The sequence below is a fragment of the Ligilactobacillus salitolerans genome, assembly GCF_003864415.1.
In the GTDB taxonomy this organism is placed as follows: domain Bacteria; phylum Bacillota; class Bacilli; order Lactobacillales; family Lactobacillaceae; genus Ligilactobacillus; species Ligilactobacillus salitolerans.
On record NZ_BFFP01000017.1, the window covers coordinates 1 to 45,220 of the forward strand.

Consider the following 45,220-nt stretch of genomic DNA (forward strand, 5'->3'; position numbering starts at 1 on the left):
TCAGTCAATTCAAGCAAAAGCTTAAGTTGTTGAACCGCCGTATACGGTTCCGTACGTACGGTGGTGTGGGAGGTCGATAGTGTGAACTATCTCCTACCCGATTTATTTTAGAGTTTTTATGTATCAGTAAAAGTCAAACGGTAAAAACCCGCATGACTCAAAGCAGACTAATCTTGCACTGTAAAGACGGACATTAATTTGAAGTAGATCGTTTCGTACCACTTGATCCCACGTTCTTCGCAGGATTTTTTCTTTGTGTGGAACTTTTCTGTCACCCCATTAAAGAGCTTACGGTAAAGCTTGGTATGAGTGACCCACCGATGGAAACGCGGTGAAGCCTTTGAGAGGCTGAAGAAACCTGCGATAAAAAACGGCAATTGTGGTAAAACTGGAATTGCTAGACCGACTAAGGCCAGCAAAAAGGCGATAGTTGTGACTAAGATCCAGAAAAGCTTCATTAAACTGTTGGCCATAGTACGCCTCCTTCAATGGTAAATTTATACTGATTCAAGCAGAACGTAAAATCAATGAAAGCTAGCTGTGACATGCTAGAAAGCGCTTCTCATTTCTACTTGATTGACCATAATTATAGCACGAGCAAGGGGGGAGATGAAATAAAGAAAGTACTAAGAATTGTTAAATTATCGTTAAGCTGTCTTTGCTAGAAAAAAAGTTGGTGTTGTGAGTACGGTGGACTTTTTGACGGCAAAATGATTATCAAATTTTTTGCTGAGACTTAAAAAATATGAAAACAAATCGTTTGTATAAGTATTAAGGTAGGTCAATAAAAAAAGCAAAACTATTTTAAGTTTTGAAAAAGGTAATTATTTAACTCATTTTAAATGTGAATAAAGACGTGAAAAAAGCTTGATATGGGTGAATGACTGGATACTAATGGTTGTTTTTGGTATTAGAAAAAAATATATTTTTTTGAAATATTTTTTCGGATCGCCGCAATAAACTGGGCTGTGGTAAAAATTTAATTTGAAAAAATAAAGATAATTTTCTTGCACTCATTTGTAAATGTCGTACAATATATATTGTAGTTAAGCTAAAGTTGTTGAGGAAAGTACCTTCTGCTTGGCAGCTTTTAGTGCATACCGCAGGGGAAAATATATATTGGGGGAAGAATCATGAGTTCATTACAGAAAAAAATGACTGATTTGACGCAGGTTTTGCAATTGACGAGTCAGCAGTATAAGGACGAAGAATCTGCTAAACTTGGAGCAATTGACGTCTATTATCTTGAAGCTATCTATCAGCTTAAGCAGCCGACGATCGGCAAGATCTCACATTTGCTGGGCCAGTCGACACCAAACACCAACTATCATATTAAAAAACTGATCTCTTTAGGCCTGATCGAAAAGAAGATCGACGCCTCTGATCACCGGGTCACCCACTTGTCGACCACGGAGAAGTACCTTAACAGTATTAAAACTAATGATGAATTTTGGGAAACCTTGCAGCAGCGTTTGGAAAATGACATCGAACCGCGTGACTATGCAATTTTTAAACGTGTGTTAGGCCAGACCGTTGATATTATTCATGAACAACTTTAATTAAACTAACAAGTAAAAACGACTGCTGCGGTGGTCGTTTTTGTTTTACGGTCTCAAACTTGAAGGTTCCAAGCTGCTGCAAACTGGATTAATGTCAGGGCGACTTTGCTCCAGACTGCGCCAATCTGGATTAATGTCAGGGCGACTTTGCTCCAGACTGCATCAGTTTGGATTAATGTCAGGGCGACTTTGCTCCAAACTGTTTCAAACTGGATTAATGTCAGCCCGACTTTGCTCCAGACTGCATCAGTTTGGATTAATGTCAGTCCGACTTTGCTCCAGACTGCAACAATCTGGATTAATGTCAGCCCAACTTTGAGCCAAACGCTTGATCAATTAGAAAATACGTTAACCCAGTCACTACCTAGGTTAGTTTTCAACTTTTACTTACCGTTTTGGCAGAGCAGACCCAAATTAGCTCAAGTTCATTTCAGAAATATGCTATAATTATCTACAATTATGGTGTTCCATCCACGGGGCAGCTACATAATTATTTTTGGAGGAAAGTCAAGTGGCAAGGAAAAATCAGACTTATCGCAGAGTACTCTATGCGTTGTTTACCGCAATTATAATCATTCAAAATTTTGTTCCGTTTTTGGGCTATATTCCAGTGGGACCGTTGAACCTGACGATCATTCATGTGACGGTGATCATTGCTGCTTTGACCTTGGGACCAGGCGGCGGTGCGGTCGTCGGTGGGATCTGGGGTGTGATCACCTTTGTTCGTGCCTTCGTCTGGCCAACAAGTCCTTTGGCGGCAATCGTCTTCGTTAATCCGCTGGTTTCGGTCTTGCCGCGGATCTTGATCGGTGTGGTAGCGGGATACGTCTTTAAATGGCTGGCGGATAAATTTCGGCAACGCTATTTAGCCATGGGGATCGCCGCCGTGCTGGGTTCATTGACGAATACGATCTTGGTGTTAGGGCAGATCTATTTCTTTTACAACGGACATTCTCAGGCTCTCTACCAAGTTGACGTCCATGCACTGTTGCCGTACTTGTTGGGCGTTGTCGGTGCTAACGGAGTCCCAGAGGCGATTTTTGCCGGCTTGGCAGCTCCATTGATCGCTAAACCACTACTGAATCGCGGATATAAAGGATGAGCTGATTGGCGCAAAAAAAATCATACAGTCAAAAAAAGAAGCCGAGAAAAAAGACTAGCGTACGGCGTTATCCGCGTCACAGAAGAGGTCAGGGACCTAAACTAGCCGATATCGTGCTGCTGGTGTTGGTGGTGACACTGATCGCTTTTCAGTCGATTCGGTGGTTTGAAAAGAAAAATACCCAACCGGCAACTGAACAGACGACCCAAACGCAATCAAAGCAGGCATTTATTCGCCAGCTTGTTCCTAGTGCACAAAAACAACAGCGGGAACGGCATTTATTTACCAGTATTACCCTGGCGCAGGCCTGCCTCGAATCAAACTTTGGTCAAAGCGAGCTCTCTCAAAAGTACCATAATCTTTTTGGAATCAAGAGTTCCGATCCCAATAGCCCGCTGCTAACGACCAAGGAATATGTGAATGGTCAATGGATCACTGTTAAAGCACGGTTCATGTCTTACGCTAATTATGATGAGTCGATCCGCGCGCACACGATGCTGTTTGTGAACGGGACTGGTTGGGATGCCGGTCATTATCAAGCCGTGCTCAATGCCGCAAATTATCGCGAGGCAGCTCAAGCACTGCAAGACAAAGGGTATGCGACTGACCCGGATTATGCGCAGAAACTGATCGACTTGATCGAGGAGTACAAGTTAAACCAGTATGATTTAGACTAACTAGGTTCAAAGGTAACATCAAAATTTAAGGAGGAAGTACGAGTGAAATTATTGGAAGCACGGATCAGAGAAGATGGACTAGTATTGCCAGGGAATGTTTTGAAGGTCAATTCGTTTTTGAACCACCAAATCGACCCTGAATTGATGAATACGATCGGTCAGGAGTTCGCTCATTTATTCCGAGATGACAACATTACGCGCATCTTGACCGTTGAGTCTTCTGGGATCGCACCCGCCATTATGACTGGCCTGGCTTTGCACGTTCCCGTGTTGTTCGCACGAAAAACGAAGAGTTCAACAATGAACAACTCGCTGTATACGGCTGATGTTTATTCCTATACTAAGAAAGTGACCAACAAGATCTCTGTTGATCAAAAATTCTTGCTCGCAGACGATAATGTCTTGATCATCGACGATTTCTTGGCAAATGGTCAGGCGGTTTCCGGCCTGTTAGAGATCTGTCGCCAAGCACAGGCCAACGTGGCCGGTGTTGGGATCGTGGTCGAAAAAGCCTTCCAGACTGGCGGCCAGCTCTTACGCGACCAAGGAGTGCGGTTGGAATCACTCGCTCAGATCGCTTCCTTTGCTGATGATCAGGTCCATTTTGTCGGTGAAGTAGTCGAATAGAGTTCTAACTTAAGCCGCTTCTTAGCAAGCGGTTTTTTTGAACTCTAAAAAATCATATTTTTTGCTAAAGATGAACAGAAATCAGCCTCAAATAAAATAATTATGTTATGCTTTTAACATAAGAAATGATAACAATAGTTAGGAAAGTAGTGAATCGAAGTGGCAGAAGAAGTCATGTTTCCCGGCAGTACAATAGGCATTATTGGCAGCAGTCCAAATGGGATCGAACTTGCACGTAAGGCTAAACAAATGGGATTTAAAACTGCGGCATACGGTCCAAACGCAGAAAGCCCAGTATTAAGAGAAGTTGACCTTCCGATCGTAGGGAGGGGCAACGACCAGCTGCAACTGCAAGAATTCGCTGAACGCTGTGATCTGGTCATTTATGAGTCTGAACAAGTCAGTTCTGATTCGATCAAATATATCGAACGTTTTACTAAGGTCCCACAGGGCAGCGAAACTTTAGAGCTCATGCAGGATCGCTTGTTGGAACGGGCTTTTTTCGAACAACTGAACGTCAATATTGCACCTTATGCAACGATTGTCAGCCTGGATGACATCTACCAAGCGATTTCATCTATCGGTTTTCCATGTATTTTAAAGCCGATCCAAAAAGGCTTTATCCGTGACGGACAAATGATTTTGCGCAAACAATCTGATGTGGCTAGATGTGCAGAATTAGTCGATCAAGGAACTTTTGTCTTAGAATCCTGGGTCCCGTTTGACCGTGAAGTTTCAGTTTTTATGGTGCGTCAAGCGGATGGGACATTGACTTTCATGGCGCCGATCGAAGTTTTCTATCAGGGCCAAAAATTAGTTCAAGTTGTTGGCCCGGCCGACCTGCCAACTTCGATCACTGCTGAACTCAAGAAGATCTCCACTGAGATCGGCAATAATTTGAATTATGTCGGTGTTTTAGAAGTTGCCTTTTTCATTACCGCGACACAAACGATCTATGTTAAACGGATCGTGCCGGCGATGCATGAAGCCGGACATATTTTCGCTGATATTTGCAACGTGTCGTTAGAAGAAGAAATGCTGCGATCGGCGGCAGGAATGCCATTGACGACACCTCGAGTCGTCCAAGAGGCTGCTTTAGGCTTCCTGAAACCAGAAGACAGTGCGGACATTAAGACGCAGTGGGTCTTAAAGGATAACTGGGCTTATCATCTTTTCCGTTTTCCAGCTTCAATGATGCCTCAATCCAAAGCAGGATACGTTGTTGCGGCTGCTGAAAATGCTTATCGGGCTAAGGAACAGTTAGATTCGACCGGGATCTGGGATGAGGCGGAAACTGAAGAAAAATAATGCAGTTAAAGACTGGAGCTTTCCAGCCTTTTTTTGTGGAATTAATTGACCGCAAAATTTCCGATAAATTCCCGGAATGATAGCCTTGCCACAAGCACACTCAGCCGGTCTCTGTGATATAATTGAACAGACTGAAGATTTAGAGAGGATTGAATAATTTGGGCCAAAAAAACCTACTAGACAAGATGAATGATAAACAGGCTGAAGCGGTTCGGTGTACCGAAGGACCGCTTTTGATCATGGCTGGAGCCGGCAGCGGAAAGACACGTGTTTTAACGCACCGCGTGGCTTATTTGATCCAAGAAAAAGGGATCTTGCCTTGGCATGTACTGGCAATTACTTTCACCAATAAGGCCGCCAAAGAAATGCGTGAACGAGTCGACCAACTGTTAGGTGAAGATGCCTCTGACATTTGGGTCTCGACTTTCCATGCCCTGTGTGTGCGGATCTTGCGGCGCGACGGAGAGAAATTAGGGTTCAACCGTGCCTTTACGATCGCAAGTCCAAGTGAACAACGGACCTTGATGAAACATATTCTGGCCGACATGAACGTTGACTCCAAAAAATTTGATCCGCGGATGATACTCAGCAATATTTCCAATGCTAAAAATGAACTTCTGACCGCGACTGAACTGAAAGCCCGTGCTCAAAGCCCGGTCGAGCAGATCACAGCCGATGCCTACGAACGGTATCAGTCTGAACTCGCCAAGGATTCAGCGATGGATTTTGATGATTTGATCATGCAAACGATCGTCTTGTTCAAGCAGAACAAAGAAACGCTTGAATACTACCAGCGTAAATTCCAGTATATCCACGTGGATGAATACCAGGACACCAACGAAGCACAGTACCAGCTAGTTAACCTGTTAGCTGCCGGGACGCGTAATCTCTGTGTTGTCGGGGATGCTGACCAGAGTATCTATGGCTGGCGCGGCGCGAACATGGAAAATATTATGAACTTCGAGAAGGACTATCCAGATGCGACCGTTGTCAAATTAGAGCAGAATTACCGCTCGACGAAAACGATCCTTGATGCCGCCAACTCGGTCATTAAAAATAACGTTAATCGTAAAGTTAAAAATTTATGGACGGAAAACAAGTCCGGCGGACTGATCCATTATTATCGCGGGGTCAACGCTAATGACGAAGCATTTTACGTCGTTAAAAATATCCAGCAGCAGCTCCGAGAACAGGGACGCAACTACCGCGATATTGCGATCTTGTACCGGACTAACGCCCAGTCCCGTGTTATGGAAGAAACATTCGTCAAAACCAACATTCCCTATAAGATCGTGGGTGCACACCGTTTCTACGACCGCAAGGAAATTCTGGATATTCTGGCTTACTTGAGATTGGTGACTAACCCGCAAGATTCAATGAGTTTTAATCGGATCGTGAACGAGCCTAAGCGCGGGATCGGCAACACTAGCCTGGAGAAGTTGTCTAGTTTCGCTGCGATGCACGACTTAAGCCTGCTAGAGGCAGCAGAAAATGTTGTGATGACTAATATTACGGGCAAGGCCAGCAAGCAGTTAGAACAATTTGCGCATTTGATCCGTAACTTGCATGAGATGCAAAAAACGGCGACGGTGACTGAATTAACGGATGCGATCTTAGAACAGACCGGCTACCGCAAGCTGCTCAAGCAGACTAATTCGCTGGAAAATGAGAGCCGGCTGGAAAACTTGGATGAATTTCTGACGGTGACCCAGCAATTTGATTCAACTTGGCAAGAAGATGAAGACCACGAAGATCCTTTCGTTGATTTCTTGGCAGATTTGGCTTTAGTTTCGGACCAAGACAGTGTCGATGAAGAACAAAACGAGGTCACTATGATGACCTTGCACGCAGCCAAAGGTTTGGAATTTCCAGTCATCTTCTTGATCGGGATGGAAGAGGGGATCTTCCCGCTTTCCCGTGCCATGATGGACGAAGATGAATTAGAGGAAGAGCGGCGTTTGGCCTATGTTGGGATCACGCGCGCTCAACAAGAACTTTTTATCACTAATGCCTTTTCCCGCATGCTTTATGGCAGAAAGCAAAATAACCCGGCTTCCCGCTTTATCGGGGAGATCGATGATCAATTACTAGTGCATGAAAATGACGAAAACCAGCAGACAGTTTCACCATTTGCGCGCCAACGGGTCGCACAGGCTAAACAGGTCAACCCTTACAAGAGATCTCAGATGAAACCAAGTACGGTCAGCCAGCCGGTCACGACTGGAGCGGAGAAGAAAGCCTGGAATGTTGGCGATAAGGTCTTTCATAAGGCTTGGGGAGAAGGGACAGTCGTCAAAGTGACTGGCGCTGGCGATGATGTTGAATTAGATATCGCCTTTGCAGCGCAAGGCATTAAACGATTACTGGCTGCCTTTGCTCCAATTAGCAAACGCTAGGTCCAGTCAATAAATTTTGGTAAAAATTTCCGGCGGATCATGGCGGACAGCCAAATGAGTACTAAAATAACAAAGTTAACACTATTTGAGGAGGAAAAACGATGGCACAAGATCAGGCCAGTGTCGACCAAGAAGCTGAAAAATTACGGCAGCAATTGAATCAGTGGGGGCGTGAATACTATGTTCTCGATCAGCCGACAGTTGAAGATGCCGTCTATGATCAGACCTACCGCAAACTCCAAAAGCTGGAACAAAAGCACCCGGAACTGATCACGGCTGATTCTCCGACCCAACGCGTCGGCGGTCAGATCCTGACTGGTTTTACAAAGGTCAACCATGACAACCCGATGCTGTCACTAGGAGATGTCTTCTCTAAAGACGAGCTGCGAGCATTTATCGAACGTTTAGACCGGAATGTTGAACAGACCGTGGCATTTAACTGTGAACTTAAGATCGATGGTCTGGCAATTTCTTTAACCTATGAAAATGGGGTCTTTGTCAAAGGATCGACCCGTGGAAACGGGACGGTCGGCGAAGATATCACGCAAAACTTGAAAACGATCAAGGCGATCCCTTTGCGCCTCACAGAACCTGTTTCTGTGGAGGTTCGCGGTGAGTGTTACATGCCCAAGGAATCCTTCGTCAATTTGAATAAATACCGTGAAGAGCAGGGACTGCCGGTTTTTGCCAATCCGCGCAACGCTGCCGCCGGTTCCTTGCGTCAGTTGGATTCAAAGGTCACAGCAGCCCGAAACTTAAGCACCTTCATTTATTATCTGATGGAGCCTGAGAAATTCGACGTCACAACTCAGAGCGCTGCTTTAGAAAAGATGCGGCAGTGGGGCTTTAAGACTAATACCGATTCCCGTCTGGCAACCAACATGGAACAAGTTGACCAGTACATTGACGATTATCAAGCTAAACGGACCGAATTAGCCTATGAGATCGATGGGATCGTACTTAAAGCTGACCCATTTTCTGTTCAAGCTGACCTAGGCAATACGGTCAAGGTCCCCCGGTGGGCGATCGCCTATAAGTTTCCGCCGGATGAACAGGAGACTGTCGTGCGCGACATCGAATGGACCGTGGGCCGGACTGGGGTCGTGACCCCGACTGCTGTGATGGATCCTGTTGTTTTGGCAGGTTCAACGGTCAGCCGGGCCTCGCTGCACAATCCGGATTACCTGCAGGAAAAAGGGATTCGAATTTTGGATACGGTCAAATTGCATAAAGCAGGCGACATTATTCCGGAGATCTCGGAAGTTGTCTTAAGTAAGCGGCCAGCTGATTCGAAAGAATACGTGATCCCGACCAAATGTCCAGAGTGCCAGGCGGAATTAGTTCATTTAGATGATGAAGTAGCCTTACGCTGCATCAATCCGAAGTGCCCATCGCTCTTAAAAGAAAGTGTGATCCACTTTGCTTCACGGAATGCGATGGACATCCGCGGTTTAGGTAAGCGTCTGATCCAGCAAATGTTTGAACATGACTTGATCACTGATGTCGCCGATCTTTATTCTTTGACTACTAAAGACTTATATCAGCTCGATAAGGTCAAAGAAAAATCAGCCGCTAATCTGTTAGAAGCAATTGAAAACAGCCGCCATAATTCTGTGGAACACTTACTGTTTGGCTTAGGTATCCGGCATGTTGGTGCCAAAGCAGCCCGGATCTTGGCGCAGCATTTTGGCAGTCTGGAAAAGCTGCGGCAAGCGGACGCTGAACAAATCGAGGAGATCGACTCGATGGGCGCGGTGATCGCAGAAAGCATCGTTAAATATTTTGCTACACCAGAGGTTGGCGAATTATTAGCGGAATTAAAGCGCAAGCAGGTCAATATGGATTACCTGGGCAAAACGCAAAGTCAAGTTCAGGCACAGGCAAAAGACAGTGAATTTAACGGACAAACGGTCGTGTTGACTGGAACTCTGGATACCCTGAAGCGAGCAGATGCTAAAAAATGGCTGCAAGAGCATGGTGCCAAGGTGACCGGCAGTGTCTCCAAGAAGACAGCGGTGCTGATCGCTGGCCATGATGCCGGCAGCAAATTAACGAAAGCCCAAGAGCTCGGGACGACGATCCTGAATGAAGAAGAGTTTATTAAGAAGATGGAGGCAGAGCAATGAAAAAAAAGACAGCACTTCTGTTCAGCTTATTGATGTCTGTTCTGCTGATCAGTGCTTGTTCCAAAAATACGAATTCCAACTCAAACAACACGGCGAAAACTAGTGGGACGACCACCAATAAAGGCTACCAAACTACTGGGAAGACTACTGATTCTGATTATCAGGGTGTGATCCAGGATGGAAAATATAAAACTAATGCCGCTCGTGGAGTTGGGATCAGTCAGAACGCAGATAACTTATTAAACCTGAAGAGTTTTGAATCAGGGATGACGGCTTTGTCTAAAGACCAGTTTTCTCCGAATAAGTATGTCTTCCAAGAAGGACAGATCTTGTCTAAATCTACGATCGAAAATTGGCTGGGCCGGGTTTCCAGTTCTAATCCGACGGGTTTGAACCCGAAAGATAACGGCCAAAAAGATGCAGCGAAGAGAAACCCGATCTATGTTCAACAGATCGAAGAACAAGATTATATGAATGAAAATAACGGGAAGCTAAGTTTAGGCGGGATCACGATCGGGATCGGCATGAACCGTAAGGACTACTACCAAAAAGAAGAGTATGGTTCAACTTATACCAGTGATATTTCTCAAGCCGAAATGATCAAACAAGGACGGATCGCTGCCGCCAAGGTCTTAGACCGAGTTCGTAAGCAAAACGGAGTCTCAGCGAATACGCCGATCATGATCGCAATGTTCCAGCAGGCCGAAAATGACAGCCTGGTTGGCGGTTCATTTTACGCTTATACCGTTTCGAAGAACGGCAATGAGATCTCTAACTGGAATAATACGAATTTGTCGAGTTATACTTTCCCAGCTACAGCGACAAAATCCGTCCCAAATGATAACGATGAAACTTCATTTGAAGGCTTCCAAAACAAGATCAAGAATTTCTTCCCTAACTTGGCGGGTGTGACTGCACAGGGCCAGTACAAGAACAAGACTTTACAGGGATTGAAGGTCAACATTACGACCCAATTTTATAGTGAGACCGAGATCACTAGTTTCACGCAGTATGTAGCTCAAGCAGCGAAGAACTACCTGCCGTCTGGGATCCCGATCGACATCACTGTGAAAGGGGCTGACGGAACGGTCCAGTCCTTCCTTTCACGGCAAAGCGGGAACGGCAATTTCTATACCCACGTCTTTAGCAGCTACTAATTTGTTGGACGTTTGGCTGGATCAAGCACGCTGCCAGATGGATTTGGTCTGACCAATGATTTAGGTGCGTGAGGAAAGCAGAACGATCCGTCTGTCAAGACATGAAGTTTTGAGCTGGCTGCTAACGATATTAGCAAAAATTGTGCAAAAATATGCTAGAATAACAAGTGTTATTTAAATTGGTGTAAGAAATGAAAATTAAATGTGGCAAGCATAAAAGATAGAAAGAGGGATGTAGCATGGCAATCACAGCCGAAGAAGTGAAACACGTGGCTAAATTAGCTAAGTTGGAATTCACTGATGATGAGTTGCAGATGTTTGCTGGTCAGATGGACGACATTATCAAGATGGTCCAGCAGCTGGGGGAAGTTGATACGACTGACGTGCCGGTCACAAGTACTGTAGCTGAAGCCCGCAATGTCTTACGTGATGACGTCGCTGAAAAAGGCACAGACCGGGAGACACTGATGAAAAATGTACCGCAAAGCGACCGCGGTTTCGTCAAAGTTCCTGCAATTATCGATGAAAGCGAGGCACAATAAGCGATGGATTACTTCAAAAATGACCTGTCATCGATCCATGCAGGTTTACTTAATAAAGATTTTAGTTCTAAAGAGCTGACCGAGGAAACTTTCAAGCTGATCAAAGCCCGGGATAAAAAAGTAGCCGCTTTTTTGACTTTGGACGAAGAAAATGCTTTAGCGGCGGCGCAAAAAGCTGACCAAAAAGGGATCAGTGCTGAGAATACTTTGGCGGGGATCCCAGTTGGGATCAAAGACAATATTGTGACTAAGGGCTTGAAGACAACGGCTGCCAGCAAGATCTTAGGCAACTTTGAACCGATTTACAACGCGACTGTCGTTGACAAGTTAGCAGCTGCCGGCATGATCAATGTCGGTAAGTTGAACCTGGACGAATTTGCAATGGGCGGCTCAACGGAAAACTCCGCCTTCCAAAAGACGAAAAATGCCTGGGATCAGACTAAAGTGCCAGGCGGTTCATCCGGCGGTTCAGCAGCTGCGGTTGCTTCCGGACAGTTATTGGCTGCATTAGGAACAGATACTGGCGGTTCGATCCGTCAGCCAGCAGCTTTTAACGGCATCGTTGGTGTTAAACCAACTTACGGCCGCGTTTCTCGCTATGGTGTGATTGCTTTTGGTTCGAGTTTGGATCAAGTTGGTCCTTTGACGAGAACTGTTAAAGATAATGCCTTGGTCTTAAATGCGATCTCAGGCCATGATAAACACGACTTCACCTCGTCTGAGCGTGAAGTTCCTGATTTCACGGCGAAACTTGACGGCGATATTAAGGGGATGCGGATCGGGGTCCCGAAGGAATTCATGGACGAAGGTGTTGCCTCAGATGTTCGTGAAGCTATCCAGCAAGCCATCGCAACCTTTGAAAAATTAGGTGCCACTGTAGACGAAGTTTCCTTGCCTTACAGTAAATATGGCGTGCCAGTCTACTATATTATTGCTTCTTCTGAAGCTTCTTCCAACTTGCAGCGTTACGACGGGATCCGTTACGGTTTTAGGGCTGATGATGTGAAGAACTTGGAAGACGTTTATGTCCGTTCTCGTTCTGAAGGTTTTGGCGACGAAGTTAAACGCCGGATCATGCTGGGAACTTTCTCCTTGTCAGCCGGAACCTATGATGCCTACTTCAAAAAAGCTGCCCAAGTTCGGACGCTCATTTGCCGCGACTTTGACAATGTCTTTTCCGACTATGATTTGATCTTAGCGCCGACAACGACTTCGACTGCCTTTGGGATCGGTGAAGAGATCAACGACCCGATCCAAATGTACATGAACGATATTTTGACTATCCCTGTCAACTTGGCTGGTTTACCAGGAATGTCATTACCGGCCGGCTTTTCAAAAGGCCTACCGATCGGGATGCAGCTGATTGCACCGCAATTTGCAGAAGAAACGATGTATCGTGCCGGCTATGCCTTTGAACAAGCAACCGACTTCCACAAAGAAGTTCCAACGATCGGAGGGGAAAATTAATGAATTTTGAGACAACAATTGGACTTGAAGTCCACGTTGAAATGAAAACTAAGTCCAAAGCCTTTTCTCCGGCTCCGGTCCAATACGGTCAGGAACCAAATACGAATACCAACGTGATCGACTGGGGCTACCCGGGTGTTTTGCCGGAAGTCAACAAGGGCGCATTGGAATACGGGATGCGGGCTGCATTGGCTTTGAATTGTCAGATCAGACAAGACATTCACTTTGACCGGAAAAACTATTTTTACCCGGATAATCCCAAGGCCTATCAGATCACGCAGGCACAGACACCGATCGGTCATGACGGCTGGTTAGAGATCGAACTAGAAGATGGGACCGTCAAGAAGATCGGGATCGAAGAAATGCATGTTGAAGAAGATGCCGGGAAAAATACCCATGATCCGGACGGCTATTCTTACGTCGATTTGAACCGCCAGGGAACTCCTTTGATCGAAATTGTTTCTAAGCCAGACATTGCTTCTGCTGATGAAGCCTATGCTTACTTAAAGAAACTCCGTCAGGTCATTCAGTTTACCGGAGTCTCTGATGTGAAGATGGAAGAAGGCTCGATGCGTGCCGACGTCAACATTTCAGTCCGCCCGATCGGTTCTGACCAATATGGGACCAAAACTGAAATGAAGAACTTGAACTCATTTGAACACGTGCGTTCTGGTTTGAAATATGAAGAGCAGCGTCAGGAAAATGTCATCAGGGCTGGGGGCAATATCCAGCAGGAGACGCGTCGTTTCGACGTGAATACTGGTGAAACTGTCTTAATGCGTGTCAAGGAAGGCAAGAGTGATTATCGTTACTTCCCAGAGCCTGATTTGCCGCCGATCCATATCTCAGACGACTGGATCAAGAAAGTCAAAGAGTCGATCCCTGAAATGCCGGAAGAACGGCGCAAACGTTATGTTAATGACTGGGGCGTGACTGAATATGATGCCGATGTTTTGACACAAACGATGGAAATGTCAGACTTCTTTGAAGCGACAGTTGCCCAGGGTGCAGATCCTAAGTTGGCCGCTAACTGGCTGATGGGCGATGTGAGTGCCTATATGAATGATAAGAAGTTGGAACTGGCTGAGATCGCACTGACGCCGGAGCATTTGGCTGGGATGATCGCATTGATCAAGGACGAAACGATCTCAAGCAAGATCGCCAAAAAGGTCTTCAAGCAGATCGTAGCCAATGATACGGATCCTAAAGCTTGGGTCGAAGAAAAAGGCATGGTCCAATTATCAGACCCAGCCGTTTTGCAGCCGATCATTGATGAAGTCTTGGACAACAATGCTAAATCGATCGAAGACTTCAAGAACGGCAAGGATCGTGCTGTGGGCTTCTTAGTCGGCAACATTATGAAACAAACGCGCGGTAAGGCTAACCCGAAAGTTGTTAACCAGCTTTTGATGGCTAGTTTGAAAGAAAGATAAGTGGAAGTCTAGCAGGCTTCTTTGAGGAAAGATGAAACTATGAGAAAACGTTGTCGGATAATTTATAATCCAACCTCTGGCAGGGAAGCAATGAAGCATGATTTGATCAGCATTTTAGATATTATGGAAAATGCAGGCTATGAAACCAGTGCTTTTGCGACTACTGCAGAAGAAAAGTCTGCCCAAAATGAGGCAGAACGCGCTGCCAAGGCTGGTTTTGAATTGATCATCGCTGCAGGCGGCGATGGTACGATCAATGAAGTTGTGAATGGCATTGCGCCACTAAAGAAGCGTCCTAAGCTGGGAATTATTCCGGCCGGGACTACTAATGACTATGCCCGTGCCTTAAAGATCCCGCGTGAAGATCCAGTTGCGGCTGCCAAGGTGATCGCTAAAGGCGAGACAGTCAAAATGGATATCGGCCAGGCCAATCAAAAGTACTTTGTCAATATTGCGGCTGGCGGGCTCTTGTCTGAATTGACTTACTCCGTGCCGTCAGTTATCAAATCCCAGTTCGGTTATCTAGCTTACCTGGCCAAAGGAGCTGAACTTTTACCGCGGATCAAGCCGGTTCACATGCATATTGAATATGATGGCGGGATCTTCGAAGGCCAAGCATCGATGTTCTTCGTGGCTTTGACCAATTCGGTGGGCGGTTTTGAACAGATCGTGCCTGATGCCTCGCTGGATGATGGCAAATTCACTTTGATCATTGTCAAAACTTCAAACCTGGTGGAGATCTTGCACCTGATCCAGAAAGTCTTTAATGGCGGCAAGCACGTCGATGACCCGCGGATCTTGTATGTCAAGACATCAAAAATCACTGCCAAGACACTGGAAGACAAGATGATGATCAACATTGACGGTGAGTATGGCGGCGACGCCCCAATGACTTTTGTCGATCATAAGCAGCACATTGAAATTTGTGCCAATCTTGATCAGATCCCGGATTCAGCGATCACGGCTGAAAATGCTTTGGTCAATGATGTTCGTGACCGTTTCGTGCATGAAATGGAACAGTTGCCGGAAGAGCCTGAGGATGATTCCGCAAAAGAGCAGGAACAAAAAACTAAAGAGCAGTCGAAGTAATAAGGGGTGGTCGTAACACAAGTCTGTTACGACCATTTTTTGGCAGTTTTAGTTTGATGTGGAGGTACATCAGCCAAAGTAACCTCTAGATGAGCAGGATGTGGAGGTACATCAGTCAAAGTAACCTCCAGATGAAGAGGATGTGGAGATACATCGATCAAAGTAACCTCCAGATGAGCAAGATGTGGAGGTACATCGGCCAAAGTAACCTCCAGATGAGCAAGATGTGGAGGTACATCGACCAGAGTAACCTCCAGACGAGCAAGATGTGGAGGTACATCGGTCAAAGTAACCTCCAGACGAGCAAGATGTGGAGGTACATCGGTCAAAGTAACCTCCAGAAGAAGTTAGATGTTGAAGCATATCAATAAAATGAACTTCACCAAGAAAGAATAAGGAGCAAGCAATGAAAAATAAGGCACCAGTCAGTAAAAATGAAGAATTAACAGCCACGATCGAGGATCTGACTTACCAAGGGATGGGTGTTGCCAAGGTGGACGGCTATCCCTTGTTTGTCGCTGGGGCTCTGCCCGGTGAGCAGGTCAAGCTGCACGTCTTAAAGGCCGACAAAAAGTACGGTTTTGCGAAAGCAATTGATTATCTGACCACGAGTCCCGATCGGGTCGCACCCGGCAAAAAAGAGCTTGTGCAGACTGGGATCGCACCCTTGCAGCATTGGACCTATGCCGCACAGCTCAAATATAAGCGTAAATTAGTCACGGATCTATTGCAGAAATCTCATTTGTCAAACTTGGAGGTTGCCCCAACCGTTGGTATGGAAAACCCCAGTGGATACCGTAACAAGGCTCAAGTTCCTGCCAGAGACTTTAAAGGCCAACTGACCACCGGCTTTTTCAGGCGCGGCAGCCATAACTTCGTGCCCTTAGAAGATTACTTTATCCAAGATCCGCGGATCGATGAAGTGATCCTGGTTGTCCGGGACATCTTGCGGGAGTTCAAGGTCCCAGCCTATAATGAGGAAAAACACACGGGCGTGATCCGGAATGTCATGGTCCGTCGCGGGCATTACAGCGGTGAAGTGATGGTCGTTTTAGTTACTAAGACCAAGAAGTTGATGGGAGCAGCTGAGATCTCTGCACAGATCCAGGAAAAATGCTCCGATGTTGTCAGCGTGATCCAAAACATCAATTCCGAGAAGACGAATGTGATTCTGGGCAAAACTTCTAAGGTGTTACGTGGGCGCAATTATATCCAAGATCAGCTGAACGGCTTGACCTTTAACATTTCCGCTCAGTCATTTTATCAGGTCAATCCAGTGCAAACTGAGAAGCTCTATGCTCGCGCAGTTGAACTGGCTGATTTGACCGGGACAGAAACCGTGGTTGATGCCTATTGCGGGATCGGAACGATCTCATTGAGTCTAGCTCAAGCTGCCAAACAGGTTTATGGGGTCGAAATCGTGCCGGAAGCAATCGCTGATGCTAAAGAAAATGCACGGCTGAACAACTTGAAGAATCTGACCTTTGAAACCGGCAACGCTGAAGATGCTTTGGCCAAATGGGTCTCCGATGGCATCCAGCCAGACGTGATCATGGTCGATCCGCCGCGCAAAGGCTTGACGGAAAACTTTATTGAAGCAGCTGTAAAAGCGGCACCGCAAAAAGTTGTCTACGTCAGCTGCAATCCAGCGACCTTGGTGCGCGACATTGAACGCTTTGGCGAACAGGGCTATTCTGTCATAGGAGCATTGGAGCCATTCGACCAATTTCCACAAACGACCCACGTTGAAACGATCGCGGTCTTGGAAAAAGCAGCAGACTAAGCAAAAAAATTAAAAAGTTCCCGCAGGCTTCCTCTGATAGTGGAGATCCTGCGGGAACTTTATTTATCCAAAATTTGCTTTCTTATTTCAATTGTTGCACTGGCGTTTTTGATGCCAGCAATTCGTGCAGCTTATACCGTTGGAGCTTGCCGCTGGCATTATAGGGCAAATGATCCAGCACGTAAAAGGTGCGGGGTACTTTATAGTGAGCGAGGCGCGCGCGCCCGTAATCTAGCAGAGCTTGGGCTGATAGCTCGTTTGACTTCGAGACGATGAAGGCAATCGGTTTTTGCTCCCACAGTTCATCATCGATCCCGATCACTGCCATCTCCTCGAGCTGGTCGCAGTCGGCATAGACACTTTCAATTTCGTCGGGGAAAATATTTTCTCCCCCGGAAATGATCATGTCGTCGCTCCTCCCGTCAACGTATAAAAAGCCATCCTCATCCAAATGACCAACGTCACCAGTTTTAAACCAGCCGTCTGGAGTGATTTTTGCGGTATATTTTGCCGGCTGACCAAGGTAACCAGGTGTCAAAGCCGGTGTTTTGACCTGGATCTCAGAAGTTTTGGACGCGATCCGCAACTGGGTCAAAAAGAGCGGCTTCCCGCTGGAACCGATGTGATTAGCAGCATCGGCGAAAGAGAGCGCAATAATTTGCGAACAGGTTTCTGTCATGCCATACGACTGTACCACTGGGATCTTTAATTGTTCACAGAGTTCCAAGGTTGAGCGGTCAATCGGTCCTCCACCTAGGAGCATTCCCTGGAATCTCTGGTTGTAGGCGGCTTTCGTGTCATCTTTCAAACGGAGCAGTTTTTTTAACATGTAAGGAACGACTGAGATCATCGTGATGGGCTCCTCGACCAGTATTTTGTGGATCTCTCGTGCGTCAAAATGTTCGACTAACCTGACAGTCATGCCGTAAATCAAGCCGCGCATCATGATCGAAAAACCGCTGATGTGAAAGATCGGGACAGTACAGAGCCATTCGTCAGCAGGCGAAACTCCCATATTTAAAGCTGAAGCAAGCGCTGAGTTCAGGTGGTTCCCAAAGGTCTGGACCACGCCTTTGGGTCGGCCTGTTGTGCCGGAAGTATACATAATACTGGCCGGTTCGGTTTCTTTAAATTCAGCTTGAAGCGTGTTTTGTGTGACAGGCGCGGCAAATAAATCAGTCAAGGAAACTGTCTTGACCAGCAAGCCTGTAGTTTCAAGCCCTGGTTCAAACAGGCAAAAATCAACCTGACTGTCCGTCAACTGGTAGTTTAGTTCTGCGGTTGACAAGCGCCGGTTTAACCAGACGATGGTGTGTCCGGCTGTCAAAATTGCCATGGCAGTTAAATAGCCTGCCAGGGTATTATTAGTCAACAAAGCGATCCGCTCATTTTGCAAAAGTCCCAGAGAATTGAGCTGACCCGCGATCTGAGTGGCCCGCTGGTTTAATTCTGCAAAGGTCAAGTTGTTAGTTCCGTCAGTGACTGCGAGCTTGTCGCCAGAAAGCAGTGCTTGTTTTTTGAGCCAATTATCCATCTGTGATCGTCCTTATGGAAATTTAGGATACTTGTCGAAGTCGGGCTGACGTTTTTCATTAAAGGCGTCGCGGCCTTCCTTACCCTCATCGGTTTGGTAAAAGAGCATAGTGGCATCTCCACCCAACTGTTGGATCCCGGCTAAACCATCGGTGTCAGCATTCATCGCTGCTTTAATAAAGCGCAGTGCAGTCGGTGATTTTTGCAAGATCTCGTTGCACCAGTCAAGAGTGACTGATTCAACTTCGGCTAGGGGAACGACCTTGTTGATCCAGTTCATTTGGTAAGCTTCTTTTGCGGAGTAGAAGTGGTTTAGGAACCAAACCTCTTTTGCCCGTTTGTGACCGATAACACGTGCCAAGTAGCCGGAACCGTAACCAGCATCGAAACTGCCGACTTTTGGTCCGGTTTGCCCAAATTTGGCATTATCGGCTGCAATAGTCAGGTCGCAGATCAGCTGCAAAATGTTGCCGCCGCCGACAGACCAGCCTTTGACCATCGCAATGACTGGCTTAGGGATGATCCGGATCAGATGCTGCAAGTCCAAAACATTCAACCGGGCAATTTTATCCTTGCCCACATAGCCGCCATTGCCCCGGACACCCTGGTCACCGCCCGAAGAAAAGGCTAAGTCGCCAGCTCCGGTTAGGATAATGACGCCGATTGTGCTATCATCACGACAGATAGTGAAGGCGTCGATCATTTCTTCAACAGTCGTGGGTGTAAAAGCATTATGCTTTTCGGGGCGGTTCATTGTGATCTTGGCGATTTTGTCTGCCCGCTCAAAGATCACTTCTTCATAGTCCTTGACTTTTGTCCAATTAACAGATGTCATGTAATTCAATCCTTTCGAAAGTAGGTCAATAAAATTATGTCAGATTTAATGCAAACGCTGGGAATCAAAATTATTTCGGTCAAATCCGACCAATCAATTATATCACTTGAAATTTCTGAGGGAACTAAACAGCCTTATGGTCTAGTCCATGGCGGGATCAATGCGGTGCTGGCTGAAACTGCTGCTAGTTTGGCTGGTGAGCAAAATGTCCCGGCCGGCTCGCACGTCGCAGGAGTCACTCTAACGACTCATCATTTAAGACCGGCGCAGGCTGGCACTTTGCGGGCAACCGCCACACCGCTGCACATTGGACGCAACATTCAGACTTGGCAAGTTGAAGTCAAAAATGGTGAGGTTCTTACTAGTGTCAGTGAAGTGACACTGAGTCGTGTCGGAAAATAATGCAGCTGGCAAAATCCGCGAAAGAAAGAAGAATCAGCCGTGGTAAATAAAAAAGACCCTAATCCAAAAGAAAAAAGCGAGCTTGAATTACGGTACGAAGAATTTGCACAACGGAAAGATTTAGTGGTCGAGATCGCTGGTGTCAAATATCAGCGGGTTTTTGACAAATCAGTGCTAGAGTTCGATAATAAGAAATTATTTGTTGTTAGAGCGGTAAAGGGGCTGAATGCTGGTAGAGGCAGTATACTGCACGATGAAAACAAGCATCACTTTATAGTGGACGGAGCTGAAATGCTTAGGTTTAGGGGAGAAATACCGGATTGGTATTGGGGTACAGTTGGTTTTAGTATCAAACCAGTTGAAACAGAAGATATTGGAGATTATCTGACTGTGGAATAGTCTGATAAAGAACCACTAGACTTGCTCCAAAGACTATAGACATTGATCTCACTTGCTTGGTGTGTACTGGAAAAGCAAAAAATAATTAGACAAGGTTCAAGTGTGTTCTCGCTAAGAAATGGCCTTAAAAAGATATATTAAATTAACAAGTCTTTTTAGCTTATTACTCAAACCTTTACCAAACGAAAAACGCACCTTTGGGCCGGTCCTGTCTTAAAATAACTAAAAAAATTCGCTTTGTTTACGTAGCTGGTTAAATTTCTTTTTTCCTTGGTATGTTAACGCTTATGCGCTTTTAGTAAACACTTTTTCGATTTTTGTTGGTTGAAGCCTTGGTATGACAACGATATACTTGCGATATGAAATGGAATTTAATCAAAGCTAAAAGGAGTGTTTTCAAATGGCAAAGGCACGTTTGATGGATCAACCAGCGGATTACGCAAAGTTAGGGATCGACCCGACGAAAGTTCAAAAATGGGAAGATGGCCGTCGTGATACGGATACCCCAGGGACTTCGGAAGTCTGGTATTTTGATGCAATTTTAGATGATGGCAGCAAGGTCGTTTTGTATTTCCATCCGAAATCACCATACAAGCTGCAAGAAAAAGGTGATTTCCCAGATATCGGGATCCACATCACAGATCCAGATGGCAAGACTTATGGGCAGCAGATCATCGAATATCCGGCAGATGAAGCAAGCTTTAGCAAGGAGCAATGTGACGTTAAAGTTGGCCCTCACAGTGTAGTCGGCGATTTTAAAGACTATGAGATCCATATCGACCCGGTCGCAGAGGTTGCGGCTGACTTGCACTTCCACGCCTTAGTTAAACCTTTCCGGCAAGGAAACAGTGCCGTAATCGCTTTGGGTGATAACGATGAGTATCATTATACCGATTTGAGTGTGGTTAAAAACCAAGTCACGGGGACTCTGACTTATAACGGTGAAAAGCATGAAGTTACCGGTTTGGGCTATCATGATCATCAGTGGCTCAACATTTCACCGATCGTAGCTTGGCATCACTGGCTGTGGGGTCATTTGTACACGGAAAACTATACTGTTTTGATCTATGACTTTGTAGCTGCTGCACAATTTGACTTCACGCCGGTACCGTTCTTTGGTGTGATGGATAACAAGACTGGCGAAGTGATCTTCCAGACAGATGGCCATTATACTTTGGAAACTGAACTGGAAGTACAGCCAGCCATCAAGAAAGGTTTCCCGAAGAAGTCGGCTTATACCTTTACCAATGCTGACGGAACTTCTGTTAAATTCAATACAGAATGGGAGCAGGAATTAGAAGTTCGCGATATGTATTGGAAAGCACCTGATCAGGTTAAAGCACAATATGATCAGATGGGGATCCAGCCTGGCTATATGCGTTACTTCGCTAACGGAACATTGTCATTTGAAAAAGATGGCGAGACGGTCACAGAATCTGGCGAAATGATTTACGAATATAATTACGGCGGCAAAGAAGATCCACGTGCCCACGTTTAATAATCTGAAAATAGTGTTACTGGCAAAAAGCTGGAGCACTATTTTTTTAAAAAATTATTATTTGTTATTTGCGATTGGAGCAAGTTAAGCTAGAGTTAACTGAGCAAATAAAAACAAGGCGGGTGGACACAGTGTCAGAATTACAGATCCAAACTATTATTAACGGCCGTGAGTATCAGACAGAGGAATTGGACGAGCTTTATTTAGTTTTCGGCGAAAGACCCTCGACTTTAGTCGGGGGGTGGATAGCCGTAGTGTGCTTGCACGCTAATTTCACAAAAAATAGTTAGAACTTGCTTTGAACTGACAGTGTGCTATCTTAAATTAAAAGGTTGTGAAATCAATGACTTTGAAAGCTTTTAAAGTGCGCCTATATCCAAATCAAAAGCAAATTAAGCAAATTAAACAGACCTTTGGTTCAACTCGTTTTGTGTGGAATCAAATGTTAGCTATGCAAAGTGCTCGCCACAAAAACAACTCTCATGCTAGGTATCAAAATGAGTTTGCTATGAATAACCTGCTGAAAGCACTCAAGACAGATTATCCGTGGTTAAAAGACGTGGACGCTACCGCCCTGCAAGCAACCAACGGAAATTTGCACGACGCTTTTCAGCGTTTCTTCAACAAGGAACTAAGTAATGGCTATCCACGCTTTAAAAGCAAGAAAGACTACGCACAAAGCTACACTTCTAAAGCGGTTAATCAGAATATCAAAGTCATTGATGACCACCACTTGAAGCTGCCTAAATTAGGTCAAGTCTATTTCCGTGCCGGGCGTATTTTGACCGGCAAAGTTAGACGGGCAACCGTCCGGATCAACTCGCAAGGTCAATATTACGCCACAATTTTGATTGAGGGCGAAAAACAAGCTCTCAAACCAAAAACAAAGCAGTCTGTCGGTATTGACCTTGGTTTAGATAGCCTCATGATTTTGTCCAACGGTCAGAAAGTCAACATGGTACATTTTGACACTGATGCAAGAAAACAGATTAGAGTGTGGGAACGCAAGATGGCACGTCGCCGACGAAATGCACTCAAGGAAATTGCCTTTGATAAGCACGACAAAGTGCTGTTCCCACGCACTAGCTTACGTCAGTTTCCACGTTACCAGCAGGCACGACGAACGGTGGCAAAACTCAAACGGCAGGTCAGTGATCGTCGAAACGATAAACTGCAAAAGCTGACCACGCAATTAGTCCAAGATTTCGACGTGATTGTCGTGGAAAAACTCAATACGCAGGGTATGTTGAAAAACCACCACCTTGCCCGTGCAATTTCCAACGCTGGTTGGGGAAACTTAGTTACCATGTTGCAATATAAGTGCGACTGGTACGGCAAGCAACTGATTTTTGTTGACCCGAAATACACCAGCAGGATATGCAGTGTTTGTGGGCAGAAAAACCACCAATTTGACGGTCTAAGTCAGCATGAATGGTTAGCCGTCCGTGAGTGGCAATGCCCGACTTGCGGCACTCACTTAGACCGTGACATTAATGCTAGTCAGAATATCCTCCAACGTGGACTAGCGCAAATCACACCAATTAAAGCACTAGTCTAAACTAGTTATTGTAAAAAATAAGGCATGGAACGTGCCGTGGTAAATAGCAGTGACCGCTATCTTTTTAGAGAAATCTAACTGACAAGTTTACTGTGTTCCCAGAATCCACCCTTTTTAAAGGGTGGTAGTTCAATGTATAGTCATTAACAAGAAAAGTCAAATAGCGAAAGGATGATTTTAATGGCACAAAGAGCACGTCTCGGCGATACGGATGCTGATTTTGAGAAGTATCATACAAAGAAAAATGAAGTTGAGCAATGGGAAGACGGCATGCGGATCGATCCTGCCGGTGAAAATTACGAGTGGTGGTATTTCGACGCAAACTTAGCAGACGGGTCGCAGCTGGTGATTACTTTCTACGCCAAATCAGCAGTTGATCCTTCCAGCGGACTCAAGCCGATGATCGATGTTGATTTGACGCGGCCAGACGGAACGGTGATCAGTGATAAACTAAGCTTTGCTCCGGAAGAATTCAGTGCGTCAAAAGAAAAATGTGATGTCAAGGTGGGGGACAACTACTTTAGAGGAGATCTCAACCATTATGAAATTGGTGTTAATTCTCCCAAAATCAAAGTCCAGCTTTCCTCAGACAACGTGACTCCTGCTTGGCGTCGGACTGTTGCAATTTTCTTTGGCAATGACGATGAAGGCAACTTTGGCTGGCTGCCATCTACTCCACGCGGGGAAGTCGCAGTAAAAATCGAGGTCAATGGACAAAAAGAAGAGCTCAAGGGCGATTGCTATCACGACCATAACTGGGGCAACGTGGCTTTGCTCAAGGTTATGCACCATTGGTATTGGGGTCGCGCTAACTTAGGCGACTACACGGTCATTGATAGTTATATGACCGCCGAAAAGAAATACGGCTATCAGAAACTGCCAGTGTTCTTATTGGCTAAAAAAGGCGAGATCTTGGCTGATGACCCGCAATACTTGACGTATTCTGAAAAAGATAAAGATTATGATGGGCATACGCAAAAACCGTTCCACAACGAAGTCGTTTATGACTATAATGACGGTCAAAACCATTATCGGATCTCTTATTTACGTGAAAAGACGATCACTAAAGATCGCATGATCGAGCAGATCGAAGGTCCGAAGAAGTTTGCTGCGAAGTTTATGGGTTTTGACGGTGCTTACCTGCGCTTCTCAGGGAAAGTCAGATTAGAGATCTTTGCTGGCGACGAAGTAGTTGAAAAGCATGAAAGCCAAGGCTTGTGGGAAGAAATGTACTTTGGCAAAACGCTGGATGTCTAACTCTAAAGCACTCTGATACGGGGTTGCTAGGGCGAGTGGGGGACAAAAAATTCTCGGGGAGATGGATTTTTTGTCAGCAATGCAATTAGCCAGAACGGTTGAAGTCGTCTTTTATGTTGTATATTTAGCGGCGGCCTTGGTTCTGGTGAAAAACAAACGAGTCGAGCAGTTATTTCAGCTAATTACCTGCTCTTTACTGGGTGTCTCGTTAGAACTATTTAGTGTCAACATTTTTAAGACATACCACTATTATCCGCATTTCTTCGTAAATTTGGGTGATGCCGCGGCACTTAAGAGTTGTCCTTTATGGGTCGGTTTAGGCTGGGGGCTCTTGATGCCTCTAGCAATTGTCGCCGGCAAGAAATTGAGTAAAAAGCCCATTGTAGTGGGACTTGTTGCTTATGTAATCGTAATTGGCTGGGACCTGATCTGGGATGTGATCGCGATCCGCACGAGTGGCGGGTTGTGGGTCTGGCGGGGAACATCTGTCAGTCTCACGATCAACCTGGCTAGTCTCTACGGCATTCCGTGGATGAACTATCTTGGTTACTCAGCGGCGATCGTGCCGTTAACAATGATTATGGCTTTCAATGATCGCAAGTTCGCAGCGCAAGCCAATAACGTCCGCCGTTTCTGGTTTGCCATACTCAATTACCTCGAAGGGCTGGTGAGTTTCATTGTTGTGGTCGGGATTTTCGCTGTGATCTACAATTTTGTACCGGCATTTGCGGTGACAGCCTTCCTGTTACTATTTGGGGGAACCTTGATCTATATGCTGGTTGAACTTTTTGCTAAACACCGATTTAATTTCTTGGGTCAGTTCGACTGGGCGATTATCTTAGAGTTTGGCCTGAGCTATCTTGTTTCATTGTTTATGGGATTTTATCTTGGTTTGTTCCAAGATAAACCATGGCTAGTGGTCGTGCATATCTTTTTGATGCTGGTGACCCTTGCTTTTGGGGTGCTTACTCCTAAAAAAGTACGCTGATTATTTTGGAAAACGGGGTCTAGAAAAACGTTCATAGGCCTGACAAAAACACCACCCAATTTCTGTTATGAAAAGTGGGTGGTGTTTTTTTCCTAATACAGCGTTTGACTTTGCTCCAGACCGAAGCAGTTTGGCTTAAAGAAGGGCAGACTTTGCTCCAGATCGAAGCAGTTTGGCTTAAAGATGGACAAAGTTTGCTCCACATCAAAACAATCTGGAGCAAACTTTGCCCGTGACCTCTGCTAGATCGTCAATCAACTGCTTTTGTTTTGCTCCAACATCGTTTTTTGGAAAATTATTCACTGAAGTCGACCTTAAGTGCTACTTTACCTTGGGCGTGTTGCTTGACCAGGTAGTTCAAGGCGTCTGGGATCTCGTTGATGCTGTATGCATGATCAATGTGGGGAACTACTTTGCCATTTGCCGCGAGTTTCAAAACTTTTTGCATTGTTTCTTTTTTATCCACAAAAGGATAGGCTGCGCCAGTGATCTTTGGATGTGTGACATCCCCAAACACCAGACCGGCTGCGCCTTCAATGTCTTGCCGGGCTTTACCGCCGACCAAAACATAGGTGCCGTTTTCTTGCAGCAGGCTGCGATACTTGCTTAAAGGCTGATAGCCGTTGATAGCGATGATCGCGTCGTATTTTTGCGGATGATCAGCGATGTCTTCTTGCGTGTAATCGATCATGTGGTCTGCACCAAGTTTGCGCGCTAAACTTGCATTGCGGGTGCTGCAGACTGCAGTGACCTCAGCTTGAAAAGCCTTGGCGATCTGCAAAGCAAAGTGCCCCACGCCACCGGAAGCTCCATTGATGAGAACCTTAGCACCGACCCAGCGGACAGCTTTTTTGACCGCAGAGTAGGCAGTTACGGCATCAATTGGCAAGGCTGCACTTTGTTCAAAGGAAAAATCAGCTGGGGCGGGGAAAAGCGCATTCTCGTTAATTACCAAATATTCTGTCCAAGCCCCTTTGAAATTGATCCCGCAAACATGTTGTCCGACAGAAAATTTAGTCACGTCGGCACCGACTTCAGTTACGATCCCGGCAAATTCCGAGCCGCCAACGCGGGCGGGAAGAAATGAGAGCCCTTTGTTGAGATACTGAACTGCTAGTGGCAAAGATGGTTCTTTGAGTGGTTTGGTAAACAAAATATAATCGGCAATATTGAAAGTTGAAGCTTTGACCTGAACTAAAACTTGGTCGGATTTGATGGTCGGCTGCTTTAAGTCGTCCACTTTTTCCAAAACGTCAGTCTTACCATAGCCGTTGATCACGATTCCTTGCATAAAAAAGCTCCTTTCATTGGTTCACGACTTTAGTTTTATCTTATCATTGATGATTGCGCCTTCAAACTAAAGAAATTTGTTTTTCAATATGGTAAAGTACAATCAATCAAGAAACTTGAGGAGCGACTTGGAATGGCAGAACATAATGTTTACCGCTTTTATGCTGAATTGGCGGACTATGAGCCTAAGAATTGGTGGCGCTTTGAGATCAATGGTGAGAAAACAATGGCGGAACTCGCCTACAGTATTCTGTTAATGTTTGAGATGCAGGCCAGCCACCTATTTTCACTGACTGACTACAGAAGAGAAACATTCAAAGAATGGGCAAAAGCAGAATTGGGTGAAGAAAATAGTGCTGCCAGTGATTATTTGGCAAATTTGAAAAACACGCATTATGAAATTGCTTTTGATGATGTTTATCTCCAAGAAAACGAAGAATTGGTTAAACCAGATGAGGTGACGCTTAATCAGGAGCTGGGAGGTTTTACTTCAAGACTAGAACTGGCATATGACTACGGAGATGATTGGAAAGTTGAGCTTTATCTCGAAGACAGCACAAAAAAGCAAATCTCACTGAAGGATGTCCCGCGTGTCATAGAAGGCGAAGGTTTTGGCATCATTGAAGACGTGGGCGGTGTGACCGGTTTACGGCAATTAGCTCAAATCCTCAAGCAAGGGCACGGCGCGGAATATGATGACATGGCTCGCTGGTTAGACAGTACGACCTTGGATCTGCAGAGTTTTGACCAAGAAGACATGAATTTCCGCCTAAAAAAGTTGGTGCGCGTCTACCGTGAAGCATACGAAGACGGTTTGGAACCGACCGCACGGTCCTACAAGCTTCTAACTCGCGACTACCTCGGCAAAGGTTCACGCGGATATTGAGATGACCTGCCCATCAGTTAATTTAGGAATTGTTCCATCTTTTGCAACGCCGCTTGCAACTCTTTTTTAGCGGGTGCACGTCCGTTTTTGAGGATGAAATCCAGGTTGCTCAGCGCCAAATTATCTAGTAGGAAAACTGTAAAGTCGGAAGCTGGGACCTGCAAGATTTTTGCATAGGTTTGAGTGAAAATTCCGCGTAACTGACGGTCAAAACTGTTGCTGCCAAGCGGCAATTCACGCAGTAATGTGATTTGCTGCCGATCAGTCAACAAATGACTAAGCAGTTCTTGCGAGAAAAAGGAATAGTTGTCGAAATTTTGCTTTTGTTTCAAGTCTTGTCTAGTCGATAAAGCTTGATGGAATGGAGCAAGTTCTTGTCTGATCAGCTCTTCTGCTAGTTCTGCCAGGTTGTCGTAGTGGGCATAAAAGGTAGTGCGGTCAATCAAGCTTTCCTGGGCAAGCTTGGCGATCGAGATCTCATGATAAGGAGTCTCTTCTAGTAATTTAAGAAAGGCAAGTTGAAGCATTTTTTCGGTGCGGGCAAATCTGAGGTCGGCCATAGAATTATCTCCTTTTTCAACATTGTTCCACATAGTGTTGAATAATGCAACGGTCATTTCAAAATCGCGGTTCACATCTTTTCTGGTGAAGATTACACTGACAGTGTAAATCAGAACCAAGCATAAAATGGAGGCGTGTTAAATGAGCGATTATGAAATTAAATTCACCGTCGATGGGCGCGAAGTTACTCAGCAAGAGATCAGGGACATTGAATTGGAACGTTATCACCATGTCTTTCAAATTTTTACAGAAAAGCAGCTGCCGATCGCGTTGAACGGCAAAGCCTTGACTGAACCGGAATTGATGGCTTTGCCTTTGGCTGATGCCAAGGTTGCTTTGGCACAGACCAGAGAAGCGATGGGCAAGGAAAAGACTTTGGAAGTTTTCAAGCCGGAAACTGACCGTGCTGATCAGATGTGGGGCCAGATCGCTGATTCTTCTAGAGCTGGTGTTAACATGCAGCCTGCCTATGTCGAAGTTGACACGAAAAATATCACCTTGGTTCAGTTCATGTTGTTCAATCAGTTATTAGCCAAGAAAAACAACTTGTATTTACCATCCACGATCCACCCAGAACACTACTATTTTGAAGCAGGTGCAGGGGGAAAACAGACCATCATCGAAACGTTTGGAATGTATCAGGATCCAACTTATATGGATCTTAGACCAGGTGGTAAGGAAGACTTCCCGGTTGAGCCAGACCCTGATGTTGATCTCGTGATGGCTGGCAAAACCTATACTATGTCTAACGGCAAAGATACCAAGATGATCGGAATGCACCAGTTAACTGAAAAGCCGGACGGCATGCATGTCAAATTAGGTGTTTTCTTGCCAGAAGGCGCACCCAAAGAAATAGCTGAGGGTCATAAGAAACACTTATTGGTTGAGTTTAATAATGGTTTGCACATTGCAGCAGAACAGAAACCGTCATTTGTGCAAAAGAAAGTCCTGGGCGCAGCGATCAAGAAGATGAAGTCCAAGATCCGCTAGATTTCTGGTCAAGAGTATAACTAGCAAACATCACAGTGCTGCTTCTAATTTTAGCAAGGTGGCACTTTTTTTGCGCAAAAAATTCACTGACTTAACAACTTTTTTTCGTCCAAAATCCCTGAAGAACGGTACTTTTCACTGACCTGCTTTTTACTGACCAATTGGTTATTGACTACCCGGTCAGTGGTGCTATACTGACTCATGAATTCAAAGTGGTTAACCATTTTTTATCAAAAGCACAATTGTGCGATAGAAAAGAGGGGCTGAGTTATGAGTCAGCAAGTTGTTTTAGAAGTTAAAGGATTAGAGAAAAAATTCGGTAAGTTTACTGCCTTAAAAAATGTCGCTTTTACACTGCACCCGGGAGAGGTTCTCGGATTCATCGGACCCAACGGGGCAGGAAAGTCAACGACGATCCGGAGTATTTTGGGTTTGATCAAGCCTAATTCCGGCCAGGTGAAGGTTTTTGGGTGTGATGCTTGGACAGAGGCGGCTAAGATCCATCAGCGATTGGCTTATGTCCCAGGTGATGTTACTTTTTGGCCGAATTTAACCGGCGGGCAGACGATCGATCTGCTGCTGCGTCTCTCGGGGCAAGAACATTCCCAGCAAACGGACCAGTTGATCGCGGCTTTCAAACTTGATCCCAATAAGAAAAATCGCAGCTACTCTAAGGGCAATCGGCAAAAAGTCGCTTTGATCGCGGCCTTTTCAACAGAGGCAGACCTCTACATTTTTGATGAGCCGACTTCGGGCTTGGATCCCTTGAATGAACTGGTCTTTCAGAAACGGATTGCTGAGCTCAAGCAACGGGGGAAGAGTGTCCTTTTGTCCAGTCATATTTTGTCCGAAGTTGAGCGGATGTGCGATAATGTCGTCATTATCCGGGAAGGTGTCGTGATCGAAAGCGGCTCATTAGCTGAGATGCGTCATTTGACCAGGACCAACGTGGCAGTCAAGACACACGCGCCTTTAACTGAGCTGACAAAACAGCCAGGGGTGCACCAAGCCGAACTGGCTAATGATCAGCGCAGCGCCAAGTTTAGTGTAGATGCCGAGCAGTTAGGGGCGGTCATTACTTGGCTGAGTGCTAAGGAGATCGTGTCACTGACAACTGCACCGCCGACCCTGGAAGATCTGTTCATGCGCTACTACCAAGCTGACAAGGGCGGTGAATAAGATGGGACAATTTGCACAGGCTGGCCGTCTGTATACCAAACTTTTACGGCAAGATCGGGGCAAAATTGCTGGTTGGCTCCTTTTGTTAGCCGGAATCTTTATCGTAGTGGCTGCTAAATTCGTCAGTATTTACGGGACAGCGGCCGAGATCGCCACGATTGCTGGTACCTTGCGTTCCAAGGCAATGGTCTCGCTGATGGGGCCAGTGCCGGGCGGAAAACTGTCGACGGCGATCATCTTTTCCAGTGAAATGCTGGTATTTTGGGCCCTTTTTTTGGTCATCTTTAATTATTTACTGGCAGTCGCTGCTAGTCGGGGGCAAGAAGAGAATGGACTGACAGAAATACTGGTCGGCGGCTACCCGGTCGGCCGCAGGGCACCATTACTGGCTGCTTTTTGGGAACTGGCGACAGCCGATTTGCTTTTTGTAGTGCTGACAATTTTAGGCCTGGAATTTGCCAAAATGCCTGGCAGTTCGACTGAGGGTAATATCTTATTTGCAGTAGTCATGGGCGCCGCAGGGTTGAGCTTTGGCACGGTGACTTTGGCCTTTGCGCAGATCTTTCAGGATAGCCGGACGGTTTTTCTGTGGTCCTACTCATTTCTGGGGCTGGCCTATCTAATGCGGATGCTGACGGATGTTACAAAACCCGCCTGGACCTGGCTTTCCCCGTTGGGGTGGGTCGAGAAAACTAAGATTTATACCGCTAACGACTGGTTGCCGTTTTTCTTGCTGCTGGCTTTCACAGTGTTTGTCTTAGGACTGAGTTTATACTTGCAGGGAATTCGTGACGTTGGGGCAGGCCTGCTCCGCCCAGAAGTTAGGGCTAAAAGCTCACGGCAGCTGCGCGGACCGGCGACCTTGCTTTTGCGGCAGGAAAAGAGTGCGACAGTGATCTGGCTTTTTTGGATGTTCGCATTGGGCGGGATGTACGGTTCGGTCTTTGATAGTATCGGTAAGGTCGCCAACCAAACGCCAATGGTTCAGAAGCTGCTGGGACCGGGCGGAATCGCGCACCTGCAAAAAGAGCAGCTGCTCAGTTTTATCGGAGTCTTAGGCATCATAATGAGTGTTTTAGGCGCGGTGGCTGGTGCCTTGCTGGTAGCCCGGCTCTACCGGGAAGAAAAAGGACAGCTGATTTCGCTTGAATTGGCCAAACCAGTTAGTCGGACGCGTTTATTTGTGATCTACAGCCTGGCAGGAGTGTTACTGACAACGGTGCTGATTTTTGCGGCAATGATGGGGATCATGTTCGCTGGCAATGCTGTGCTGGCACATCCTTTAGCCAGCCGTTACTTTTTGCAGACTTTCGTGGCAGTGTTACCAGCAGCCTGGGTCTTTGTCGGCTTGATGGCACTGCTGGTTGGGCTGGCACCCAAGCTGAACTCCGTGGTGTGGGTTTATTTGCTGGCCTCCTTTATGTTGGCCTACTTGGGACCATTGGCTGATTTGCCTAAGTGGGCGCAAAAAATCGCGCCTTTTTACTGGGCAAAGGACGTTCCCAAGGAAAGCATTCCTCAGACACCGCTCTTGCTCCTTTTGGCAGTCACGGTCTGCTTGTTCATTGTTGGCGCGTTCAGCTATAATAAAAGAGATCTTAACTAAAAGGAGTGCCAGCGATGGTCAAACGATTAAAACGTGATCCTGCCAAAGAAGATGCAATACTGCAGGCTGCCTTGGCCGCTTTTGCACAAGACGGCTACCCGGCCAGTACAGAACAGATCGCCCAAGCTGCTGGAGTTTCAAAGGGCTCAGTTTTTCGTTATTTTGAGAACAAAGCCGTTTTATTTGAAGCTGCCGTCAAACAAGCGATGGAGACTCTGAACATTGTGACCGACTTAAGTGTTTGGAAAAATTCAGAGGATCTGGTCATGATGGTGATGCGGGCAAGCCAATATAAAAAGGAACTCTCACATCAGTATCCGAATGAATTTGCGTTACTGCTGCGTGTTTATTTAAAAGAGCCGGGCATCCCGGAAGAGCTGCGCGAAGAGGTCAGTCAGATTTACACTGATTGGTCGGATCGGCTGATCGATGACTTAATTACTGGTTTGCTCGACAAATTGGAACTGCGCCCCGGTCTGGACCATCAGCTGGTTCAAGATTATCTGCTGTTGGCGATCCGGATGATGATGGTCGACATTCAGCGATATTTGGAGGAACGCCCAGAAGTAAAAACCATAGATCAGATGGAAGAGCTGATCAAGCGGGTTCAAGCTACAATGGACCTGTTTGAACATGGAATTGTCAAATAGTGAAAACAAACGAAATTTTCCCACTTAGGGAGGATTTCGTTTGTTTTTTTGAGTTGAGCTGTTTTTGGCAAAATCAGCGTTTGCTAAAAGTAGGCGGAGAAAAGCAGTTAAACTCCTCCAAGTCTGTCGGAGTAACGCGAGAATAGGAGTTAAACTCGCGTAAGTCAGGCAAAGTAACGCGAGAATAAGCACTAAACTCGCGTAAGTTTGACAAAAATAAGGCGAGTTTATCAAAGTAAATTTCTAAAAAAAGATGGTGAGATTAGCTGCTAAACTACACCTGTTTTGGCAAAAGATGGTGAGAATAGGAGTTAAACTACACCTGTTTCGACAAAAGATGGTGAGAATAAGAGCTAAACTCCACCTGTTTTGGCAAAAGATGGTGAGAATAGGAGTTAAACTACACCTGTTTTGCCAAAAGATGGTGAGAATAGGAGCTAAACTCCACCTGTTTGGTCAAAAGGTGGCGAGAATAGCCGCCAGTATTTTGCCGATTCTTTGATCAAGGTTTTCAGTGAAAAAATTTCACGGCCACTTCAGTTGGCAGCTGGTTCTTATCAAGCGAATTTGATAATTATCTGAGTTTTCAACTAGGGGAAAGTTAGTTGAGACGGGGGATCCGAATGATTTACAGTCAAATTGTCTAAACAACAAAAAACGAACTACGTTTTACAAAACATTAATAAAAACAGCATAAATTAGATAAAACACGAACTATGTAACTTGACGATATCAAAAAAATTAAGTATTATGTGACTAAAATTAATGTCAAAGGTGAGTGATAATGGTGGCAAATAAAGTTGCGGTCGTAATGGGTTCGATCTCAGATTGGCCGACGATGAAGTTAACCTGTCAACAGCTGGAACAACTGGGAATAGCTTATGAAAAGCGAGTTATTTCGGCGCACCGGATGCCTGACGAGCTGCAGGATTTTGGCCAGAAGGCACGCGAAAGTGAAATCAAAGTGATCATCGCTGGGGCAGGAGGAGCCGCACATTTGCCCGGAATGCTGGCAGCTAACACGACTTTGCCGGTCATTGGTGTTCCAATTAAAACCCGAACATTAAACGGAATCGATTCACTGCTGTCGATCGTCCAGATGCCAGCCGGTGCCCCGGTAGCTACTGTCAGCATTGGCGATGCCGGAGCTAAAAATGCTGCAATACTAGCGGCGCAGATCCTGGGTGTGACCGACGAAACACTGCAACAGAAGTTAGCTGATTTGAAAGAAGAACAACGAGTGGAGGCCATCAAAAGTGAGGCGCGCTTTGATTAAAACAATTTTACCGCCAGCAACTATTGGGATCGTCGGCGGCGGTCAGCTGGGGCAGATGATGGCTTTATCTGCCAAAGCGATGGGTTATCGAGTGGGGATCTTGGATCCAACTCCGAATGCGCCGGCCGCACAAGTTGCTGATTTCCAGATCACCGCAGAATATGACGACCAAGCAGCTTTACTGCAACTGGCGCAGCGCAGTGCAGTCTTGACTTACGAATTCGAAAATGCTGCCGAAGAAACACTGCAAAAAGCCAGTCAGTACGCCGAACTGCCCCAAGGCGTCGAGTTGCTGCACATCACCGGCCAGCGTTTGCGCGAAAAGACTTTCCTCAAAAACGCGCAGATCCCGGTCACTAATTTTGCCTCAGTCACAGATGAGGCTTCCCTTAAACAAGCAATCGCGCAGGTCGGCTACCCGGCTTTGCTCAAAACGGTCAGCGGCGGCTATGACGGCCATGGTCAGTTAGATATTAACGCACCGGCCGACTTGGACAAAGCCGCGAAACTTTATACCAAGGTCCCTTGCATCCTAGAAGCACGCCAAAAATTTCAGGCGGAGGCTTCAGTGATGGTGACCCGCGATTTGCATCAGCAGATCCAGACCTTTCCGCTAGTAACCAACCAACATAAAAATCACATTTTGCACACGACGATCGCTGCCGACCAATTTTCTGAACTGCTCCAGCAAAAAGCCCAGGTCTATGCTGAGCGGATCGCCGAGCAGCTCGACTTGTACGGCGTTTTAGGCATCGAATTTTTTGTCATCAATGATCAGGACCTGGTCGTCAACGAACTAGCACCGCGCCCGCATAATTCGGGGCACTACACGATCGAGGCCTGCAACATTTCACAATTTGAAGCACATATCAGAAGTATCTGCGGCTTGCCAATTCCGCAGATCGTGCAGTACAAACCTGCCGTGATGCGTAATTTGCTCGGGGAAGACTTGAACTTAGCACGCAAATTACTCATTGATCACCCGGAATGGCATTTTCATGATTACGGCAAAGCCGAGATCAGACCGCAACGTAAGTTAGGACATATTACCGTTTTAGGCAGCGATGTTGACCAGCTGCTGGAAACCACCGCCATGCTCAAAGGAGAAAATTAAACCATGACTGAATTGACAGAGATCAAGAAACAAGATTTGTTGTATCAGGGCAAGGCTAAGGAAATGTACACCACCAATGACCCCGACATTTTATGGGTCCATTACATGGATCAGGTCACAGCCTTAAACGGTAAAAAAAAGGTCCAAATGAAGGACAAGGGCAAAACTAACTGCGCGATCTCAGCCCGACTTTTCACAGAATTGCGTGAGCAGGGGATCGTCAATCATTTCATCGAGCAGCTTTCCCCGACTGACCAGTTAGTCCAAAAGGTCACGATCATCCCCTTGGAAACGGTCGTCCGCAACTATGCCTCCGGGAGTTTCGTCAAACGTTACCAGACAGAATACTTGCAGAAATTTGACCAGCCGGTGATCGAGTTTTTCTATAAAAGCGATGAGCTCGACGATCCCTTTTTAAACGACGACGATGCCTTAGCGCTTGGTGTTGCCACGCGCGAGCAAATGGCGCAGATCCGCCAGCTGGCGCTAAAGGTCAACCGCCTCTTAAGTCAAATTTTTGCCAAAATGAACGTTTTGTTAGTCGATTTCAAATTGGAGTTTGGCCTGAGCACCGCTGGTGATGTGATCTTAGCCGATGAGCTGTCGCCGGATAACTGCCGCTTGGTCGATCTGGATACCAAACAGTCGCTAGATAAGGACGTTTTTCGCAAGGGTCTGGGCCAGATGGTACCCGTTTATGAAGAGATCTTGCAGCGCTTGCAAAAGGAAGAGGAGAGATAAAATGACGGTCGTGAAAATTTTTGTGAACTATAAGGAATCGATCTTAAATCCGGAAGCAGAAACAATTAAAAAAGCTCTTGGCCGTCTTGGTTATCAGAATATTGCCGAGTTGAAAGTGGGCAAATCATTCGAGCTGACTCTGGCAGACGGCTTGACCCAAGAACAGATCAAATGCGAGGTCAATGAGATCTGCGATCGGATGCTGGTCAACTACAACATGGAAAATTATCGCTATGAGATCAGCGAAACGGAGGTAATTTAATGAAGTTTGCGGTCCTAGCCTTTCCGGGTTCTAACTGTGAAAAAGACAGTTTTTATGCACTCAAAGACGTCTTGGAAGAAGATGTCGCCTTAGTTTCATACCAAGCCGAGTCACTAGACGGCTTTGATGCCGTGGTCGTTCCGGGCGGCTTTTCCTACGGCGATTACCTGCGCAGCGGGGCGCTGGCACGTTTCGCACCGATCATTCCGGCTCTAAAAGCCTTTGCTGCCGCCGGCAAACCGGTCCTCGGGATCTGCAACGGCTTTCAGATCTTGACCGAGGCGGGCTTGCTGCCCGGCTCTCTTCAGAAAAATACTGCCGGCAAATTTATCTGCCGCCAGCAAAAACTGGTCGTTGCCAATGCCCAAACGCCATTTTCTTCCCGCTACCAAGCAGGTCAAGTCATTACCTTGCCGATCGCCCACGGAGACGGCAATTACTATGCCGATGAACAAACTCTCCAAGAATTAGAGGAAAATGGGCAGATCGTTTTCACATATCAGGATAATCCCAACGGCAGCCTCAAAGATATTGCGGGGATCACCAATCAAGCCGGCAATGTTTTAGGCATGATGCCCCACCCAGAACGGGGTGTCGAAGAAATTCTCGGGTCTGCTGACGGCATTCAACTTTTCCAGTCACTGATCGATCATGTCGAGGTAGCTGCTCATGAATAAAACAAACGTCAAAACACCAGAAGTTTCACCTGCAGAGATCGAAGAACAACGATTATACCGGACCTTGGGCTTGTCTGATCACGAATATCATCTGATCAAAGATGAAGTCTTGGGCAGATTGCCAAATTACACCGAGATCGGCTTGTTTTCGGGCATGTGGAGCGAGCATTGCTCCTATAAGAATTCCAAACCGGTTCTGAAAAAATTTTACTCCCAGGGTCCTAAAGTCGTGCAAGGTCCCGGTGAAGGTGCCGGGATCATCGATATTGGCGACGGGCAGGGAGTAGTCTTTAAGGCCGAAAGTCACAACCATCCTTCAGCTGTCGAGCCGTTTCAGGGGGCAACCACTGGGGTCGGCGGGATCTTGCGCGATATTTTTTCGATGGGTGCGCGTCCGATCGCCAGCCTAGACAGTCTGCGGTTCGGCACTCCCCAGACTCCAGCGGATCGGTATTTGATCTCGCAGGTCGTAGCTGGGATCGCGTCTTACGGCAACTGTATCGGGGTGCCGACGGTTGGCGGCGATCTTGCCTTTGACGATGCTTATCAGCAAAACCCGCTGGTCAACGTGATGGCAGTCGGCTTGATGGATCTTGACCAGATCCAAGTCGGAGCGGCAGCTGGAGTTGGCAACAGTATTATCTATGTCGGTGCCAAAACTGGGCGCGATGGCATCAACGGCGCGTCATTTGCGTCGGCTCAATTCGATTCCGACCACGAAAGTCAGCGTTCGGCGGTCCAAGTCGGCGATCCCTTCACTGAAAAATTGGTGATGGAAGCTTGTCTAGATGTCAGCCAAAATCATGCCGCTGCCTTAGTCGGGATCCAGGATATGGGAGCTGCCGGCTTGGTTTCTTCTTCGGCTGAGATGGGTTCAAAAGCAGGCGGTAACGGGATGGTTTTGGATCTAGACCTCGTGCCGCAACGTGAAGCTGAAATGACGCCCTTTGAAATGATGCTGTCTGAATCCCAGGAACGGATGCTTTTGTGCGTCAAAAAAGGGTGCGAAGCAGAGATCTTGGATGTTTTCGCGCACTACGGCGTCGAAGCTGTCGTGATCGGTCATGTCACTGACGATGACCGTTATCGCTTGGTGCATCACGGCGAGGTCGTCGCGGACGTACCAGTCGACGCGCTAGCTTCACAAGCTCCAGTCTACCAGCGGGAAAGTGCAGTTCCAGCGCACATTAATAATGCCGCTCCCCAACAATTTGTACCAGAAATTAGTGACGCGACTGCTGTCTTAAAAGAAATGCTCAGCCAGTTGACGATCGCTTCTAAAGAAAGTATTTATGAAACCTATGATTCTCAAGTGCAGACTAACACGCTTGTCCGTCCCGGCTCGGATGCTGCCGTGGTGCGGATCCGGCACTATAACAAGGCGTTGGCACTCACAACTGACGTCAACGGCCGCTACCTCCACTTAAACCCTAGGATCGGCGGACAGATCGCAGTTGCAGAGGCTGCCAGAAACATTGTCGCTGCGGGTGCAAAACCGCTCGGGATCACCGATTGCTTGAACTTTGGCAACCCGGAAAAACCGGAACAATTCTATGAATTGGACCAGGCGGTCATGGGCATGAGCGAAGCCTGCCAAAAAATCGGGGCACCAGTGATCTCTGGCAACGTCTCACTCAATAACGAATACGATGGCGTGCCGATCTATCCGACGCCGATGGTCGGGATGGTTGGTTTGATCCAAGGACTCGAACATATTACGACCCAAGATTTCAAACAAGCCGGCGATTTGGTCTATGTGCTTGGCCGGACCAAAGATGATTTCAACGGTTCAGAGATCCAAAAAATGCAGACGGGCGCGGTATCCGGTCAGTTGTTTGACTTTGACCTGGACTACGAATTACAAATGCAAAACCTGGTGGCCCAAGCAATTCAAGCAGGGCTGGTGCAAAGTGCCCATGATGTTTCCGAAGGCGGGCTGATCACAGCTTTAGCTGAAGCAACTTTTGGCAATCAACTCGGGATCCAGCTCACGAGCGACTTGACGGTCCGGCAATTTTTCGCTGAAACTCAGTCGCGCTTTGTGCTGTCGATCACCCCAGCGGCTCAAGCTGCTTTTGAAAAATTATGCGGAGAAAACGCGGTTAAATTAGGTCAAGTAACGGCAGAAGATCGGTTAGAGGTAACAGCAAAAGACGGCCGGTTCGACCTGGCTGTCTCTAAAGCGCGCGCTCTCTGGAAAGGAGCCCTGGCATGCAGTCTCAAGTAAGCAGTTTAAATGAAGAATGCGGGGTTTTTGGTGTCTGGGGAACTCCTGACGCTGCCTTTTTGACCTACTGCGGCTTATTTTCTTTGCAGCACCGCGGGCAGGAAGGGGCCGGGATCACGATCAATGACAACGGTCAACTGCGCACCAAGCGCGGGTTGGGAGTGTTAAATGATGTTTTCAATGCGGCTGACTTGCAGGAGCTAAAAGGACAAGCAGCAATCGGACATGTCCGCTATTCGACGGCTGGCAGCAATTTATTGGAAAACATCCAGCCGCTGCCTTTCAACTTTAGTGATACCCAATTTGCCTTAGCACATAACGGCAACTTGACTAATGCCCTGACGATCCGCAAGAACCTGGAAGACCAGGGAGCAATCTATCATTCAAGTTCCGATTCGGAAAACTTGATGCACCTGATCCGGCTAAGTAAGGAAGAAACTTTGGATGACCAAGTCAAGGATGCGCTGCGGCAGATCAAGGGCGGTTTCGCCTACCTCTTGCTGACAAAAGACCGCTTGTACGCGGCGCTTGACCCCAACGGTTTTCGACCGTTAGTCGTCGGCCAGCTGCCAAATGGCGGCTATGTTGTCTGCAGCGAGACTTGCGCCTTGGATGCAGTCGGGGCGAAGTTTCACTGTGACGTCCAACCCGGTCAGCTCTTGAAAATTGATGAGAACGGCTTGAGCGTTTCGGAGTACACGACCGACACGCAGCTGGCGATCTGTTCGATGGAGTTTATCTATTTTGCCCGGCCGGACTCCGACATTTACGGGGTCAATGTTCATTCCGCGCGCAAGAACATGGGGGCTTTATTAGCCCAAGAACAACCGGTGGAAGCTGATCTGGTGACTGGCGTGCCGAATTCCTCGCTCTCAGCCGCGATGGGCTATGCCCAAGCTTCCGGTCTGCCCTATGAAATGGGTTTGGTCAAAAATCAGTATTCAGCCCGGACTTTTATTCAGCCGACCCAAGAGCTGCGTGAACAAGGAGTCAATATGAAACTGTCAGCGGTCAAAGGAGTAGTCGCCGGCAAACGGGTCGTCTTAGTCGATGACTCGATCGTGCGCGGTACGACCAGCCGCCGGATCGTCAAATTACTCAAAGACGCCGGAGCAGCTGAAGTGCACCTGCGGATCGCTTCGCCGCCCTTACGCTACCCGTGTTTTTACGGGATCGATATTCAGCATGCCAGCGAGCTGATCGCGGCTAACCAGAGTATCGCGGAGATGCGGGAAACTTTTGGCGCCGATTCGCTGGGCTTTCTGAGCGTCCCCAGCCTGATCAAGGCGGTCGGGTTAAAGACGGGGGCTCCAAACGGCAGTCTTTGCGTGGCGTACTTTGACGGCAAATACCCGACACCGCTCTACGATTACCAAGAATCATACGAGCAGGAACAAGCAGCGCTGAAAGGCTGTCTGAAAGTCTAATTTAGCAGATGAAAGGATCATATAATGGATGCCTATAAAAAAGCAGGAGTCGATATTACCGCCGGGTACCGCCTAGTCGATGCGCTCAAAGAACTGACGCAAAATGACGCCCTTGGTTCCTTTGGCGGAATGTTTCCCTTAGAACTCGGCACGTACGATGAACCGGTTTTAGTAGCCGGGACCGATGGGGTCGGGACCAAGCTGCTGGTTGCGGCCCAAGCCAAGCAAAACGCACAGGTCGGCGTCGATCTGGTGGCCATGTGTGTCAACGATATCTTGGCTCAGGGCGCTAAACCTCTATTTTTCTTGGATTACCTGGGGACTGGCCATTTGGAAGAAAAAAAGGCTACTGAGATCTTGAGAGGAATAGTCGCCGGGGTCAAGGAAGCTGGAGCCGTGCTTTTGGGCGGTGAAACAGCGGAGATGCCTGACATGTACGAACACGGCCGCTACGATCTGGCTGGCTTTGCCGTCGGGATTGCTGACAAAAAGAAGCTCTTAACAGCCCAAAACACGAAGGAAGGCGACGTTTTGCTGGGACTGGCAGCGAATGGCCTGCATTCCAACGGTTTCAGCCTGGTGCGCGACATTTTGTTTAAGCAAAACGGTTTTTCGCTAGACGAGGTCTTGCCCGGCTGTCAAACGGACTTGCGCCATGAACTGCTCAAGCCGACCCGGATCTATGTCAAGTCGGTCTATCCGTTGGTTGAGGCGGGGTTAGTACATGCGATCGCACACATCACCGGCGGGGGCTTAGTCGAAAATGTTGCCCGGATCTTGCCGGATGGTTTAGCTGCTGAAATCGACCTGGCTGCCTGGCAAGTGCCTGCGATCATGCAAGATCTGCAGAAATTAGGTCAGTTGAGTTTCGCTGACATGACGCAGACCTTTAACCTTGGTCTCGGGCTGGTAGTGGCGGTCGATCCTAGCATGGCCGCAGAAGTAAAGGGTCAGTTAGAGCAGGCAGGAGAGAGAGTTTATCAAGTGGGTCGAGTAATGCCCGGGTCCAAACAAGTGAAGATCAGAGGTGAGCTGTAGTGGCAGCACCAATCAAGAGGATCGCGATCTTTGCATCGGGTGAAGGAACTAATTTTACCGCCTTATGCCAAGCATTTGCCCGGCAAAATCTGCCCTTAAAAGTTTGCTTGCTGGTCTGTGATCACCAAAATGCCAACGTCTTAAAGCGTGCCGCGCGTGAAAACGTCCCAACACTCGTGGTCAATTTTAAGGATCATCCTGACAAAGCTGCCGCTGAAAGGGTCATTGTTGCTCAGCTAGCCGAAAAACAGGTCGACTTTATTTTGTTAGCCGGCTACATGCGGATCGTCGGGCCCACCCTTTTGGGCGAATACACGGGGAAGATGATCAACATCCATCCCGCCTTATTGCCGCTTTTTCCCGGGCGTCACGGGATTGAGGATGCCTATCAGGCCGGAGCCTCTGAAACAGGGGTCACGATCCACTGGGTCGATGCCGGGATCGATTCCGGGCAGGTCATCGCGCAAAGCAAGGTGCCGGTTTATCCGGGAGATAGTTTGCCCGAGCTTGAAGCGCGGATCCATGCCAGGGAACATGAATTTTATCCAGCCGTAGTCAAGGAACTTTTAGAAAAAGGAGAAATTTAACGATGACGAGAAGAGCTTTACTGAGTGTTTCCGACAAAACGGGTTTGCTGGAATTTGCCCAGCAGTTACTGAAATTGGATTTTGAACTTGTCTCAACTGGAGGCACTAAAAAAGCACTGGAGGAAGGCGGCTTGACCGTCACTGGTGTCGATGAAGTGACCGGCTTTCCGGAAATGCTGGACGGACGAGTTAAGACTTTGCATCCGAAGATCCATGGCGGCTTATTGGCCAAACGAGACAAGCAAGAGCACATGCAGCAGTTACACGATGCCGGGATCACCCCGATCGATCTAGTGGTCGTTAACCTCTATCCTTTCAAGCAAACGATCTTGGATCCAACCACTACCCAAGCACAAGCCATCGAACAGATCGACATCGGCGGACCTTCGATGCTGCGGGCGGCAGCCAAAAACTTTGCCGATGTATTGCCCGTCGTTGATCCAGCCGACTATCCGGCAGTGACTGACTTCTTGCAAAAGAACATCAATAACCAGACTTTCCGCAAACAGCTGGCAGCCAAAGTTTTCCGTCACACTGCTGCCTATGATGCTTTGATCGCCAATTACTTAACCGAAGAAGAATTCCCGGAGAAGCTGACTTTGACCTTTGAAAAGCAGCAAAGTCTGCGTTACGGAGAAAACAGCCACCAAGCAGCGGCTTTTTACCGCAAACCAATTCCGGCGAAACTTTCGCTAATTACCAAGCAGCTGCACGGCAAGGAACTCTCTTTCAATAATTTGAAAGACGCTAATGCAGCCTTGACCATGGTCAGCGAGTTCGACCAGCCCGCTGTTGTTGCCATGAAACATATGAATCCCTGCGGAGTCGGGATCGCGGATGAGATAGAGACCGCTTGGGACGAAGCTTATGAATCCGATCCAATGTCGATCTTTGGCGGGATCGTAGCTGTTAACCGCCAAGTGAATGCAGCGACCGCGCAGAAAATGCACGAGATCTTTTTGGAGATCGTGATCGCACCTTCATTTAGTGATGAAGCTTTGGAAATCTTGAGCAAGAAGAAAAATATTCGCCTGCTGCAAGCAGACCTCAGTCACCGCGATCAAGCCGAGCGTTATGAAGCGATGACAGTCAGCGGCGGTTTGCTGGTCCAAGAAACGGACCGTCAAGTTGAAGAGCCGGCTGACTTTACTGTCGTGACTAAGACTCAGCCGACTAAAAAGCAGTTAAAGGCGCTCCAGTTTGGCCAGCATGTCGTTAAATTTGTCAAAAGCAATGCGGTCGTCGTCACCACTGATTCTAAGACGCTTGGAGTGGGGATGGGGCAGCCCAACCGGATCGATTCGACTAAGATCGCAATCCAAAAGGCGATGCCAAAGGACGGCTATGAGGACGCGATCCTCGCTTCGGATGCCTTCTTCCCGATGGATGACTGCGTAAAATACGCTGCCCAGCATAATATCAAAGCTATCATCCAGCCAGGCGGCAGCATTCGAGACAAGGATTCGATCGCGATGGCGGACAAATACGGGATCGCGATGGTTACGACCGGCGTGCGGCACTTCAGACATTAAGGAGGGGACGGCAGCTTGAAAAATGTACTTGTGATCGGTGCGGGTGCACGTGAACACGCAATTGCTGCAACTTTTATGCGCAGCCCGCAGGTCGATCGTGTTTACTGTGCCCCAGGCAATCCGGGCATGGTCAAAAGCGGGGTCCAGCTGGCAGACATTGCTGAAAATGACTTTGAGAGCTTGGCAGAATTTGTCGAGCAAAAACAGGTCGACTTGGTTTTCGTTGGACCGGAAGCACCTTTAGCTGACGGGATCGTCGACTTCTTGCAAAAACGCGGTGTGCAGGTTTTCGGCCCTTCACAGAGTGCGGCGCGGCTGGAAAGTGACAAGAAGTTTGCCAAAAACTTCATGTTGCGTAACCAAGTTCCGACCGCTGCCTTTGCGACTTTTAGCGACTATGAAACGGCACTGGTCTACGCGCAAAACTTGAGTTTTCCATTGGTGATCAAGGAAAATGGTTTGGCAGGCGGCAAAGGCGTGCAGATCGTGACTGAGAGCGCCCAATTGGAAAAGGCTTTGCATCAAGCCTTCACTCAGGGCAGCCAAGTTCTGGTCGAGGAATATTTGGCAGGCGAAGAGTTTTCCTTGATGCTGTTTGTCGGCGGACCAGAACCGGTCGTTTTACCGATCTCCCAAGATCATAAGAAAATTTTTGCAGGGGAGAAGGGGCCTAATACCGGCGGCATGGGAGCCTATTCGCCGGTGCCGCACATCACGAGTGAAATCGTGGAACAAGCTCGGCAGACCATCGTAGAGCCGACGATCGCCGGTTTGAAAAAAGAGGGCTTGGAATATTCCGGCACACTGTACATTGGCTGCATGCTGACGCCGACGGGGATCAAGGTCATTGAATACAACGTGCGGCTGGGCGATCCGGAGACGCAGGTCTTGCTGCCGCAGCTGACCAGCGATTTTTACACGGCGATCACCGATTTGACGGCAGGACGGACGCCAGACATGAAGTGGCAAGGACAAGATTTTTACCTGGGGACTGTTGTGGCCGCTCCCGGCTACCCGAGCCAGCCCAAACAAGGACTGCCATTGCCGGAACTGTCGGCTAACGTTTTTTATGCCGGGGTCGTCAGTGCTGGCAAGCGGCTGTTAAGTTCTGGCGGGCGGATCTTCACTCTGGTGGAACACGCACCGAATTTGAAGGAAGCACAAGCCAAGGTCAATGCTGCACTAGGAAAGTTAGATTTGGCGGAGTTTTATTACCGCGAAGATATCGGGTTTCGAGATTTATAAGTTGAATTATTGGGGAACCGCTGGGCTTTTGAGCCGGCGGTTTTTTTGGTGCGCCCGGCATGGGCAGTAACTAGGCGGTGTGAGTCCGCTGTGAGCCGTAGTGGTCGGTATCACAAGTCGAAGGCAAGGGTGTCTATTGCGAGGTAGAATCTGAAGGAAGCCCTAGACAAAACATCGAATCGATGTACAAGAAGTG

At 47.2% G+C, this 45,220-nt stretch carries 43 protein-coding genes; 36 read left to right on the top strand and 7 right to left on the bottom strand.

Annotated features, from left to right (window positions below; genetic code table 11):
* Positions 1-167: 167 nt before the first annotated feature.
* Positions 168-473, bottom strand: coding sequence for a DUF454 family protein (locus tag LFYK43_RS05960; protein WP_124976407.1), 306 nt, complete (start codon positions 471-473; stop codon positions 168-170).
* Positions 474-1,133: 660 nt separating this feature from the next.
* On the opposite strand from LFYK43_RS05960, the gene LFYK43_RS05965 reads away from it, so the two are divergent.
* The 12 genes from LFYK43_RS05965 (at position 1,134) to LFYK43_RS06020 (ending at position 15,483) form a co-directional block, all read left to right on the top strand.
* The gene (locus LFYK43_RS05965) at positions 1,134-1,559 is read left to right on the top strand and encodes a MarR family winged helix-turn-helix transcriptional regulator (RefSeq protein ID WP_124976409.1); all 426 of its coding nucleotides are present in this window, start codon (positions 1,134-1,136) and stop codon (positions 1,557-1,559) included.
* 511 nt (positions 1,560-2,070) lie between these two features.
* Positions 2,071-2,661 (top strand): ECF transporter S component, encoded by a 591-nt coding sequence (locus LFYK43_RS05970; RefSeq protein WP_124976411.1) that lies wholly within the window; start codon positions 2,071-2,073, stop codon positions 2,659-2,661.
* Between the two features lie 5 nt (positions 2,662-2,666).
* Complete coding sequence (locus LFYK43_RS05975; RefSeq protein WP_124976413.1) at positions 2,667-3,338, top strand: glycoside hydrolase family 73 protein; 672 nt, start codon at positions 2,667-2,669, stop codon at positions 3,336-3,338.
* Between the two features lie 42 nt (positions 3,339-3,380).
* A complete protein-coding gene (locus tag LFYK43_RS05980) occupies positions 3,381-3,965 on the top strand; it encodes a xanthine phosphoribosyltransferase (RefSeq protein WP_124976415.1) in 585 nt (194 codons plus the stop codon).
* 159 nt (positions 3,966-4,124) lie between these two features.
* Positions 4,125-5,273: an ATP-grasp domain-containing protein gene (locus LFYK43_RS05985; RefSeq protein WP_124976417.1), complete on the top strand. Its 1,149-nt coding sequence runs from the start codon at positions 4,125-4,127 to the stop codon at positions 5,271-5,273.
* A 185-nt stretch (positions 5,274-5,458) separates the two neighbouring features.
* Positions 5,459-7,669, top strand: a complete 2,211-nt coding sequence (gene pcrA, locus LFYK43_RS05990) for a DNA helicase PcrA (protein ID WP_174713970.1) — start codon at positions 5,459-5,461, stop codon at positions 7,667-7,669.
* Positions 7,670-7,770: 101 nt separating this feature from the next.
* Positions 7,771-9,795 carry an NAD-dependent DNA ligase LigA gene (gene ligA / locus LFYK43_RS05995; protein WP_124976421.1) on the top strand — a complete coding sequence of 675 codons (2,025 nt, stop codon included), beginning with the start codon at positions 7,771-7,773 and terminating at the stop codon, positions 9,793-9,795.
* A complete protein-coding gene (locus tag LFYK43_RS06000; protein WP_124976423.1) occupies positions 9,792-10,952 on the top strand; it encodes a CamS family sex pheromone protein in 1,161 nt (386 codons plus the stop codon). Before ligA ends, LFYK43_RS06000 begins: the two co-directional genes overlap by 4 nt.
* 239 nt (positions 10,953-11,191) lie before the next feature.
* Entirely contained in the window at positions 11,192-11,494 is a 303-nt protein-coding gene (gatC, locus tag LFYK43_RS06005) for an Asp-tRNA(Asn)/Glu-tRNA(Gln) amidotransferase subunit GatC (protein ID WP_124976425.1), read from the top strand.
* 3 nt (positions 11,495-11,497) lie between these two features.
* Positions 11,498-12,961 carry an Asp-tRNA(Asn)/Glu-tRNA(Gln) amidotransferase subunit GatA gene (gene gatA, locus LFYK43_RS06010; RefSeq protein ID WP_124976427.1) on the top strand — a complete coding sequence of 488 codons (1,464 nt, stop codon included), beginning with the start codon at positions 11,498-11,500 and terminating at the stop codon, positions 12,959-12,961.
* The gene (gene gatB, locus LFYK43_RS06015) at positions 12,961-14,394 is read left to right on the top strand and encodes an Asp-tRNA(Asn)/Glu-tRNA(Gln) amidotransferase subunit GatB (RefSeq protein WP_124976429.1); all 1,434 of its coding nucleotides are present in this window, start codon (positions 12,961-12,963) and stop codon (positions 14,392-14,394) included. The genes gatA and gatB overlap by 1 nt, the downstream gene beginning before the upstream one ends.
* Positions 14,395-14,433: 39 nt before the next feature.
* Complete coding sequence (locus LFYK43_RS06020) at positions 14,434-15,483, top strand: diacylglycerol kinase (RefSeq protein ID WP_124976431.1); 1,050 nt, start codon at positions 14,434-14,436, stop codon at positions 15,481-15,483.
* 26 nt (positions 15,484-15,509) lie between these two features.
* Here LFYK43_RS06020 and LFYK43_RS06025 read toward each other — a convergent pair whose 3' ends face one another.
* Positions 15,510-15,812: a hypothetical protein gene (locus tag LFYK43_RS06025; protein ID WP_124976433.1), complete on the bottom strand. Its 303-nt coding sequence runs from the start codon at positions 15,810-15,812 to the stop codon at positions 15,510-15,512.
* 77 nt (positions 15,813-15,889) lie between these two features.
* Here LFYK43_RS06025 and rlmD point away from each other — a divergent pair, with 77 nt between their 5' ends.
* On the top strand, positions 15,890-17,266 hold the full coding sequence (gene rlmD / locus LFYK43_RS06030) for a 23S rRNA (uracil(1939)-C(5))-methyltransferase RlmD (RefSeq protein ID WP_124976435.1): 1,377 nt from the start codon (positions 15,890-15,892) through the stop codon (positions 17,264-17,266).
* Between the two features lie 82 nt (positions 17,267-17,348).
* Here rlmD and LFYK43_RS06035 read toward each other — a convergent pair whose 3' ends face one another.
* Both LFYK43_RS06035 and menB read right to left on the bottom strand, forming a co-directional pair.
* On the bottom strand, positions 17,349-18,800 hold the full coding sequence (locus tag LFYK43_RS06035; RefSeq protein WP_124976437.1) for an o-succinylbenzoate--CoA ligase: 1,452 nt from the start codon (positions 18,798-18,800) through the stop codon (positions 17,349-17,351).
* 12 nt (positions 18,801-18,812) lie between these two features.
* Positions 18,813-19,634: a 1,4-dihydroxy-2-naphthoyl-CoA synthase gene (gene menB / locus LFYK43_RS06040; protein WP_124976439.1), complete on the bottom strand. Its 822-nt coding sequence runs from the start codon at positions 19,632-19,634 to the stop codon at positions 18,813-18,815.
* Between the two features lie 36 nt (positions 19,635-19,670).
* Between menB and LFYK43_RS06045 the strand changes: the two genes are divergently transcribed.
* The 7 genes from LFYK43_RS06045 to LFYK43_RS06070 all read left to right on the top strand — a co-directional run bounded on the left by LFYK43_RS06045 (position 19,671) and on the right by LFYK43_RS06070 (position 25,736).
* Positions 19,671-20,036, top strand: coding sequence for a PaaI family thioesterase (locus tag LFYK43_RS06045; protein WP_124976440.1), 366 nt, complete (start codon positions 19,671-19,673; stop codon positions 20,034-20,036).
* 39 nt (positions 20,037-20,075) lie between these two features.
* A complete protein-coding gene (locus LFYK43_RS06050; protein WP_124976442.1) occupies positions 20,076-20,435 on the top strand; it encodes a hypothetical protein in 360 nt (119 codons plus the stop codon).
* A 400-nt stretch (positions 20,436-20,835) separates the two neighbouring features.
* Entirely contained in the window at positions 20,836-21,933 is a 1,098-nt protein-coding gene (locus tag LFYK43_RS06055) for a lipocalin-like domain-containing protein (RefSeq protein WP_124976444.1), read from the top strand.
* A 131-nt stretch (positions 21,934-22,064) separates the two neighbouring features.
* Complete coding sequence (locus LFYK43_RS12540; protein WP_158609197.1) at positions 22,065-22,223, top strand: hypothetical protein; 159 nt, start codon at positions 22,065-22,067, stop codon at positions 22,221-22,223.
* Positions 22,224-22,276: 53 nt separating this feature from the next.
* Positions 22,277-23,491: an RNA-guided endonuclease TnpB family protein gene (locus LFYK43_RS06060; RefSeq protein ID WP_124976445.1), complete on the top strand. Its 1,215-nt coding sequence runs from the start codon at positions 22,277-22,279 to the stop codon at positions 23,489-23,491.
* Positions 23,492-23,671: 180 nt separating this feature from the next.
* Complete coding sequence (locus tag LFYK43_RS06065) at positions 23,672-24,748, top strand: carotenoid 1,2-hydratase family protein (RefSeq protein WP_124976447.1); 1,077 nt, start codon at positions 23,672-23,674, stop codon at positions 24,746-24,748.
* Between the two features lie 70 nt (positions 24,749-24,818).
* A complete protein-coding gene (locus LFYK43_RS06070; RefSeq protein ID WP_124976449.1) occupies positions 24,819-25,736 on the top strand; it encodes a hypothetical protein in 918 nt (305 codons plus the stop codon).
* A 295-nt stretch (positions 25,737-26,031) separates the two neighbouring features.
* Here LFYK43_RS06070 and LFYK43_RS06075 read toward each other — a convergent pair whose 3' ends face one another.
* Positions 26,032-27,027, bottom strand: a complete 996-nt coding sequence (locus tag LFYK43_RS06075; protein WP_124976451.1) for an NAD(P)-dependent alcohol dehydrogenase — start codon at positions 27,025-27,027, stop codon at positions 26,032-26,034.
* Between the two features lie 132 nt (positions 27,028-27,159).
* On the opposite strand from LFYK43_RS06075, the gene LFYK43_RS06080 reads away from it, so the two are divergent.
* Positions 27,160-27,912 carry a plasmid pRiA4b ORF-3 family protein gene (locus LFYK43_RS06080; protein WP_124976453.1) on the top strand — a complete coding sequence of 251 codons (753 nt, stop codon included), beginning with the start codon at positions 27,160-27,162 and terminating at the stop codon, positions 27,910-27,912.
* A 17-nt stretch (positions 27,913-27,929) separates the two neighbouring features.
* Here the strand turns inward: LFYK43_RS06080 and LFYK43_RS06085 are convergent, their stop codons facing one another.
* Positions 27,930-28,529, bottom strand: a complete 600-nt coding sequence (locus LFYK43_RS06085) for a TetR/AcrR family transcriptional regulator (protein WP_229717981.1) — start codon at positions 28,527-28,529, stop codon at positions 27,930-27,932.
* A gap of 85 nt (positions 28,530-28,614) precedes the next feature.
* Here LFYK43_RS06085 and LFYK43_RS06090 point away from each other — a divergent pair, with 85 nt between their 5' ends.
* Complete coding sequence (locus tag LFYK43_RS06090; protein WP_124976457.1) at positions 28,615-29,463, top strand: hypothetical protein; 849 nt, start codon at positions 28,615-28,617, stop codon at positions 29,461-29,463.
* An 83-nt stretch (positions 29,464-29,546) separates the two neighbouring features.
* Here the strand turns inward: LFYK43_RS06090 and LFYK43_RS12545 are convergent, their stop codons facing one another.
* Positions 29,547-29,687, bottom strand: a complete 141-nt coding sequence (locus LFYK43_RS12545; RefSeq protein WP_158609198.1) for a hypothetical protein — start codon at positions 29,685-29,687, stop codon at positions 29,547-29,549.
* A 46-nt stretch (positions 29,688-29,733) separates the two neighbouring features.
* On the opposite strand from LFYK43_RS12545, the gene LFYK43_RS06095 reads away from it, so the two are divergent.
* From LFYK43_RS06095 to purD, 14 genes are all read left to right on the top strand, one after another.
* Positions 29,734-30,642, top strand: coding sequence for an ABC transporter ATP-binding protein (locus tag LFYK43_RS06095; RefSeq protein ID WP_124976459.1), 909 nt, complete (start codon positions 29,734-29,736; stop codon positions 30,640-30,642).
* 1 nt (position 30,643) lies between these two features.
* Positions 30,644-32,248 (top strand): ABC transporter permease, encoded by a 1,605-nt coding sequence (locus tag LFYK43_RS06100; protein ID WP_124976461.1) that lies wholly within the window; start codon positions 30,644-30,646, stop codon positions 32,246-32,248.
* Positions 32,249-32,262: 14 nt separating this feature from the next.
* On the top strand, positions 32,263-32,898 hold the full coding sequence (locus tag LFYK43_RS06105; RefSeq protein WP_124976463.1) for a TetR/AcrR family transcriptional regulator: 636 nt from the start codon (positions 32,263-32,265) through the stop codon (positions 32,896-32,898).
* A 784-nt stretch (positions 32,899-33,682) separates the two neighbouring features.
* Positions 33,683-34,174 (top strand): 5-(carboxyamino)imidazole ribonucleotide mutase, encoded by a 492-nt coding sequence (purE, locus tag LFYK43_RS06110; RefSeq protein ID WP_124976465.1) that lies wholly within the window; start codon positions 33,683-33,685, stop codon positions 34,172-34,174.
* Positions 34,167-35,288 carry a 5-(carboxyamino)imidazole ribonucleotide synthase gene (purK, locus tag LFYK43_RS06115; RefSeq protein WP_439957208.1) on the top strand — a complete coding sequence of 374 codons (1,122 nt, stop codon included), beginning with the start codon at positions 34,167-34,169 and terminating at the stop codon, positions 35,286-35,288. Before purE ends, purK begins: the two co-directional genes overlap by 8 nt.
* Before the next feature lie 3 nt (positions 35,289-35,291).
* On the top strand, positions 35,292-36,029 hold the full coding sequence (gene purC / locus LFYK43_RS06120; RefSeq protein ID WP_124976469.1) for a phosphoribosylaminoimidazolesuccinocarboxamide synthase: 738 nt from the start codon (positions 35,292-35,294) through the stop codon (positions 36,027-36,029).
* A gap of 1 nt (position 36,030) precedes the next feature.
* On the top strand, positions 36,031-36,291 hold the full coding sequence (gene purS, locus LFYK43_RS06125; RefSeq protein ID WP_124976471.1) for a phosphoribosylformylglycinamidine synthase subunit PurS: 261 nt from the start codon (positions 36,031-36,033) through the stop codon (positions 36,289-36,291).
* Positions 36,291-36,968, top strand: coding sequence for a phosphoribosylformylglycinamidine synthase subunit PurQ (gene purQ, locus LFYK43_RS06130; protein ID WP_124976473.1), 678 nt, complete (start codon positions 36,291-36,293; stop codon positions 36,966-36,968). The genes purS and purQ overlap by 1 nt, the downstream gene beginning before the upstream one ends.
* The gene (gene purL, locus LFYK43_RS06135) at positions 36,961-39,195 is read left to right on the top strand and encodes a phosphoribosylformylglycinamidine synthase subunit PurL (protein ID WP_124976475.1); all 2,235 of its coding nucleotides are present in this window, start codon (positions 36,961-36,963) and stop codon (positions 39,193-39,195) included. The genes purQ and purL overlap by 8 nt, the downstream gene beginning before the upstream one ends.
* The gene (gene purF / locus LFYK43_RS06140; RefSeq protein WP_124976477.1) at positions 39,180-40,622 is read left to right on the top strand and encodes an amidophosphoribosyltransferase; all 1,443 of its coding nucleotides are present in this window, start codon (positions 39,180-39,182) and stop codon (positions 40,620-40,622) included. Before purL ends, purF begins: the two co-directional genes overlap by 16 nt.
* A 24-nt stretch (positions 40,623-40,646) precedes the next feature.
* Positions 40,647-41,660, top strand: coding sequence for a phosphoribosylformylglycinamidine cyclo-ligase (purM, locus tag LFYK43_RS06145; RefSeq protein WP_124976479.1), 1,014 nt, complete (start codon positions 40,647-40,649; stop codon positions 41,658-41,660).
* Between the two features lie 11 nt (positions 41,661-41,671).
* Entirely contained in the window at positions 41,672-42,247 is a 576-nt protein-coding gene (gene purN, locus LFYK43_RS06150) for a phosphoribosylglycinamide formyltransferase (RefSeq protein ID WP_439957209.1), read from the top strand.
* A gap of 2 nt (positions 42,248-42,249) precedes the next feature.
* Positions 42,250-43,779 carry a bifunctional phosphoribosylaminoimidazolecarboxamide formyltransferase/IMP cyclohydrolase gene (gene purH / locus LFYK43_RS06155; RefSeq protein ID WP_124976483.1) on the top strand — a complete coding sequence of 510 codons (1,530 nt, stop codon included), beginning with the start codon at positions 42,250-42,252 and terminating at the stop codon, positions 43,777-43,779.
* A gap of 15 nt (positions 43,780-43,794) precedes the next feature.
* Positions 43,795-45,024, top strand: a complete 1,230-nt coding sequence (gene purD, locus LFYK43_RS06160; RefSeq protein WP_124976485.1) for a phosphoribosylamine--glycine ligase — start codon at positions 43,795-43,797, stop codon at positions 45,022-45,024.
* Positions 45,025-45,220: the final 196 nt, after the last annotated feature.

Bases quoted from the DNA above. Each gene is read 5' to 3' on its own strand.
- ligA (WP_124976421.1), top strand. From the start codon at position 7,771: ATGGCACAAGATCAGGCCAGTGTCGACCAAGAAGCTGAAAAATTACGG.
- menB (WP_124976439.1), bottom strand. From the start codon at position 19,634: ATGACATCTGTTAATTGGACAAAAGTCAAGGACTATGAAGAAGTGATC.
- gatA (WP_124976427.1), top strand. From the start codon at position 11,498: ATGGATTACTTCAAAAATGACCTGTCATCGATCCATGCAGGTTTACTT.
- LFYK43_RS06060 (WP_124976445.1), top strand. From the start codon at position 22,277: ATGACTTTGAAAGCTTTTAAAGTGCGCCTATATCCAAATCAAAAGCAA.
- LFYK43_RS06085 (WP_229717981.1), bottom strand. From the start codon at position 28,529: ATGACCGTTGCATTATTCAACACTATGTGGAACAATGTTGAAAAAGGA.
- LFYK43_RS06075 (WP_124976451.1), bottom strand. From the start codon at position 27,027: ATGCAAGGAATCGTGATCAACGGCTATGGTAAGACTGACGTTTTGGAA.
- gatC (WP_124976425.1), top strand. From the start codon at position 11,192: ATGGCAATCACAGCCGAAGAAGTGAAACACGTGGCTAAATTAGCTAAG.
- LFYK43_RS06065 (WP_124976447.1), top strand. From the start codon at position 23,672: ATGGCACAAAGAGCACGTCTCGGCGATACGGATGCTGATTTTGAGAAG.
- LFYK43_RS06045 (WP_124976440.1), top strand. From the start codon at position 19,671: ATGTCAGATTTAATGCAAACGCTGGGAATCAAAATTATTTCGGTCAAA.
- gatB (WP_124976429.1), top strand. From the start codon at position 12,961: ATGAATTTTGAGACAACAATTGGACTTGAAGTCCACGTTGAAATGAAA.
- LFYK43_RS06100 (WP_124976461.1), top strand. From the start codon at position 30,644: ATGGGACAATTTGCACAGGCTGGCCGTCTGTATACCAAACTTTTACGG.
- purC (WP_124976469.1), top strand. From the start codon at position 35,292: ATGACTGAATTGACAGAGATCAAGAAACAAGATTTGTTGTATCAGGGC.
- LFYK43_RS06035 (WP_124976437.1), bottom strand. From the start codon at position 18,800: ATGGATAATTGGCTCAAAAAACAAGCACTGCTTTCTGGCGACAAGCTC.
- LFYK43_RS05960 (WP_124976407.1), bottom strand. From the start codon at position 473: ATGGCCAACAGTTTAATGAAGCTTTTCTGGATCTTAGTCACAACTATC.
- purH (WP_124976483.1), top strand. From the start codon at position 42,250: ATGACGAGAAGAGCTTTACTGAGTGTTTCCGACAAAACGGGTTTGCTG.
- purF (WP_124976477.1), top strand. From the start codon at position 39,180: ATGCAGTCTCAAGTAAGCAGTTTAAATGAAGAATGCGGGGTTTTTGGT.
- pcrA (WP_174713970.1), top strand. From the start codon at position 5,459: ATGAATGATAAACAGGCTGAAGCGGTTCGGTGTACCGAAGGACCGCTT.
- purQ (WP_124976473.1), top strand. From the start codon at position 36,291: ATGAAGTTTGCGGTCCTAGCCTTTCCGGGTTCTAACTGTGAAAAAGAC.
- LFYK43_RS05965 (WP_124976409.1), top strand. From the start codon at position 1,134: ATGAGTTCATTACAGAAAAAAATGACTGATTTGACGCAGGTTTTGCAA.
- LFYK43_RS06090 (WP_124976457.1), top strand. From the start codon at position 28,615: ATGAGCGATTATGAAATTAAATTCACCGTCGATGGGCGCGAAGTTACT.
- LFYK43_RS12545 (WP_158609198.1), bottom strand. From the start codon at position 29,687: ATGGTTAACCACTTTGAATTCATGAGTCAGTATAGCACCACTGACCGG.
- rlmD (WP_124976435.1), top strand. From the start codon at position 15,890: ATGAAAAATAAGGCACCAGTCAGTAAAAATGAAGAATTAACAGCCACG.
- purE (WP_124976465.1), top strand. From the start codon at position 33,683: ATGGTGGCAAATAAAGTTGCGGTCGTAATGGGTTCGATCTCAGATTGG.
- LFYK43_RS06105 (WP_124976463.1), top strand. From the start codon at position 32,263: ATGGTCAAACGATTAAAACGTGATCCTGCCAAAGAAGATGCAATACTG.
- purL (WP_124976475.1), top strand. From the start codon at position 36,961: ATGAATAAAACAAACGTCAAAACACCAGAAGTTTCACCTGCAGAGATC.
- LFYK43_RS06095 (WP_124976459.1), top strand. From the start codon at position 29,734: ATGAGTCAGCAAGTTGTTTTAGAAGTTAAAGGATTAGAGAAAAAATTC.
- purM (WP_124976479.1), top strand. From the start codon at position 40,647: ATGGATGCCTATAAAAAAGCAGGAGTCGATATTACCGCCGGGTACCGC.
- LFYK43_RS06055 (WP_124976444.1), top strand. From the start codon at position 20,836: ATGGCAAAGGCACGTTTGATGGATCAACCAGCGGATTACGCAAAGTTA.
- LFYK43_RS06080 (WP_124976453.1), top strand. From the start codon at position 27,160: ATGGCAGAACATAATGTTTACCGCTTTTATGCTGAATTGGCGGACTAT.
- purS (WP_124976471.1), top strand. From the start codon at position 36,031: ATGACGGTCGTGAAAATTTTTGTGAACTATAAGGAATCGATCTTAAAT.
- LFYK43_RS06000 (WP_124976423.1), top strand. From the start codon at position 9,792: ATGAAAAAAAAGACAGCACTTCTGTTCAGCTTATTGATGTCTGTTCTG.
- LFYK43_RS06020 (WP_124976431.1), top strand. From the start codon at position 14,434: ATGAGAAAACGTTGTCGGATAATTTATAATCCAACCTCTGGCAGGGAA.